Source organism: Streptomyces sp. CB02400 (assembly GCF_001905725.1).
Taxonomy (GTDB): Bacteria; Actinomycetota; Actinomycetes; order Streptomycetales; family Streptomycetaceae; genus Streptomyces; species Streptomyces atrovirens.
Genome location: NZ_LIWB01000001.1, coordinates 1058881 through 1116551, shown reverse-complemented (window position 1 = coordinate 1116551; position 57671 = coordinate 1058881). Strand labels below are relative to the sequence as shown.

The 57671-nt window shown below is 71.5% G+C and carries 43 protein-coding genes and 1 pseudogene (1 of these 44 running past the window's edge); 18 read left to right on the top strand and 26 right to left on the bottom strand.

Annotated elements, in window-relative coordinates:
* Positions 1-431: the 5' portion of a DEAD/DEAH box helicase gene (locus AMK33_RS04785; protein WP_079194732.1), read on the bottom strand. 5509 nt of this gene lie to the left of the window's left edge; only the first 431 of its 5940 coding nucleotides appear in the window; it begins with the start codon at positions 429-431; its stop codon lies off the left edge, out of view.
* 365 nt (positions 432-796) lie between these two features.
* Here AMK33_RS04785 and AMK33_RS04780 point away from each other — a divergent pair.
* A pseudogene (locus tag AMK33_RS04780) lies at positions 797-1131 on the top strand (peptide ABC transporter ATP-binding protein); the annotation flags it as partial.
* Between the two features lie 115 nt (positions 1132-1246).
* Here AMK33_RS04780 and AMK33_RS04775 read toward each other — a convergent pair.
* The 4 genes from AMK33_RS04775 to AMK33_RS04760 form a co-directional block, all read right to left on the bottom strand.
* A complete protein-coding gene (locus AMK33_RS04775; protein WP_073931385.1) occupies positions 1247-2137 on the bottom strand; it encodes a C40 family peptidase in 891 nt (296 codons plus the stop codon).
* 204 nt (positions 2138-2341) lie between these two features.
* Positions 2342-3088 (bottom strand): SDR family oxidoreductase, encoded by a 747-nt coding sequence (locus tag AMK33_RS04770; RefSeq protein ID WP_073931384.1) that lies wholly within the window; start codon positions 3086-3088, stop codon positions 2342-2344.
* Positions 3085-4077 carry an alpha/beta hydrolase family protein gene (locus AMK33_RS04765; RefSeq protein WP_073931383.1) on the bottom strand — a complete coding sequence of 331 codons (993 nt, stop codon included), beginning with the start codon at positions 4075-4077 and terminating at the stop codon, positions 3085-3087. The genes AMK33_RS04770 and AMK33_RS04765 overlap by 4 nt, the downstream gene beginning before the upstream one ends.
* The gene (locus AMK33_RS04760) at positions 4074-4994 is read right to left on the bottom strand and encodes a zinc-binding dehydrogenase (protein ID WP_073931382.1); all 921 of its coding nucleotides are present in this window, start codon (positions 4992-4994) and stop codon (positions 4074-4076) included. Before AMK33_RS04760 ends, AMK33_RS04765 begins: the two co-directional genes overlap by 4 nt.
* A gap of 87 nt (positions 4995-5081) precedes the next feature.
* Here AMK33_RS04760 and AMK33_RS04755 point away from each other — a divergent pair, with 87 nt between their 5' ends.
* Complete coding sequence (locus AMK33_RS04755; RefSeq protein WP_073931381.1) at positions 5082-6026, top strand: LysR family transcriptional regulator; 945 nt, start codon at positions 5082-5084, stop codon at positions 6024-6026.
* Positions 6027-6181: 155 nt separating this feature from the next.
* Here the strand turns inward: AMK33_RS04755 and AMK33_RS04750 are convergent, their stop codons facing one another.
* The 3 genes from AMK33_RS04750 to AMK33_RS04740 form a co-directional block, all read right to left on the bottom strand.
* Positions 6182-10123: an nSTAND1 domain-containing NTPase gene (locus tag AMK33_RS04750; protein WP_073931533.1), complete on the bottom strand. Its 3942-nt coding sequence runs from the start codon at positions 10121-10123 to the stop codon at positions 6182-6184.
* A gap of 163 nt (positions 10124-10286) precedes the next feature.
* Positions 10287-10733: a peptidase inhibitor family I36 protein gene (locus AMK33_RS04745; RefSeq protein ID WP_073931380.1), complete on the bottom strand. Its 447-nt coding sequence runs from the start codon at positions 10731-10733 to the stop codon at positions 10287-10289.
* A 121-nt stretch (positions 10734-10854) separates the two neighbouring features.
* Complete coding sequence (locus tag AMK33_RS04740; RefSeq protein ID WP_073931379.1) at positions 10855-11769, bottom strand: hypothetical protein; 915 nt, start codon at positions 11767-11769, stop codon at positions 10855-10857.
* 369 nt (positions 11770-12138) lie between these two features.
* Here AMK33_RS04740 and AMK33_RS04735 point away from each other — a divergent pair, with 369 nt between their 5' ends.
* The 3 genes from AMK33_RS04735 to AMK33_RS04725 all read left to right on the top strand — a co-directional run bounded on the left by AMK33_RS04735 (position 12139) and on the right by AMK33_RS04725 (position 15782).
* Positions 12139-14916, top strand: coding sequence for a glycosyl hydrolase (locus AMK33_RS04735; protein WP_073931378.1), 2778 nt, complete (start codon positions 12139-12141; stop codon positions 14914-14916).
* Between the two features lie 149 nt (positions 14917-15065).
* Positions 15066-15377 carry a hypothetical protein gene (locus AMK33_RS41130; RefSeq protein ID WP_073931377.1) on the top strand — a complete coding sequence of 104 codons (312 nt, stop codon included), beginning with the start codon at positions 15066-15068 and terminating at the stop codon, positions 15375-15377.
* A gap of 123 nt (positions 15378-15500) precedes the next feature.
* A complete protein-coding gene (locus tag AMK33_RS04725; RefSeq protein WP_143203805.1) occupies positions 15501-15782 on the top strand; it encodes a hypothetical protein in 282 nt (93 codons plus the stop codon).
* 267 nt (positions 15783-16049) lie between these two features.
* Here the strand turns inward: AMK33_RS04725 and AMK33_RS04720 are convergent, their stop codons facing one another.
* Positions 16050-16610, bottom strand: a complete 561-nt coding sequence (locus tag AMK33_RS04720) for an RICIN domain-containing protein (RefSeq protein ID WP_158075110.1) — start codon at positions 16608-16610, stop codon at positions 16050-16052.
* A 525-nt stretch (positions 16611-17135) separates the two neighbouring features.
* On the opposite strand from AMK33_RS04720, the gene AMK33_RS04715 reads away from it, so the two are divergent.
* Positions 17136-18209, top strand: coding sequence for a hypothetical protein (locus tag AMK33_RS04715; protein WP_235617962.1), 1074 nt, complete (start codon positions 17136-17138; stop codon positions 18207-18209).
* Between the two features lie 16 nt (positions 18210-18225).
* Here the strand turns inward: AMK33_RS04715 and AMK33_RS04710 are convergent, their stop codons facing one another.
* From AMK33_RS04710 to AMK33_RS04700, 3 genes are read right to left on the bottom strand one after another with little or no spacing between them, the layout of a single operon-like run.
* Complete coding sequence (locus AMK33_RS04710) at positions 18226-18645, bottom strand: hypothetical protein (RefSeq protein WP_073931373.1); 420 nt, start codon at positions 18643-18645, stop codon at positions 18226-18228.
* Positions 18642-19112 (bottom strand): hypothetical protein, encoded by a 471-nt coding sequence (locus AMK33_RS04705; RefSeq protein ID WP_073931372.1) that lies wholly within the window; start codon positions 19110-19112, stop codon positions 18642-18644. Before AMK33_RS04705 ends, AMK33_RS04710 begins: the two co-directional genes overlap by 4 nt.
* Positions 19113-19150: 38 nt before the next feature.
* Positions 19151-20356 carry an erythromycin esterase family protein gene (locus AMK33_RS04700; protein ID WP_073931371.1) on the bottom strand — a complete coding sequence of 402 codons (1206 nt, stop codon included), beginning with the start codon at positions 20354-20356 and terminating at the stop codon, positions 19151-19153.
* A 58-nt stretch (positions 20357-20414) separates the two neighbouring features.
* On the opposite strand from AMK33_RS04700, the gene AMK33_RS04695 reads away from it, so the two are divergent.
* Positions 20415-21137: a TioE family transcriptional regulator gene (locus tag AMK33_RS04695; RefSeq protein WP_073931370.1), complete on the top strand. Its 723-nt coding sequence runs from the start codon at positions 20415-20417 to the stop codon at positions 21135-21137.
* Between the two features lie 49 nt (positions 21138-21186).
* Positions 21187-22377, top strand: a complete 1191-nt coding sequence (locus AMK33_RS04690; protein WP_143203804.1) for a hypothetical protein — start codon at positions 21187-21189, stop codon at positions 22375-22377.
* Between the two features lie 37 nt (positions 22378-22414).
* On the opposite strand, the gene AMK33_RS04685 is transcribed toward AMK33_RS04690, so the two are convergent.
* The 5 genes from AMK33_RS04685 to AMK33_RS04665 form a co-directional block, all read right to left on the bottom strand.
* A complete protein-coding gene (locus AMK33_RS04685; RefSeq protein WP_073931368.1) occupies positions 22415-23428 on the bottom strand; it encodes an alpha/beta hydrolase in 1014 nt (337 codons plus the stop codon).
* A gap of 561 nt (positions 23429-23989) precedes the next feature.
* A complete protein-coding gene (locus AMK33_RS04680; RefSeq protein WP_073931367.1) occupies positions 23990-24388 on the bottom strand; it encodes a hypothetical protein in 399 nt (132 codons plus the stop codon).
* A gap of 106 nt (positions 24389-24494) precedes the next feature.
* Positions 24495-26153, bottom strand: a complete 1659-nt coding sequence (locus tag AMK33_RS04675; protein WP_073931366.1) for an N-6 DNA methylase — start codon at positions 26151-26153, stop codon at positions 24495-24497.
* 103 nt (positions 26154-26256) lie between these two features.
* A complete protein-coding gene (locus AMK33_RS04670) occupies positions 26257-30711 on the bottom strand; it encodes a caspase, EACC1-associated type (protein ID WP_073931365.1) in 4455 nt (1484 codons plus the stop codon).
* Positions 30708-31190: an effector-associated constant component EACC1 gene (locus AMK33_RS04665; protein WP_143203803.1), complete on the bottom strand. Its 483-nt coding sequence runs from the start codon at positions 31188-31190 to the stop codon at positions 30708-30710. The genes AMK33_RS04670 and AMK33_RS04665 overlap by 4 nt, the downstream gene beginning before the upstream one ends.
* A 203-nt stretch (positions 31191-31393) precedes the next feature.
* Here AMK33_RS04665 and AMK33_RS04660 point away from each other — a divergent pair, with 203 nt between their 5' ends.
* From AMK33_RS04660 to AMK33_RS04640, 5 genes are read left to right on the top strand one after another with little or no spacing between them, the layout of a single operon-like run.
* The gene (locus AMK33_RS04660) at positions 31394-31912 is read left to right on the top strand and encodes a hypothetical protein (RefSeq protein ID WP_073931363.1); all 519 of its coding nucleotides are present in this window, start codon (positions 31394-31396) and stop codon (positions 31910-31912) included.
* Positions 31912-33306: a hypothetical protein gene (locus AMK33_RS04655; protein WP_073931362.1), complete on the top strand. Its 1395-nt coding sequence runs from the start codon at positions 31912-31914 to the stop codon at positions 33304-33306. Before AMK33_RS04660 ends, AMK33_RS04655 begins: the two co-directional genes overlap by 1 nt.
* Positions 33303-34718, top strand: coding sequence for a vWA domain-containing protein (locus AMK33_RS04650; RefSeq protein WP_073931361.1), 1416 nt, complete (start codon positions 33303-33305; stop codon positions 34716-34718). The genes AMK33_RS04655 and AMK33_RS04650 overlap by 4 nt, the downstream gene beginning before the upstream one ends.
* Before the next feature lie 56 nt (positions 34719-34774).
* Positions 34775-35899, top strand: coding sequence for an ATP-binding protein (locus tag AMK33_RS04645; RefSeq protein ID WP_073931360.1), 1125 nt, complete (start codon positions 34775-34777; stop codon positions 35897-35899).
* A complete protein-coding gene (locus tag AMK33_RS04640) occupies positions 35896-38805 on the top strand; it encodes a DUF5682 family protein (RefSeq protein ID WP_073931359.1) in 2910 nt (969 codons plus the stop codon). Before AMK33_RS04645 ends, AMK33_RS04640 begins: the two co-directional genes overlap by 4 nt.
* A 105-nt stretch (positions 38806-38910) precedes the next feature.
* Here AMK33_RS04640 and AMK33_RS04635 read toward each other — a convergent pair whose 3' ends face one another.
* Positions 38911-39981: a Kelch repeat-containing protein gene (locus tag AMK33_RS04635; RefSeq protein ID WP_073931358.1), complete on the bottom strand. Its 1071-nt coding sequence runs from the start codon at positions 39979-39981 to the stop codon at positions 38911-38913.
* Positions 39982-40597: 616 nt separating this feature from the next.
* On the opposite strand from AMK33_RS04635, the gene AMK33_RS04630 reads away from it, so the two are divergent.
* Entirely contained in the window at positions 40598-42715 is a 2118-nt protein-coding gene (locus tag AMK33_RS04630; protein ID WP_073931357.1) for a reverse transcriptase family protein, read from the top strand.
* A 61-nt stretch (positions 42716-42776) separates the two neighbouring features.
* Here AMK33_RS04630 and AMK33_RS42370 read toward each other — a convergent pair whose 3' ends face one another.
* The 3 genes from AMK33_RS42370 to AMK33_RS04615 form a co-directional block, all read right to left on the bottom strand.
* Complete coding sequence (locus tag AMK33_RS42370) at positions 42777-42941, bottom strand: hypothetical protein (RefSeq protein WP_158075109.1); 165 nt, start codon at positions 42939-42941, stop codon at positions 42777-42779.
* Between the two features lie 325 nt (positions 42942-43266).
* Positions 43267-44118 (bottom strand): ABC transporter permease, encoded by an 852-nt coding sequence (locus AMK33_RS04620; RefSeq protein ID WP_073931355.1) that lies wholly within the window; start codon positions 44116-44118, stop codon positions 43267-43269.
* Positions 44115-45086, bottom strand: coding sequence for an ABC transporter ATP-binding protein (locus AMK33_RS04615; RefSeq protein ID WP_073931354.1), 972 nt, complete (start codon positions 45084-45086; stop codon positions 44115-44117). Before AMK33_RS04615 ends, AMK33_RS04620 begins: the two co-directional genes overlap by 4 nt.
* Positions 45087-45255: 169 nt before the next feature.
* On the opposite strand from AMK33_RS04615, the gene AMK33_RS43640 reads away from it, so the two are divergent.
* On the top strand, positions 45256-45831 hold the full coding sequence (locus AMK33_RS43640; protein WP_235617961.1) for a hypothetical protein: 576 nt from the start codon (positions 45256-45258) through the stop codon (positions 45829-45831).
* 10 nt (positions 45832-45841) lie between these two features.
* Here the strand turns inward: AMK33_RS43640 and AMK33_RS04605 are convergent, their stop codons facing one another.
* The 4 genes from AMK33_RS04605 to AMK33_RS04590 are packed head-to-tail and all read right to left on the bottom strand — an operon-like array spanning position 45842 to position 50407.
* Positions 45842-47233 (bottom strand): GH1 family beta-glucosidase, encoded by a 1392-nt coding sequence (locus AMK33_RS04605; protein ID WP_073931353.1) that lies wholly within the window; start codon positions 47231-47233, stop codon positions 45842-45844.
* A complete protein-coding gene (locus AMK33_RS04600; protein ID WP_073931532.1) occupies positions 47230-48069 on the bottom strand; it encodes a carbohydrate ABC transporter permease in 840 nt (279 codons plus the stop codon). Before AMK33_RS04600 ends, AMK33_RS04605 begins: the two co-directional genes overlap by 4 nt.
* Before the next feature lie 17 nt (positions 48070-48086).
* Positions 48087-49076, bottom strand: coding sequence for a carbohydrate ABC transporter permease (locus AMK33_RS04595; RefSeq protein WP_073931352.1), 990 nt, complete (start codon positions 49074-49076; stop codon positions 48087-48089).
* Between the two features lie 14 nt (positions 49077-49090).
* Complete coding sequence (locus AMK33_RS04590; RefSeq protein ID WP_073931351.1) at positions 49091-50407, bottom strand: ABC transporter substrate-binding protein; 1317 nt, start codon at positions 50405-50407, stop codon at positions 49091-49093.
* 261 nt (positions 50408-50668) lie between these two features.
* Here AMK33_RS04590 and AMK33_RS04585 point away from each other — a divergent pair, with 261 nt between their 5' ends.
* Entirely contained in the window at positions 50669-52462 is a 1794-nt protein-coding gene (locus tag AMK33_RS04585) for a coagulation factor 5/8 type domain-containing protein (RefSeq protein WP_073931350.1), read from the top strand.
* A 112-nt stretch (positions 52463-52574) separates the two neighbouring features.
* On the opposite strand, the gene fusA is transcribed toward AMK33_RS04585, so the two are convergent.
* Positions 52575-54626, bottom strand: a complete 2052-nt coding sequence (gene fusA, locus AMK33_RS04580; protein WP_073931349.1) for an elongation factor G — start codon at positions 54624-54626, stop codon at positions 52575-52577.
* Between the two features lie 479 nt (positions 54627-55105).
* Between fusA and AMK33_RS04575 the strand changes: the two genes are divergently transcribed.
* Together AMK33_RS04575 and AMK33_RS04570 are read left to right on the top strand one after the other, a co-directional pair.
* The gene (locus AMK33_RS04575) at positions 55106-56512 is read left to right on the top strand and encodes an MFS transporter (protein WP_073931348.1); all 1407 of its coding nucleotides are present in this window, start codon (positions 55106-55108) and stop codon (positions 56510-56512) included.
* Positions 56513-56961: 449 nt separating this feature from the next.
* Positions 56962-57627, top strand: coding sequence for a response regulator transcription factor (locus AMK33_RS04570; RefSeq protein ID WP_073931347.1), 666 nt, complete (start codon positions 56962-56964; stop codon positions 57625-57627).
* Positions 57628-57671: the final 44 nt, after the last annotated feature.

The following is a 57671-nucleotide window of genomic DNA, read 5'->3' as shown; positions in this document are numbered from 1 at the left end:
CGCTGCCAGTGGCTTCCGGCCTTCACCCACTCCGCGTCCGCGCCGAACCGGACTGCTGCCGCCTGGTAGACGTGGCGCTCCACATACGGTGCGGTCGCCGTGGTGCGTACGACGCTCTCCAAGTCGAGCGCGACCGCGCGAAGCGCACTCCCCTCGGATCGCTCCCCGTTCTCGGACATCCCTTCGGGCAGTGACCGATGAGGAGCGTGCGTCTCCAGTGGAGCGGCATGACGGAGACGGCCCTCGGAGAGGATCAGCAGGCCTCCACCCAACGCCTCCGTGATCAACTTGGCCAGTCGCTGCTTCGGCATCCCCTTGAATCGCCGGGTCGCCCGCAGAGCCAGGTCCTGCTCGGTGAGCCCTGCCGGGAAGTCACGGGCCAGATCTGCGACCTGCCGTGCCGCAGCGGAAACGGCATGTATGTCGGCCATGAATTCCTCCCCCGGCTTCTCATGACACAGCTCCCGACGAGAACTGTTGGCGCGTCACTTCGGCAGAGTCCCCCCTCCGGAAACCCCCGTGTGCAATCGAGACCCCGACTCGGCAACGGGCAAGGCTCAACGCCGCCGAGCACCCGGCACCGCTCGTGACCCTCTCACCATAGACTACTTTGGAAAACATTGGAATAGAAAGGAAAAAATTGGCCTTCCGCCGCCACGCAGGCACGACGCGAGCGGACATCCCGCTCAAGCCTTCACGACTCACGCTAGTTTATTGCGTTGATGTCGTCAACACATCAAATCTATGGCCAGAACATCAGTTCGTGTACGGTATTCGTGAGCGTATGCCGGGTGTGCAGGCGGGCGAGTCCCCGGACCGGCTCAGCGGCGGGCGGCAGCAGGTGGCGATCGCGCGTGCCCTCGCCGTACGGCCCGGTTGCTGCTCGACGAGATCACCGCGGCCCTCGGTCGGAGCCGGTCGGCGAGGTGCTGGACGTCGTGCGCGACCTCAAGGGCGACGGCATGACCATGGTGCCGGCCACGCACGAGATGGGCTTCGCCCGCGAGGTCGCCGGCCAGGCCTGTTTCCTGAACGGAGGGTGTGGTGTTGAAGCGCGGCACCGCCGAGCAGGTCTTCGGCGACCTGCGGCAGGACCGCACACGGCGGATCGTGGAGGCGGGCCGCCTGTGAGAAACCTCGGCGGCCCGTACGAGAAGACCGCCGCCTCCCGCGAGGCAGCGGCCGCACTCATGTAGTCCGTGCTCCGGGCACCATCCGTTTCAGAACGGCCCCCGGCGCCGGCGCGTCACCGTGTCGCCGGCACCGTGGCCCCGCACTCGGGCACCCCGTCGAGCCAGGCCGCCCCCTTGATGTAGATGTTGGTCACCCACGCCTTGTAGTCCGGCAGGTACGACCACACGTCGTTGGTGTAGCCGTCGGAGGTGACCTCTTCGGCGTGCTTCTGGCACTGGACGCGGATGGTGGTGGAGTACGGGAAGGCGTAGACGCGGGCGGCGCCGAGGGAGGGCTCCGCCTTGGTCCACACGCCGGTGCCCCAGGTCTGGTGGATGTGGCCGGTGACCGGGCCGGTGTCGACGCGGACGGCGCCGAAGTAGTCGCCGCCCAGGCGGACGTCGCTGACCATGATCCTGGTTCCGGATTCCTTGGCCTCGACCATCTTGCCCGCGCCCAGGTAGACGGCGATGTGGTGCAGGTCCCGCGAGGTGCCCCAGGCGAGCAGGTCGCCCGGGACCAGCGGGGCCAGGCCCTGGGCGGCGGTGAAGCGGGCGGCGGCGCGGTGCGTGTAGTACTGCTGGCTGGCGACGCCGTCGAGGATGTCGGAGCCCGCCGCCTCGGCGTACGCGTGGCGGACCAGGCCCGAGCAGTCGAAGCCGAGGCGTTCGGGGTCGTGTTCGCTGTCCGGGTCGGTCGGGTCGACCTGGCCGTACGTGGGGCCCGGCTGGGGACCGTGGCCGCCGCCCCACGTGTACCAGGTGCCGGCCGCGACCTCGGCGCAGGCGGCGGCGATCGCGCGTTCGGCCGCCGCGGAGGCTCCGGGTGCGAGGACGCCGCACGCGTCGGCGGCCGTACGCTGCGCGGGCGCCTGGGTGTTCGCGGCGGCGGCGGACACCGGCGTCCAGAGGAGGAAGGCGAGTAACGCGGTCAGTGTGCGGATGAGACCGGTCCGGCGGAGCATGCCAGGACCCCCGTTTCCTGTAGGTGGTGAAGGGAGTGGTCGCACAGCAGCCTGCTGACCGTGCCTCGTGCTTGTCGAGATCCAGGCGTCGCCTCCTGCCGGCGGGCAACGGGAAACACCCGGGAAACCGTTCCCGATCAGTGAGCGGGAGCGGCCGCGCGGCACCGGAGAAGGCGCGTCGGGCGGTGTGTGTCCGACCGATCGTCAGGCGGGTACCGCACCGACCAGGCCGCCGTCGACGACGAGATCCTGACCGTTGACGTAGGACGCGTCGGCCGAGGCGAGGAAGGCCACAGCCGCGGCGACCTCTTCCGGGCGTCCGAAGCGGCCGGCGACGATCCGGTCGGTGACCGCCTTCGCCTCCGCCGTGGTCAACGCGTCGGCCGGGTACATCGGGGTGTCGATATAACCGGGGCTGACGGAGTTGACGCGGATACCGCGCGGGGCGAGTGCGGCGGCGAGGGTTCGGGCCAGATCGTGCACGGCGGCTTTGGTTGCCGAGTAAAGGGTCAGGACGCTGTTGCCCCGGTGGAGGGTCCAGGAGGCGTTGATGACGATCGCCCCTCCGTCCGCCAGCAGCGGCAGTGCCTTTTGGACGGTGAAGAACACGCCCTTGAAGTTGACGTCGACGCCGTGGTCGAAGTCGGTCTCGGCGATGTTCTCGAACGGCAGGAAGGTGCCGGTTCCCGCGTTCGCGAAGAGGCCGTCCAGTCGGCCGTGCCGGTCCCGGACGGCCTCCATCAACGCGTCCACCGCGCCGAGGTCGGCGGCGTCGGCCACGATTCCCGAGGCGCTCGGCCCGAGCGCCTCGACGGCGGAGTCCACCCGTGCGCGGGTGCGGCCGGTGACGATGACCTGGGCGTCTTCGGCGACGAGGCGGTGAGCGGTCGCCAGGCCCATGCCGCTGGTGCCGCCGGTGACGAGGACGGTCTTGTCGGTGAAACGGTTCATACCAGTGCTCCCGTCAGGGTGTGCGTGAGGTGGTCACCGAGGTGGGGCAACCAGTCGGACCGCGCGTTACCGAGGAGGTGGTCGCCGTGTGGGACGGACAGGTAGCTGCCGCGCGGCGCCAGGCGGGCCAGGGGCTCGCCGTTCGTCACGCCGGGGATGACGTCCTGACCGCCGTCCACGACCAGCAGCGGGGCCGCGATGCGGGGCGCCAGGGCGGTGAGATCCACGTGACGTACGAACTCGTGGGCGGCGTCGGCTCCTCCGGCGCGCCGGGCCATGATGTCCCGTACCGGCTGGGGAAGTTCCTCCCAGTCGAGGCGGAAGGGGCCGCTGACGGTGGCCACGGCCGCAACGCGCGGCTCCAGCGCCGCGGTCCGGGCTGCGAAATAGCCGCCCAGGCTCAGTCCGACGAGCCCGATGCGGGCGACGCCGAGAGCGTCGATGACCCGGCCTACGACCCGCTCGTAGTCCGGCACGAAGGTCGTGGTGGCCGCGAGCACGCCCTGTCCGGAGCCGTCCATCGCGAACACCGCGAGCCCCCTGGCCAGCAGCGCGGACACCAGGTCGAGGAATTCCTCCTTGGCCGAGTCCAGGCCGGGGAGCACGACCACGGTCCCCGGCGCGTCGGCGGGGCCACGCAGCCAGCCGGTGAATCCCTCGCCGTGCACCCGCCGCGCACCGGGCTCCAGCACGGTGAGCGCCCGGCCCAAGGCGTGATCCGCCTCAGCGGCGGCCCGAGGTGTTTCCGCGTGCGGTGCCAGGGTGGCCAGGTGGAACCACCGGGCCGCCATCAGCAGGTGTTCACCCGCTGAGCGGGGTGATCCCGCCTGCTCCGCGCGCCGGAGGTAGCCGTGTCCGGTGCGCAGGAAGGACGGGCCCCAGTCGGTGACGGAGGTGAGGCCGGCGGTGACGCGCTGGTACTCGTGCGGGTCGACGCCCGCACCGGTGGCGCGTGTCCACTGGGCGGCGGCGAACTCGGTGGCGTTCATCGTGCTCCTCCGGTCAGCAGGACGGCCTTGCCGCGTATCCGGCGCTCTCGTAGGTCGACCAAAGTGTCGGCGGTCCGCGCCCAATCGGTGATGCGGCCGATCTCCGGGTGCAGTCGGCCCTGTTCCACGAGGCGCACCAGTGCCGAGAGGTCGGAGTCGTACGGCGCGCCGGCGTAGTGGAAGTGCTGGATGGTGACCCGCTCGGGCCCACCGAGAAGCTGGAAGAAGTCAAGGGTCACCGGGGTGCGGCTTGCCTGACCGAACCAGACGAGCGTGCCGCCCGGGCGCACCTTCGACAGGGCGAGGGGCAGATCCGGCCCGCCCGTGGACTCCAGCACGGCATCGAACGGTCCCTGGGCCGCCGCGACCTCGTGGACCACCTTCGCGCCCAGCTCCGCGAGCCGCTCGCCGCGCTCCGGCGTGCTCGTCACCGCGGTCAGTTCGGCTCCCGCGCCGACGGCCAGCTCGGTGACGTAGTGGCCGACGCCACCCGAGGCGCCGGTCAGCAGCACCCGCCGGCCGGCCAGGGAACCGACCGTACGCAGCAGCCGCAGGGCAGTGATCCCGGCCAGCGGCAGGGCCGCCGCCCGTACGCTGTCGACGCTGTCGGGGAGCACCGCGAGCGAGTGCGTGGGCACGGCGGCGTACTCGGCCCAGCCGCCCTGCGCCGGGTGCCCGACCACGCGGGTGCCGATGCCGGGGCCGGAGCCGTCGGCTGCCGCCTGCACGACGAGCCCTGCGACGTCCTTGCCGGGCAGCAGCTCCGGCCGTGGGTGTTCGAGAAGGAACGTCTCACCCCGGTTCGGGGCGAAGGCCTCGACCTTGATCAGTACCTCACCGGGCTCCGGCTCGGCCTGTGGGACCTCGGCGAAGGCGACCGGGCACGCCGCCTCTCCCGTGGGAATCAGTCTCTGCATGGGAGGATGCAACCTCCGCGGCCGCCCTGCGATCCAACAACGAACAAGCACAGCCGACAACCTTTGGTTGTCACCTATGGTGGGGCCATGGATCTCGACGTGGCGCAAGTACGTGCCTTCGTGCGCACCGCCGAGGAACTGCACTTCGGACGGGCGGCCGGACAACTCTCCATCTCCCAGCAGGCGCTGTCCAAGAGGATCGCGCGGCTGGAATTCCTGCTCGGCACCGAACTGTTCCGGCGGGGCGGCAACGGCGTACGCCTCACCGAGGCCGGACGGCGTTTCCTCCTGCCGGCCCGACGGGCCGTGGCCGCCGCCGACGCCGCCGTCGCGGCAGTGGTCCCCACGGATGATCCGTTGCGCGTAGACGTCTGGGGTCACCTCTACGCACCGATGCGGACGCTGGCCCAAGTCGCCGGACGGGCCGGGGAGCTGACGCTGGGGCACGGGCGCGATCTGCCGTCGGTGACGGCGGCGCTGCTGCGCGGCGACATCGACGCGGCCTTCGGCCGGATCCACCCCCCGCTGCCCGCCGGCCTTGCCCACCGCCTCGTCCGCCTCGAGCCGGTGGATGCCGTACTGAGCGAGGAACATCCGCTCGCAGCCGAACCGGCGCTGCGGCCGGACCAGCTGCGCGGCAGCGTGCTGTGGGCGCCCGGCCCGCTGGACCGGCTCGACTTCCTCCACCGGTTCGCCGACCGGTTCGGCATCCAGGGCACGGCGACGAGCGTCAACCTGGGGCTTGCCCACTTCCTTGCCGAGGTGGCGGAAGAGCCGCGACGCTTCTCGCTGGTGCCCGCGGATGTGCCACTGCCGAAGGCCCCCGGGCTGCGCTCCGTCCCCCTGGTCGGTCCCACGCCGCTGTATGCCTGGTCACTGCTGTGGCGTACCGGCGACGGTCACCCGGGACTGAACAGCCTCACCGCCGCCTGCGCGGGAGAAGCCGGGCGCAGGCGATGGCTGGAGTACGACCCGGCTCGCGACTGGCTGCCCGAACCGCCCACAAGCGATCCCGGCCCCGGATCGGAATGACCTCATCGCGGACAGCGCCGGCCCGTTTCACAGGTGGTCGGCCCCGGAGGACGGGTGAGCTCGGGGTCGGTCGGCAGGCGTGTCGGAGAGCAACTGCCGGAACCGCTTGCGCTTCCCTTGTCTCTCGCAGGCCTTCGCCCGGTGCAGCAGTCGGGTCAGGGCATGACGGACCTGGGCACACCGTCGCAGGCCGCCCCGCCGTCGGTGAGGCGGACACCGGGCAGGAGCTTCGCGCGCGCGTCCGCGTCGATGCTCGCGCCCAGTCGGCAGATCCGCGCCAGTCGGGCCCCGGGGTCGAGGTCCCACAGCCGTACGGTGCCGTCCGTGCCGGCGCTGGCCACCGTGCCCCCGTCGGGGGCGAAGGTCACGCTCCACACCGCGTCGGTGTGGCCCGTCAGCGTCGCCCACGGGCGCCGTCCGGGGACGTCCCACAGGCGCACCGTACGGTCGTTGCCGCTGCTGGCGAGCGTGCGGCCGTCGGGCGCGAAGGCGATGCCCCGGACGGAGCCGATGTGACCGGTCAGGACGGCCTGTGAGCGCCGTTCGCGGACGTTCCACAGCCGTACGGTGCCGTCGTTGCCGCTGCTGGCCAGCGACCGCCCGTCAGGGGTGAAGGTCACGCTGCGCACCGCGCCGGTGTGGCCTTTCAGCGTGCCGAGCGGGCGGTGGGAGGAGACGTCCCAGAGCCGTACGGTCAGGTCGTCGGCGGCGCTGGCCAGGACCCGGCCGTCGGGGCTGAAGGCGACGCCGTTGACGAAGTCCCGGTGGCCGGTCAGAATCGCCAGCGGCGCGCGCTCCGTCACGTCCCACAGGCGCACCGTACGGTCGGCGCCGGCCGAGGCGAGACTCCGGCCGTCGGCGGCGAAGGCGAGGGAGAAGACCTGCCCGGTGTGGCCGGTCAGGGTCGCCAGCGGTTCCCGTGCGGCCACGTCCCACAGCCGGACCGTGCCGTCGGAGCCCGCCGACGCCAGGGTCCGCCCGTCGGGCGCGAAGGACACCGAGAAGACCGCCTCGGTGTGTCCCCGGAGCGTCGCCAGGAGCCGGCGCCGGCCCACCTCCCACAGGCGTACCGTGTGGTCGGCGTCGGCGGTGGCCAGCAGCCGTCCGTCGGGGCTGTACCGGGCCTGCCAGACCTGGGTGAACGGACGGGCCGTCAGCACCGGGCCGCCGAGGTTCCACAGGACCACGGACCGGTCGAAACCGGCCGTGGCGAGCAGGGTGCCGTCGGAGGTCGCGTCCGCCCCCATCACGTAGTCGGTGTGGCCGGCGAGCACGGCGGTCTGCCGGCCGCCGCGCACGTCCCACAGCCTGGTCGTCCCGTCGCCGACCGCGCCGACGACCGTGGCGCCGTCGTGCGTGTACGCGACGGCGTTGATGTCGTCGTTGCTCCCGGACAGCGTCGTGTCGAGCCGGCCGCCGCGCACGTCCCACAGCCGTACGGTCCGGTCGACGCCTCCGGAGGCCACCTCCCGGCCGTCCGGGGAGAACGCCACGCCCAGCACTTCGTCGGCGTGCCCCTTGAGCACGGCGAGGAGCCGGGCCCGGTCGGTGTCCCACAGCCGCACGAGCCGGTCGGCTCCGGCGGAGACCAGGGTCCGGCCGTCGCGGGCGTGGTCCAGGGCGTTGACCGCTCCCTCGTGCCCGCGGAGGGAGGCGGTGAGGCGGGGTGTGCGCGCGGTCTCCCACAACTGGACCGGCCCCTGGGCGGTCGCGACGGCGAGCCGGTGTCCGCGGGGGTCGAAGGACAGCGCCCGGGCGCCCTTCGTGCTGTCGGCGAGCACGGCCTTCCTGCGGCGCTCGGCGATGTCCCAGAGGCTCACGGGCCCGCGCGTCGACGTCGCCGCGAGGGTACGGCCGTCGGGGCTGAAGGCGATCGAGCGGACGGCCCCGGACACGGTGAACGTGGCGGTCGTACGGCGGTCCGACACCCGTCGCAGGGTCACGGTCCCGTCGGAACTGGCCGTCGCCAGGGACCGGTCGTCCGGCGCGAAGACCACCGCGTTGACCGGCCCCCGGTGACCGCCCAGCCGGTCGGAGAAGGGCTGGGACTGCGTGCTCAGCAGCGCGCCGCGCGCCTCGGCGGTGGTGTGGGCCCGGTAGGCCTCCCCGGCCAGCAGCATCGACGCCTCCGGCCGGCCTCCGGCGAGCGACGCGGACCGTACGGCGAGGGCCTGGGAGCGCGCGACGCGTTCCTGGTCGAGGGCGCTCTCGCGCTGCTGGTAGGCGAGGCCTCCGGCGGTCAGGGCGAGCCCCAGCAGGACGGCGAGCGTGGCGAGCATCGACTGCCGGATCCTGACCTGGCGTCTGGCCTGTCTCTCATGTCTCTCCTGCTCGGCCAGGCTCGCCCGGAGGAACGCCTCCTCGCCGGGGCCGAGCCGGCGCCGGCCGTCCAGTTCGTCGGCCCAGGAGCGCACGGTGCTCAGCCGGGTGCCGCGGTACAGCGCGGACGGGTCCCGGCCTTCGCGTTCCCATTCGGCGGCGGCGTGCGCGAGTTGCTGGTGGAGGAGCAGTCCGGCGCGGTCGGCGTGGATCCAGTCCCGCAGCCGTGGCCAGGCGTGCAGCAGGGCCTCGTGGGTGATCTCGACCGTGTCGCTGTCCATGGTGACGAGCCGGGCCCGTACGAAGGCGTCGAGCGCGGCGGCCGCTCCGTCCGCGTCGGCGAACTGTTCCCTCAGGGCGGCCCCGCTCGTCCGGCGGCGGGTCGCTCCGCCGCCGTCCGCGACGTACACCAGACGGGACAGGACGCGGCGGATCGTCCTCTGTTCGGCCGGGTACAGCCGGGCGAAGACGTTCTCGGCGGTCCGCGCGATCGCGCCCCGGATCCCACCGGCCCGCTCGTATCCGGCGACGGTCAGCACGGACCCCTCGCGCCGCTGCCAGGTGGCCAGCAGGGCGTGGGAGACGAGGGGGAGCACGCCGGAGGGTGTCACGTCGGCTCCGGGGCCGGCGTCCGTCCCGCTGCCCCGCTGCGGGTCTCCCGGCTGCGTGCCGCCCTGCTCGTCGCGCAGCCCCGCGTCGCGCAGGAGCAGGGGCACCAGGCCCGGCTGGAGGGTCAGTCCGGCGAGCTGCGCCGGGCGGGTGATGGACTCCCGTAACTCCCCCACGGACATGGGCGGCAGCACGAACAGCCCGTCGGTGAGGACCGGGGCCAGTTCGGGAAGGTCCAGGCAGTCGCCGGTGAAGTCGGCCCGGACGCCGAGCACCACGACGGCGGGGCCGTGTCCGCTCTCCTCCGGCCGGGGGCCCGCGAGAGCGCAGAGCACCCGGACGAAGGAGCGCCGTTCGTCCTCGTCCGCGCAGAGGGTGAAGAGTTCCTCGAACTGGTCGACGATCAGCACCGGCCGGCAGGGCGGGGGCCGGCGTTCCCCGGGCGGCGTCGGCGGATCGTGCGCCATCGCGCGTACGGCGTCCAGCACCGCGCCGGGATTCCCGCGCGCCTCCTCGACGGTGACGGCGAGGTCCCCGCCCACCGCTTTCGCGGTGCGTTCCAGGAGTTCGTCCAGGGGCCGTGAGGTGGGGGTGAACACCGCCACCGGCCATCGGTCGGCGCCCGGCATGGGGAGGTCGCCGCGCCGCAGGGCGGGCACCAGTCCGGCGTTGAGCAGGGACGACTTGCCCGCCCCCGAGGGGGCGACGAGCATCAGCGGGCCGTTTCCCACCCGTTCGAAGACCCGTTCCACCAGTGCGGCCGTCGCGCGCTCCCGGCCGAAGAACCAGTCCGCGTCCTGCGGGGTGAACGCCGACAGGCCGCGGTACGGACACGCCCCGTCGGACTGTCGCTCGGGAGCGGCGGCCTCGGCGCCGCTCCCGCTGTCGGCGGGCGGTCCTCCCTCCTGTACGAGCCTGAGCAACTCCCCCTCGGCGCCCAGTACCCGGTCACAGATACGGGCGACGTCGGCGGTCGCCCGTTTCGTGCCGGTCTCGATCTTGCTGAGGTAGCCCTTGCTGTAATGCGTCTGCCGTGCCAGGTCGGTCAGCGACAGGCCGCGTGTCTGTCTGAGTCGTCTCAGTTGTGCGGGGAAGGAGTGCGTGGTCAGCGCGTTCCGATCCCGCCCGTTCCCGTGGTCTGCTTCATGCCCTTGCTGCGGATCTCCCACGGAGTCCCCCATGCGGTGCGGCCGTGAGACGGTGGAAGCCCAGGTTACTGCCGGGGCGGTAAGGGCAGCCAAACCTTTCACCCGATGTGGCGAAAACACGAACGCCCGGAACCGCGGGGCGGTTCCGGGCGTTCGTTGCCGGGCGGGTGAGCGGGCGGGCGGGTCAGGTCAGGTTGACCGCGCAGCCGCCGTTCACCCACCGGTGCGACCTGATGTTGTCGTTCACCGTCGGACCGGTGCTGAAGAAGTTGTCGGAGAGGTTGTCGGCGTACAGCTCGCCCGGCTGGAGGCAGGCGTGGCCTCCCTCGTAGTTCTCCAGGAAGTAGAACGCGACGATCGACAGGTTGCCGGTGAATCCGCGGTTCATGACCGACGAGGCCCTGTCGTTGGCGGAGCCCCAGTTGCTGCTGTTGCCCGGCGTGGCCACCAGCTGGGTGCCCTGGCAGTCGAAGCCGTCCCAGGCGTACACGTTGCCGTTGCGCGGCCCCCACTTGCTGTCGCAGCCGGGGCCGGCGACGGCGTTCTCGGACGCCTGCGCGGCGGTGGCGGGTGCGGCGAGGCCCAGGGCGGCGAGCCCGAGGACCGCTGCGGTGACGATGGACTTGCGCATGCTGTTTCCCCTCGTTGGTTTCGCTGTCGGTGCGTCGGTGGTGCGTCGGAGCCGGTGTGCCGGGCCGGTCGCCCGGCGCGCGCCGGCGCCGTGGGGCGGTGTCCGTCCGGTCGCGACCTGGTCAGTCGCGCTCCGGGACGATGCGCACCGCCCGGTCGTAGGCCTGCTGAGCGAGGTGCCGGTGGGTGTCGATGTCCTTGCCGAACCGGTCGCGCAGGCGGTCCTGGTAGTACGTCTCCCGTGCCGTGGCCACGGCACGCAGGGAGGTCTCGCGGGCGCAGGTCGCGTCCGCGACGGCGGTCTTCCGCTCGGCGGCGAACGCCTCGTCCGCGCGGGCCTCGCCCAGCCGGCTGGTGCGGACGCGGACGGCTTCGCGGGCCGCCCGGGGGCCCTCGTAAGGCTGTCCCGCATGCTCCATGCATCGCGCCCACGCCCTGACCGCGGAGGTCAGCCGGCGGTCCTCCATGAGTTCCTCGCCGTACAGGGCGTTGAGTCCCGAGACGGTCTTGCTCGTGCGGAACCAGAGGGCCGGGTCGCCGTAGAGCGTGCGCTCGGCCTCCTCCGTGCAACCGCCGAGGCGTTTGCGGATCTCTCCGCCGACGGGCAGCGGCGCCCGGAGCGTCTTCGCGTCGTCGCCGCCGTCCAGCGCGGTGTCGAAGGCGGCGCGCCGGGTGGCGGAAAGACTCTGCCGGTAGGTGCCGTTGGGGTTGCGTTCGTGGACCCGCAGGCTCTTCGCCTCGATGCGTCCCCCGTAACCGTGCGTGCGGGCCCACGCCACGTCGTCCTGCACGAAGCGCACCGGGCGGCTCTCCTGGAGCGTCAGGACACGGTCCTCCCGGTAGGTGAAGCCCTGACGGTTCATGCACTGCCTGGTCAGGCGTTGTTGTGCGTCGGCGACGCGCAGTTCCTGTTGCCAGGTCAGTGCCTGGGGACGCGGATCCTGTGGTGCCCGGCCGTCGTCGCCGTCGCCGCTGTCGGCGCATCCGGTCGTGACGACCGCCACGACCGCGCACAAGGACACGAGTACCCGTCTCATGAACTCCGCCCCCTCCGCTGCCGCTTGCTGACGGATCCAGAGTCGCCCCGCCGCCGGCGGCGGTCGACGGGTTTCCTGTTGCCCGCCGGGGAGGCCGACCGGGAAACAAGGCGTGGGCAGGGGAAACGCGGGGAGGGAGGCAACACGGGGAGGGGGCGACGCGGTGGGGAGAGTCCCCGTACATGCGCCCCCGCCATCGGAGCCGGCCGCAGGACGCTCACACCGTCAAGACGCGAAGACATGACGGATTACAGGCCCGCCAACCACCCGCTGCGTTCAATGCATTGACACGTGCATTACATGGGCTTTACGTTCCGGCCATCTGAGAGCGCTCTCAGACTCCCCTCCTGTCATGACTCGAGGTATCGCATGCCATCCCCCCGCACCAGACCGGCAGCCGTTCTGCTGCTGGCCTCAGCCCTCGTCGCCGTCGGTCTGGGACCGGCCGCCGTACCGGCGGCCGCCGCCACCATTCCCGTGGGTTCCGGCAGTTACTCCGACACCCGGCCCCCCGGCACGTCGGGCCCCACCACCAACACGGGAACGCCGGTCACGCCCAAGGTGACCGCCGCCGCCAGGAACCGGCCCGTGCCCACCAACGACTGGTGGTCCTCCCTCGCCTTCCAGCGCTACGGCGACAACCCGTACTCGACCCCCATGTACGGGCACCCCCTCACCTACCAGGCCACGGCCGGCGGGCTGGACGTCGGCTACCCGACGACCCCCGCGATCGTCGGTGACGGCCGCCAGTACGAGTACGCCCACAAGCGCGACCTCACCATCGGACTGACCGGCCTCAACTCCCCGGACACCAAGGCCGACGACTGGTCCGACTGGACGGTCACCCCCTACTGGTCCGACGGCGCCCGCACCCTGCGCACCACCATCGGCCACGGCTCCCCGTTCGTCTACGCCAAGGGCTCCGGCGGCAACGCCCAGATCACCACCGCCGGCGCGCCCGCCGTCTTCGCCGACCAGGGCAACGTCCTCGGCATCACCGTCGCCGGGCACCACTACGCCCTCTTCGCACCGACCGGCAGCGACTGGAACGTCTCCGGCTCCACCGTCACCGCGGGTCTCGGTTCCAAGGACTACTTCTCCGTCGCCGTGCTGCCGTCCACCGGCGCGCTGGCGACGTTCAAGAAGTACGCCTACAGCTTCGTCACCGGTTCCAAGGTCACCTGGAACTACACCGGGGGCACCGTCGGCGCCACCTACACGCTCACCACCGAGGCGAAGGAAGGCACCGAGCGCGGCACGCTCCAGGCCCTCTACCGCCACCAGTGGCTGCACACCACGGACCCCCTCACCTCCTACACCTACGTCTCCCCGCGCGGCACCATGAAGGTCCGCGAGTCGGCCTCCTTCACCACGAGCCAGAAGGCGGCGGCCGTGCTGCCCGCGCTGCCCAGGTCGAACGGCGTGGACACCGCCCGACTGCGCGGTTACCTGAACGAGGTCGTGAACGCCGCCGACCCCTTCTCCGGAGCCTCCGACACCTACTGGACCGGCAAGGCCCTCGGCCGCCTCGCCCAACTGGTCCCGGTGGCCGACCAGATCGGTGAGACCGCCGTCCGCGACCGGATGCTCGGCCTGATGAAGGGCAAGCTCCAGGACTGGTTCACGGCGGGAGGCGCGAACGAGTTCAGCTACGACAAGGACTGGAAGACCCTCACCGGCTACCCCGCCTCCTACGGCAGCGACACCGAGCTGAACGACCACCACTTCCACTACGGCTACTACGTCTACGCGGCGGCGATCGTCGCCCAGTACGACCCGGCATGGGCCGCCGACTCCGCCTGGGGCGGCATGGTCGAGACCCTCGTACGGGACACCGCCAACCCCAGCCGCACCGACACCGCCTTCCCGTTCCTGCGCGGCTTCGACGTCTACGCGGGCCACAGCTGGGCATCCGGCCACCAGGGTTTCGCCGCCGGCAACAACCAGGAGTCCTCCTCCGAGTCCACCAACCTCAGCGCGGCCCTCGTCCTGTGGGGCTCCGCCACCGGCGACACCTCGCTGCGTGACCTCGGCACCTTCCTGCTGACCACCGAGTCGGAGTCGATCGCCCAGTACTGGTTCGACGCCGACGAGCAGGTCTTCCCGTCCTCCTTCGGCCATGACACGGCCGGCATGGTGTGGGGCAGCGGCGCCGCCTACGCCACCTGGTGGACCGCCAACCCCGAGGAGATCCACGGCATCAACGTCCTGCCCGTGACCGGCGGATCGCTCCACCTCGGCGGTGAGAGGGCCGCGATCCGGCGCAACATCGCCGAGATGGAACGGGAGAACGGCGGCCCGGCCGTCGAATGGCGCGACATCCTCTGGGAGTTCCAGTCCTTCGCCGACCCGGCTGCGGCCAAGGCGAAATGGGACGCGGGCCACTCCGGCTACACCCCGGAGCAGGGGGAGTCGAAGGCGCACACCTACCACTGGATCAACACCCTCGACACCCTCGGCGCTCCCGACGCCACCGTGACCGGTGACATCCCCGCCTCCGCCGTCTTCACCAAGGGAACGACCCGGACCTACGCCGCTCACAACCACGGACCGACGGCCCGCACCGTCACCTTCTCCGACGGCAAGTCCTTCTCCGTACCGGCACGTTCCACCGCGACCAGCACAGGAACCGGCTCAGGAGACCCCGACCCGGACCCTGAACCGCCGACCGGCAACACCTTCCAGCTGCGCAGCGGTGGCGCCCTGACCACGGCGACCGGCGGCACGGCGGGAAGCGACACCATCGCCTCCGCCGGCGGCGCCAACCACGACGGCACCCCGTACCAGCCCCTCGTCTACGAGGCACGCGGCGTCAACGGCACGCTCACCCCGGGCGCACAGACCGCCTTCCGGCTCCAGGTGGACGCGGGCGGCACGGTCGGGCTGGGCCAGCAGGCCCGGATCAGCTACGACTTCACCGGCGACGGCAGCTTCGACCGGACCGAGACGTACCACTACTTCGCGACCGACCCGGTCACCGGATGGGAGGAGTACACGCAGGCACGCGGTCTCAAGGCGTCCACGGGCACATCGGGCGATCTCGCCGGCGGCACCGTACGCCTGGAGGTGTGGAGCGCCATCGGCAACGGCACCTCGAAGCTCCAGACGGGCACGGACAAGTCCGTGCTGGTGATCCCGTACAGCTGAACCGCTGAAGGCCGACGGCGGGCACACCCGGCACAAGCCGACGCGGTCGAGGGTGAACTCACCGGCATCCGCAGCCAGGCCCTGCCCGCCCGGGGCACCCGGACCTCATCACCGTCGAGCTGCGCGCCAACGCAGTACGGCACGGACGGGTGCCCCGCCGGGACTTCTTCCTGCGCGACGCGGTGCGGGCCGCCCCGCAGCGGCACGGCCAGGCCGACCTCGGCCTGCGCGCTCAGCGACCGGCTGCCGAGGCGCCACACCCGTCGGTCGGTCGGGTCCGGCACCTCGGCTTCGGCATCCTCCACGTCGTCGGGCGCGTCCGGCTCGTCGGTCTCCTCGCCGTTCCCGGCACCCGACTCCCCCGCCGGGTCCCGTACCAGAGCCCTCGCACGGAGCTGAGCGGCCTCGTGCGCGCCGAGTCCGGCAAGCCGGCCCACGGCCGCACGCCGCACGACACGTGAGGGGGTTCCCGTCCATCCGGGCAGGTCAGGACGCGGGGACGTGCACGGGGGACGAAGGAGCGAGGGGCAGTAAGTCAGTCGGCCGACAAGGTGCAGTGGGCGCTGGCGGTCATGGGGCCGTTGATGGACCTGAAGAGTGTCGCGCAGGACCAGGGCGAGTGGATGACGGTCAACAAGCACCGGAAGATGATCGAGGATCACTTCGACGAAGAAGCACGCAGACAGCGGACCGGTCTCGCTGACGCCGGTGAGCAGCACCTCAACAAGTGGATCACCGAGGTGGAACAGTCGCTCAGCGGTCTCACGAAGCAGGGTGCGGGGATCAGTGCCGCGCGTGAAACAGCGTTGGAAGGAATCAAGAGCCTCCGCGACGAGGCCGAGAGGCTTGTCCGGCCGGCCGACTGACACGGTGGGCCGATGTCCCGGCGGTGAACGTGACCACGCGGCCGTCGGGACGAACGCGGAGGGCGGCAGCCTGCTTCGGATCAGCGATCGATCGGCCGCTCTCCTGCCCTTCGGAGTGTGCCAAGGGTCTCCCTCCGGGGTCTGCGGCAATGCCGTCGCGCGGCACAATAAGCCCCTGCCGTTCCAGCCGGGCTGCCACCTGCGCCTCGCACGGAGTGTGTGGTCCGGACGAGGAGGCCTGTCACCGCACCCCGCCCACCCAAAAGATCAGGAACCGTCCTCCGGTACCACGAACGGCATGACCAGCAGCCACTGCTGGTTGCCCCCGCTGTGCGGCTCCCAGAGCACGGGCATCGTCCTCGCCTCGGCCTCGTGAGGGCAGTCCAACGCATGGCCCGTCCCCGCGTTGATGAGGCGATGCGCCCGGAGTCCAGGGGCGGCGGAGACCTGCCACCGCTGCCAGGCCGCACCGTTGTCGCCGCGTCCCCGCATGCGGGGGTGATCGCCGGCCCCTGCCGCCTGACCGTCCAGCAGCAGGTTGTTGCTCGCCGAGATGATGTGCACCTCCCGTCCATGGCCGGTCGCCTCCAGGTACCACAACTGATGCAGCTCGCCATGTGGAGCCCACAAGTGCGGCACGCTGCCGTCCCCGGTGTGAAACGCGGTGTCGAGTGCCAGCCCGCTGCTCGCGGAGATGAGCAGGAACGGACCAGTCGGTTCGCGGCGACGGCTCTTGAAGAACGCTCCAACGTCATTGGTGCCAATCTTCAGAAACGGAAGACTGATCTCTGCGCTGACCTGGCGGTTTCTAGGGAGCATGGCCGTCATCCTATTGAGTCGGCGCATGGTCGGCAGTGAGACGCCGAAAGACGACTTGCCCGGTTCCTGCAGGCGTTCTTGAAGCGCGGCACGGGACGGGGCTCGGCGCCGCCGTGGTGTGTGGAGCGACGCAGGGCGGCGAACAGGACTGCGGCGTCCTACGCAGATCGTCGTGGGGCGCGGCGGACGTCTGCTCGTCTTCGTGTGCCCTCACCGACTGGGCCCCTCCGCACCGGACCGTCCCGCGACGAGCCACGACACGGTTCTGCTGAAGTCTTCCGTCAACCACCGGTCCGGGCACGGAAATCGCGATGCATGCGTGCAGCGTGCCGGAATCCGAGCCTCGTGTGCTCCTCCCAGGTCAGCCGTCGGGAACACGTTTGCGAGAGGTGACGTCCGCGGGTCATACTCCGTCTCTCCCCCCACCTGTCTCAGTCGTGTGTGTCTCCCGGTGGAGGACTCTGCCCTGATGGGTGTACTCGTGTGTGCGCAAGGCGCCGTGGTGGTCGCGGCCCGGCGGGATGGTGCGTGATCGTGGAGATCGCTCGTATCGTCGTCGTCGCGATAGTCGTCGGGGGCGGGGTCGCCTACTACCGCCGGCTCATGGACGGCCCTTCCTCCTCCAGCGGTTCGTCCCGGAGGGCCGAGGCGCTGGGCTTTCTTCCGCAGTCCCGGCAGAACACCCGGCAGGCGGCCGCCGACGCCGAGTTGGAGCTGGCCAAGTCCGCCGCCGCCCGCGGCCGTTGGGAGCCGGCGGCGCAGTTGCTGGCCCGGACCGGGGAGCAGCGTGACTGGGCGCGCCGCTCGCTGTACTCCGACGCGCTCGGTTCGCACCGGGCCGCGCGGCCGGGTGGTTGGCTGGACGCGTGGGAGGCCGCGGTCGGGCCGGACGACCCGGACGTGGCGCTGGTGCGGGCGCGGGCGACGGTGTCCCTGGCCTGGCATCTGCGGGGCGGCGGCTGGGCGAAGGACACCAGCCGGGAGCAGTTCGCCGGTTTCCACGAGACGTTGGCGCGGGCGCCGCAGTTGACCGCGCGTGCGGCGGAACTGAATCCGGACGACCCCTCGCCGTACGTCGCCGCGATCTGGACCGCGCTCGGTCTGGGCTACTCGCGGGAGAGGATGCACCGGATCTGGAAGGAGATCACCGCCCGGGATCCGCACCACTTCGACGCGCACTGCGCGGCGTTGCAGTACTGGTGCGCGAAGTGGCGCGGCTCGGAGGAGCTGGCGGTGTCGTTCGCCCGCGAGGCCGCAGCCGAGGCGCCGCGCGGCAGTCTGCTCAGCGCACTGCCGTTGATCGCGTGGTACGAGCACCGTGACAGCGACGCGAAGGGGAGCGACTTCCGGGCGCCCCACCTGGTCACCATGGTCGACGTGGCTCTGGCGGACGTGGCCGCGGCCCCGTCGGACCACCCGGGCAGGGCGTCGGTACGGCACCTGCTGGCGTACTTCCTGACCCGGCAGGGCCGTCACGACGCGGCGTTGCTGCAGTTCCAGCTGGTCGACGGGTACGTGGACGCCCTGCCGTGGCGGTACTGGAACGACCCGGCCGCCGTGTACTGCCTGTGGCGGAACCGAGCGGTCAAGGGGGCGCGGCGGGGCTGACCGCCACCGCCGCGGGTCAACGCGTCCGGCGCAGAAGCGACTTCGGCTCCCGCAGGGCGTGCCACAGTCCCGCCGCGAGCGGTACGACCGTCAGGGCGAAGAAGACCCAGAACAGGAACTCGGCGCCGGGCGCGAGGTCGTAGACGGTGCCGTCCTCCCATCGGCAGTAGGCGCGCGGCGGGAACGGGGTGGAGATTCCCGAGACCTCCCCGCTCCCGAGGATGCCCTTCTGCATCGGTTCCCTGGGACAGGGAGCGGTCTCCGGGAAGAGGAAGGCGTCGTCCGCCGTCATGATCACGAACCAGGTGAGGGCGCCGAGCGGCACCGCCCAGAACACCGCGGTCCGCGCCCACAGCGGCAGCAGTGGATGCGCCAGCAGCCCGCGCAGCGCGACCCAGCCGACCACGAGCCCGACGAAGACCGGGAGCAGCGTCATGACACCACCGCGGTCTTCCGGGCACGGAACCCGGTCGCGAAGCCGGCGCCGATGACGAGCAGGGCGGCGGCCAGGGCGAGGGACGCGGTCGCCCCGTTCATCCACACGTAGCCGGGGTCACTGGAGTAGACGGAGCCGTCGTGGCGGACGCAGTCGAAGCGGAGCGGCAGGTACGAGGACCGGTGGTGGGAGAGGCCCTGCTTGGTCTCCTCGTCGAAGCCGTCACGGCAGGCCGGGGCCGGGATCGAGTCCGCGCCGTCGCCGAACGCCTGCTCCGACGCCAGAACGGAGAAGAATCCGAGGGAGTAGACGGCCGCGGCCGCCCACGCGGCCGCTGCCGCCGCACGGCGCAGCAGCCGCGTCGACCAGGGCTGGGGCCGACCGGGGAGCGCCATCGCGACGACCCCCGTCGCGGCGACGACCGCGGCGACGGCACAGACCACGAACAGACCCAGACCCAGCAGCACGCCTGTCACTCCCCCTCGGCTCCCCTGTCGCACAGACCCTAGCCCCGCGGGACATCCCTGACGTACACGACCCCGTCGGTCCGGGGCAGGTGGGCCGGGTCGAACGGGGCGTAGCCGAAGTACGGGGACACCCGGGGAGCGGGGCGCGTGTCGGCGAGGGCGGTGGCCAGTCGGGGGGCGTCGATGACGCAGCGGTCCTCCGGGAGGGCGTACAGGAGTCCTTCGAGGGTGTCCGGGGGCGGGGTGTCCACTCCGTGGTGGTGGATCGTGCCGAGGGCCGTGGCCAGGAAGGCGTACCGCTCGCCGAGTCGGGCGCTGACGAGCGCGCCGGCGCTCCACCACTCCAGCAGCGGGTGGTCCCACATGCGCATCGTGCTCTTGTCCCGCTGGAGGTGGCTGTTGTGGGCGTGGACGAGTGCCGGGCCCCGGTCGGCGAGGGCGAGGAGGTTGCCGGCCATCATCCCGTCCCGTGTGGCCAGCAGCCGCGTCATGCGGGCCGGTGAGGTGTCGGCCGTCCAGGAGTGGTAGCGCAGCAGGCCGGTGGCGGTGCGGCCGTACAGGCGCGCACGGTCCCGGTCGTCCCGCGAGGTCGCGGTGATCAGGTGCGGCGTCTGTGTGTCGAGCAGCGCCACCAGGTCGTCGGCGAGCAGCCGCAGCTCCTTGGCCTCGGCCGAGCGGCCCACGGACCGGGACGGGTCCGTCATCACGGCCTGGTCCGTCCACGGCTCGTCGGCGCCGAGCAGGCGGTCGAGGGTTTCCGCGGTGCAGGGCAGCAGGTCCGCGTCGACGTGGGCCGCGAGGTGGTCGTGGAGTGCGGTGAGGGACTGCCGGGGGCTCGCGGCTCCGGTGATCTCCAGCGGGCCGTCGAAGCCGGCGAAGCGGAGCCGCTCGGACGCGGGCCGGTCCTCGTTGTACGCCCGCATCCAGCGGACGAGTTCGCGGTTGCCCGGGAACGCTCCCCACTCGTGGCTGAATCCGCGCTCCATGACCTCGTCGAGGGTGCCCGTGCCCGACGTGACGTAGGCGTCCACGACCAGGCCCCTCACGCAGTCGCTCTCGATCGCGATCGTCCGGTAGCCCTCCTGCTCGACGAGCTGCCGGAAGAGCTCGTTGCGCAGGCCGAGCAGAGTGTCCTCGCCGTGGGTGGGCTCGCCCAGGGCGAGGAGTCGCGGGCGGGCCGGAAGCAGCTTCATGACGGCCGCGGCCTCGACGGCATGGGCGATGTCCGTGATGTCGGTTGCCATACCTTCAACGGTATCGTTGAACTTTCGGTGGAAACTTGGGCGCGATATCGTCCGCCGCATGGGACAGAACCTTCAAAGCGGTGAGAAGCTCAGGCCGATCGACCTGGCACGACGGCACGGTCTGTCCACGCAGGCCGTCAGGAACTACGAGGAGGCCGGCATCCTCCCTGCCGCCGGCCGCACGGCCCACGGCTACCGGACCTACACCCCGCTGCACGCGCGGGCCCTGCGCGCGTTCCTCGCCCTGGTGCCCGGCCACGGTCACCGGACGGCGACGGCGATCATGCGGGCCGTGAACGAGGGCGCGGCCGACGAGGCGTTCCGTCTGATCGACGAGAGCCACGCCCAACTGCTCCGCGACCGGGAGACACTCCGGGCCGTGGAGAGGGCCCTCCGTGACCTCTCGCCCCACGCGGACACCACGGTGTCCCGCCCCCGCCGTACGTTCATCGGGCCGCTGGCCGAGGAGCTCGGCATCCGGCCCGCGACGCTGCGCAAGTGGGAGGGGGCCGGGCTCGTGCGCCCGCGCCGCGATCCGCTGACCGGTTACCGCGTCTACGACGAGGCCGACGTACGCGACGCCCGGCTGGTCCACCAACTCAGGCGCGGTGGCCACCTGCTGGAGCAGATCGCCCCGCTGATCGCGCAGGTGCGGACGGCCGGCGGACTGGAGCCGCTGGAGGGCACCCTGCGCGACTGGCACGGCCGGCTGTCCGCCCGCGGACGGGCGATGCTGAGCGGGGCCGCCGAACTGGAGGCATACCTCCGCGAACGCGGATGAACTCGTCGAACCGGAGCAGGAATCCTGTGTGTTGACATCGCCAACAGGCATGCTTCATTCTCTAGTCGACATCAAGATCTCCTCCCGGCAGCAACGCTGCCACCGCGGCCTGCGCTCCAGGAGGGACCGTGACTCCGCGGCCGTCATGGCTTCCGTCCACCCCCGCGTCCCGGAGTCCGGCATCATGTCCCGCCCTCGCCCTCGTCACCTCGCCCCCGTCGCCCTGTTGATCGTCTCGGCCCTCACGCTCGTCGGATGCGGATCCGACGACGAATCGTCCGAGCCACCCGTCGCTTCGGCCACCGAGGCGGAGCAGGAGACACCCGGACCGGACGACGAACCGACGGAACCGGAGGACGACACATCACTCGCCGACTTCCTCCGCTCGGCGAAGGTCGACGACGCGCTCGTGAACCGTCTGGGCGAGGTGGGTGACGCCAACGGCTACGGCCTGGGTGAGGGTGTCGAGACGAGCCTGGAGGAACGGCAGCAGCTCGCGACCGTCCAGGTCGGCACGTGCCGCGATGTGGCCGTCGGGCACCGCACGTGGGAGGGGATCCAGGCCTCGGACGTGAGCTCGGGCGGGACCGAGGAACAGGCCGCGGCGATGGCGGACTTCCTGCGTGAGGAGTTCTGCCCGCACGTCGCGCCCTACAAGGAGGCGCCGCTGCCGAAGCAGTCCCTCGGCGGCCCCGAGGAGGACGCGAAGGGAGGGCGGGGCCTGGCCTCGCCGGTGTCCTGGTGGGACACGCGGTACCGGCGCGTGTCGTGGTCCGAGGAGTGCGCGGCCCAGACGGGACAGCCCATCGGGGACCCGGTCGCCTACCGCCTGTCGGACGACGCCGTCGTCTGCGCCACCGTGCCGCCGGCCGAGCAGTTGAAGAAGCACCTCATCAGCGTGGACGTCGTGTTCGCGGAACCGGTCGGCGAGGAGCGGGCGCAGGACGCCGCGCTCTCCCTGCTCCCCATCGACGCGGTGGCCGAGGACGAGACGGAAGGCACGAACCCCGACTGGTCGTACCTGGAGGGCGGCTGCCTCAACCTCAACATCCAGAGCCAGGACCTCGAGGACGTCGTCGCCGGCCTCAAGGAGAACGCCGAACCGTGGGCGCACGCCGTCCACTACTCCGACGGAGCCACCGCCGACGGCGCCGTCGGCCCCTACACCGGCGAGGTCAAGCAGGTCTCCCTGTCCACGGGCAGGAACGAACCCACGGATTCCGGCGATCTGACCTGCTGAACCCCTTTCCGGAAGCAGCCCCGCGGCATGCCGGCACTCAGTCGTCGACGTGCAGGGCGCCCAGCAGCATCGGCAGTGAGGCGTGCAACTCGCGTTCCCAGTACGCCCAGGTGTGGGTTCCCGGGCCGTAGAAGTGGGTGGTCACGTGCTTCGCGCCCACGCGTTTCAGCTCGGCGGCGAGGGCGTGGTTCTGCCGGTTGAAGTCGGCCTCGAGGGCGCTGGTGCCGCCGGGTGCGTCCAGGGGGCCGGTGGTGCCGTCGCCGCAGGACAGGTACACGGGGACCGACTTGAGCCGCTCGGCCAGGTGGAACGGGTCGTGGGCCTGCCAGATGCGGCGTTGCGCGACCGGGTCGCCCCAGACGCGCAGCGGGTCGTCGCCCTGGCCGGCGAAGAACCCCAGGATGCGGTCGACCGACTCGTCGTTCAGGAGCGGGTGGGCGGAGCCGGAGTACGCGGCGGTCGCCTTGAACATGCCGGGGTGCCGGGCGGCGTAGAGCAGGGCGCCCTGGCCTCCCATCGACAGACCGGCGACGACGCGGTCCCGGCCGGCGCCCCAGTCGCGCTCGAGGAGGTGCCGCAGCTCGGCCGTGTGGAAGGTCTCCCACGCGGGGTCGCCGCCCTCGCCGTGGTTCCACCAGTCGCTGTACCAGCCGTTCCAGCCGGCCTCCGGCATGACGACCAGTACGTCGCGCAGGCTGTCCGTCTCCGCGACGTCGGTCATGGCGGTCCACGAGGTGTAGTCGCCGCAGCAGCCGTGCAGGAGCCACAGGGTCGGCCAGTGCCGGCGCCGGTCGTCGGGGTTCCAGCCGTCGGGGGTGAGCAGGCGGACCTCGACCGTACGGCCGCCCAGGGCCGCCGACTTCACCGACAGGTCGACCTGCCGGTCGGCGACCTGGGTGACCGCGACGACCTCGGCGCCGCGCGGCTTCGGGGAACGGTGCGCGTCGGCGGCCACCGCCGGCGCGGCCGGCGCGAGGGTGGCGAGGACCGTGGCGAGGACGAGCAGGGCTCTGGACCGGAGGGGCAGGACGGCGGTCGTGGTCGCTGACAAGGCGGCTCCCTGGGGTGCGGTTCGTCGCTGTACGGGCGGTTCGACCGGGCTGGACGCGCAAGGGCGTCGGAACTGCCCTTCCCACGGACGGTCACGACGATGCGTCCGGATCCACCTCATCGGACACCGGACGCCGCCGAGTCCGTTGCCGGTGTACGGCGGTGAGGCGTTCCGGGACTTCCCGGAGCTCGCGTTCACGCCGGGGTCGTACGACTCCTCCGGCGAGCGGTCCACGCGGCCGCGGTCGACGTGGGAACCGGTCGGCGCCTCGATGCCGCCGAGGACGACGTCGGCGGATGTCGGCCGGCTTGCTCGTCGAGTACACGGTGCTTCCGGCCGCCGGGCGGAACCCGGCCCGAACGAGGGCCCGACGCCTTCGCCGCGTCGATCGTCGCCGACCTCAAGGGGGCGGTGTCCCCGTACCCCGAGGGCCCCGGGCTCGATCGTCCCGTGCGTGACCTGCGCGAGACGTCCGGCACCGACGCGGAGAAGCCGGCCCTTCTCCGCGTCACAGGTGGCCCTACCGTCACCCGGCTCCCCTGACGGGTGCCGCCGCGCCGCCTACAGCCCCGCTCGCGCCAGCAGTACCGGCAGGGCCTCCGGTTTCACCTTCTGGACCGACCGCACCTGCCCCAGGCCCAGCTCCTCGCGGCTCACCGGGTCGCGGTACAGCGCCTTCGTCGCCTCGGTCACCAGGGTCACGGGGACCACGTAGGGGATGTCGGGGTCCTCGTCGTCCGGGCGGGGTCTGTCGTCGACCTCGGCCATCGCGGCGACCGCCGACTCGGGCTGGGCGAAGAAGAACCAGAGGCGGTCGCCCGGCTCCATGCGGTTGCGGCGGCTGAGCCAGAGCTCCAGCTCCGGTTCCTCCTCGGCGAGTCGGAGCATCGTCTCCTTGTCGGACGGTTCCCCGTCCAGCGTGTCCCTGCGCGGATTGAGGATGTAGATCCAGTCCGCCATGGAATCCCCTTCGGTAGGACGCTCGACCCGCGTGAAGACACATCGGTGCAGCGACTCATGGTGCCAGACACCCGGGGGATGCGCGTACACGTTTTCGACAGAGGCGTCAGGCGTCGGGTTTCAGGGCACCGTTGCCGAGGCCGTCCCGTGCCAGTGCCGCGATCTGCCGGCTGAGTTCCGCCACCCTCCGCGACCGCTCCTCGAACTCCCTCAGCGCGTGGAACGCGGCCCCGTAGCCGCGCTGTGCGGTGATGTCCATCTGCGGGATGCGGGCGCCCTTGCTGTCGAGCCGGAAGGTGCCGCTGGCGGTGGTGGAGCGGCGGCTGTTGGCGGCGCTGTGCAGGAAGCCCTGGAGGAAGTCCGTGTCGAGCTGGTCGCTGACCGAGACCGGTTCCGGGTCCGCGTACTCGACCAGCCCGGCCCTGATCAGGTCGGCGACGCTGACGCTCGGGCCGTCCAGGGCACCGGTGCCTTCGCCGGCGACCAGGGCGGGGAGCAGTTCGGCCAGGCGCCGCACCTGTTCGGTCAGCTCCTGGCGCAAGGTGTCGTACTCGGTCACGTAGTCGCGGTGGGACTCCTCGACGTGACGGCTCGGGGTGAGGTCGACCAGGTCGTCGAGCAGATCGATCTGGGGGACCTCGGTGATCTGCTGGGGCCGCGGCTCCAGGGGGTCGTCCGGGTCGTTGGAGGTGAGGTCCACCATGCGTACGGCGGTGGTCGCGTCGTCCGGGGTCCGCGGGCGGCGCAGATGCCACAGGTGCACGGGGAGGGAGTGCGCGGCGGCCGTACCAGGGGCCAGCGCGGTGACCTGGGTGAGGATGCCTCGGCGGACCAGCTCGGCCCGGATGCGGCGGCCGGCCTTGCGGTAGGCCACCGAGGCGGGCATGACCATGATGAGACGACCACCGGGCGCGGTGTGCGCGTAGGCGTGCTGGAGCCAGGCGAGTTCGCCCTCCGCGCGGGAGGGCGTGCCGAGCTCCCAGCGGGGGTCGAGGAGGAGTTCCTCCCGCCCCCAGTCGGTGTCGCTGACCGGCGGATCGCAGACGACGAGGTCGGCCTTGAGGTCGGGCCACGCGTCCGCGCGCAGGGAGTCGCCCTGCTCGATCCCGGTACGGGAAAGTCCGGCGAGGGCGGCGCGCGACCGCGCGAACCGCGCACTGCGGGAGTCCGCTTCCTGACCGCATCGCCTGACGCCCTGTTCGGCGCCGACGGTGAGCAGGAGAGTACCGATTCCGCAGGCCGGATCGAACAGCACCGCGTCGGCCGCCACGTCACCCACGAAGTGCCGGACGGCCCTGACCACTCGGGGTGAGGTCACCTGGTCCGAGCCCGCTCGCCGTACGGACTCCGTGAAACGCTCGGCGAGGCCGTTCACCACGTCCGCGGCGGAACCGCCGTCGGCCATGTGGCGGGCGAGCCGGACCGCCTGGTCGGGCAGCGCGGCCGGCGCCTTCCCCTCGGGGGCGGCGAGGACGTGCGCGATGTCCGCGAGCCCGCCGAGGATGTCGTCGCCGTAGGCCCCCCGCAGCACCTGCCAGAGCTGGACCTCGTCGGTGACGTCCTGGCCCTTGCTCTGCTTGTCCAGCCAGGCCTGGACCTCGGCCAGGTCGAAGAGCGGACTGTTGGCGCCACCTCCGACCGGCGCCGGGAAGTCGTCGTACCGCCGTCGCCAGTTCGACACGGCGGCGCGGGTGACCCCCGCGATACGGGCGATCTCGGAACCGGTGACCAACGGGTTCGTCGGCGTGGCCGGGGTCTGTGGCATACCGCCTACGGTACACAGCGCTCCAGCCACGTTTCAATGGACACCGTTGACGACGTCAACGGCGCACCCATGCGGCCGGCCCCGGGCCGCTCGCCTGCCGGTGTCACTCACGCGCCGGGCACGTCTCCACGAAATCGGCCTCCGGTACCTGTTCCTCCCACTCCTCGCGGGTCAGGCCGCCGCCCGCGGCCCTGCAGGCCATGCCGAGGGTGTCGGCCGCCGTCTCGGGGTAGGCGCCGAGGTCGACGACGTGGGCGAGACCCGCACTCGTCGTGATCATGGTGCGTCCGTGCGGTCCGCCCAGGACCACCTCGTCGACGCCTTCCCTGAGGCCGCTGAACGTGTAGGCCAGGTGGGGCCGTTCGGGGTCGGCGGTGCTCCAGAGGCGTACCGTGCCGTCCTCCCCCGCACCCGCCAGCAGCCGGCCCTCGGGGTGAAAGGACAGTTGGGCGAATTTCGCCCGGTCCGTGTCCATGGGCTCGGTCGCGCCGGGCGCGTGTCCGGCACCGTCCTTTCCGGCGTCCCACAGGTCCACCCGGACCTCGGGCTGCCCGGTGAAGGAGGGGATCACGGCGACGGCCGCCACCACGTCGCCGTGCGGGGAGAACGCCGCCCTCGCGCCACCTCCGTAGAAGTGGGTGTCGTCCGACAGGGAGGTGGTCCTGTCGGTGGACAGGTCCCAGAGGCTCAGGCCGGTTCCCACCAGCAGGAGTCGGCGGCCGTCCGGGGCGAAGACGACGTCCCTCAGGGACGTGGGTGCGGTGGAGGCGGTCAGGGCGGGCAGGGTGGGATCGGAGACGTCCCAGACACTCACGTTCTCCAGGTCGTTGACGGCCAGGAGGGGACGGTCGGGGGCGAAGTCGAGCGTGGGGTTCACCGCGCCCTCGTGGGCACCGCTCAACGTGCCGGCGACCCGGGGGCGGGCCGGGTCGGAGACGTCCCAGAGGGTGACCTTGCGATCGTGGTTCATGGCCGCGAGCAGAGTGCCGTCGAAGCTGAAGTCGATGTCGGCGAGGACGTCGCCGGTGCCGATGACGGTGCCGCCGTCCACGGTTGCGTAGCGGTCCTCCACGGGGTTGTCCAGCTCGGCGAGCCTTCGCGGATCGGGAGGGTCGGACAGGTCCCACAGGCCGATGCGCGCGCCCCGGGCCACGGCCAGGGTCGTGCCGTCCGGTGCCAGCGCCAGTTCGTCACCGTCCGGCAGCACGTCGAGGACACGCGGTGGGTGGACGTCGGACAGGTCCCGGTGGATGACCTCGCCGTAGCTCGCCGAGACCAGCGACCGGCCGTTCGCGCCGAACCTCGTCGTGTGGACGAACCCCGAGTGCCCGTACAGGCGGGCCTCGTCGGTCATGTCCCGTGGATCGGCGACGTCCCACAGGGCGACGCTCCTGTCCCAGCCCGCGCTGGCCAGGCGCCGGCCGTCCGGGGAGAAGTCGAGGGAGCCGACCAGGTTGCTGTGGGCCGTGCGTTCGTCTAGGACCTTCGGATCGCCGGGCGAGCGGACGTCGACCAGTTCGATCACGCGGTCGCCGCTCACCGCCAGCAGATCGCCGTCCGGGCGGAACGCCAATGCCCCGCCGGCGTCCTCCACCTTGCCGCGGGGCCGGGGTGCCCGGGGATCCGAGACGTCCCACAGCCGCAGGTCACCGTGGGTGTCGGCGGTGGCCAGCAGGCGGCCGTCCGGGCTGAACGCCACCCGGTCGCTCTGCATCGACTCCCGAAGCGGCAACGTCGGCTTCGTGGCGGCGAGTTGTCGCGGTTCGCGCGGGTCGCTCACGTCCCACAGGACGAGCGCGCCGGCGCCGACGTACCGGGACCAGCCGATGCTCGCCACCGTGCTTCCGTCCGGACTCAGGGCGAGCGCGGTCGGCCCGGCGGTCCGGTCCGGCACTGCCTCCGCGCGGAGCGTCACCGCGGGCCGGGGCCCGCTGCCCCCCGAGAGGCCGGCGAGGTCCCACAGGCGCACCTCACCGTCCCCGCACACGGCGACGAGCATCCGGCCGCCGGGACCGCCGAACGCCACGGGCTCCTCCGTGTCGTCCTCCGGGAACGGGCAGGCCAGCCGCGCCAGCGGGGTGCGGGGAACCGGATCACGGCTGGTGTCCCAGATCGTCAGGCCGTTCTCTTCCGTCGTCGCCAGCATCCGCCCGCCGGGGGCGAGTACGGGATCGACCGTCGTCGTCATGGGCACCTCGGACGCACCCCGGAACGCGCTGCCGGCCAGGGTGTCGAAGAGCGCGCGGCGGGCGTCGGCACCGGGGCGCAGGGCGTACGCGGCGAGACCCAGCCGCAGGGCGGTACGGGGGTCGGACGTTCCGAGACCGTTCGCCTCGGCCAGCAGTCCGCGGGCCGCGGCCACGCGTTGCTGCCTCTCCGCTGAGCGTTGCTGCCGGACCGCGACGACGGCGGCGACGAGGGCGAGGCACAGCGCGACGGCCACGGCGGCCAGGGCTCGCTTCAGCAGCGTGGTCCGGCGCCGCTCCCGGCGCAGTTCGCTCGTGGCCGCCTCCTGTCCGGCCGCGAGGAACTCACGCTCCGGTTCGGACAGTTCGTCCTGGTCGTCGAGCTCGGCCGCCGCCTGGAGCCGGCTCCCCCGGTAGAGGAAGGCGGCGTCACGGCCCGCGGCTTCCCATTCCCCGGCGGCGGTGCCCAGTTGCTGGCGCAGCAGCAGGACGGCGGCGTCCTCCTGGATCCACTCGCGCAGCAGGGGCCAGGCCCGGAGCAGCGCCTCGTGCGCGATCTGCGCCGTGTCCTGGTCCACCGTCAGCAGCCGTTCCCCGGCGAGCTGGTCGCGGACCGCGTCCGACCCGGGCGGCAGCGCACCGAGCGGGACGCGGTGGCGCAGGACGGCGGCTCCGCCGTCCGGGGGGAGGTGGACCAGACACAGCAGCAGCCGGCGCATCATCGTCCGCCCGTCGTCGTCCAGGGACTCGTAGACGCGCCGGGTCGCGGTGGCGACCGACTGCCAGATGCCTCCCGTCGCCCGGTACCCGGCGAGGGTGAGCACGGCTCCGCTGCGCCCGCGCCATGTCTCCCGCAGCGCGTGGGCCAGGAACGGCAGCGCCGTCGCCGTGTCGCTCGCGGAGCGGCCCGCACGGAGGTCGTGCAGCAGCAGGTCCGTCAGGCCCGGTTCGACGGTCATCCCGACGGCTGCCGCCGGGCGCTCCACGATGGCGCGCAACTCCCGTTCGTGCAGCGGTGGCACGGTGAACTGGGCCCGTGCCAGCGCGCGTTCGAGTCCCGGATGCTCCAGGCAGCTTCCGTAGTGGTCCGCCCGCAGACCGAGGACGATCCGGGGCCTCGGGCCGGGTCCGTCCCCGGTGAGCAGGGAGACGAACGCGGCGCGCTCGTCGGGAGCGTCGCACCGGGTGAAGACCTCCTCGAACTGGTCCACCACCAGCAGCCGGCAGACGGGCCGTCCGTGCGACGGGGCGGGGAAGCGACCGCGTTCCAGCTCCGTCCGTACCTCGTCCCCGTCCCGTCCGGTGGCTCCCGCCCATGCCTCGGCCAGGGTGCGGAAGGGGTGCGGTCCGGGGGCGGACAGCAGCAGTGCGGGTCCGGGTGAAGTCGTACGGGCCTCCAGTCCGGCGAGCAGACCGGCGCGCAGCAGCGACGACTTGCCCGCGCCGGAGGCGCCCACCAGAACGGCCTGGCCGCCGTCCGGTATCTCCTCGACCAGTTCGATCAGCCGGTCGGTGAGTTCCTCGCGCCCGAAGAAGTGGGCGCTGTCCTCCGCCCGGTACGGCTCCAGCCCCGGGTAGGGGCACGGCAGGTCCGCGGGCCGCTCGGCCCTCCCGGCTCCGGTGGGGTGCGGCGGGTAGGCGCGGTTGCGGGCGAGGACCAGTGAGCCCAGTGTGCCCTCGCTCCGCCGGGCCGGATCGACCCGCGCGTCGTCGGCGAAGGCCTCGTCGAGCGCGGCGTGCAGCCGGTCGGCGCTCAGCAGGGGCGGTCCGGCCGGGTCTCCCTCGTTGAGCAGGCCGAGCAGCCGGCCGGTGAACAGGGTGTGCGGTTCGCCCTCGGGGGCGAAGGAGAGCGCGTAGTGCGAGGCCGACGAGAGCAGGAAGCTGCCGCGAGGCGCGGCGGAGGCGAAGGCCCGGCGCGCTCCGCCCTCGGACGGCGGTGTGCCGCCACGGCCGGAGAAGCAGCAGTCGAGGACGACCAGGCTGCCGTTGCCTCCGGCGCCCAGCAGGTCACGGACGGTCCGGTAGGAGACGGACCGCGCGATGTGCCGGGCGGACCGGCTGTCCCGGGTGGCGAGGTACAGGTCGTCGCGCGGGCCCAGCAGTCCGTGCCCGACGTAGTAGAAGAGAACAGGTCCGCCGCCGGCGGCCGACGCCTCCTCGACCGCGTCGACCACCTCGGCGGCCCCGGCGTGGGCCGGGACGCGCACGACGTGCCCGGGGTCCATGCCGCACACGTCGATCAGGGTGCGCCGCAGATCGTCGAGCGTCGTGTCGACCGAGGGCAGGTCGGGCAGTTCCGACCCGCGGACGTGGCTCCCGGTGCCGCACAGCACCGCACGCGCGCCGGGAGCGGCGAGACCGCCGGCCGTCATGTCGTGCGGGAGTCCGACGGGTCGCCGTCCCGGGTGTCTCCGTCACCGTCGTCCTGGTCGCCGTCGTCCTGCCGGGTTCCGTCCGCCGGCGGGCGTGCCAGGCGCTCGGCCAGGTCGGCCGCCTCCTGCGGGCTCAGCGCGCGGGCCTGGCGGGAGGACAGGGTGATCCGGGTGCCGTCGGGCCGGGTCACGCTGATCGTGTGGCTGCTGCGGCGGGTCTGCAGCCACGCCACCAGCGCTCCCGCGAAGACCGCGGCGACACCGCCGGGCTCCAGGACCGCCACCAGCGCGTCGACGGCCGGCCCCATCGTCCGCGCCGGGGCGCCGCCGTCCCGTTCTGCGCGGTCGTCCTGTTCGGCACGGTCGACGCGTCCCCTGAGCCGGGGCACGTCCGTCAGCCACGTCCTGAGTTCCGCGGCGGCGCCCGCCGTGTCGCCCGTACCGTTCTCGTCGTCGTGCACCGTCACGACAAGCCGCATGGTCCCCCCGGGGATCGAACGTCTTCTTCGGGCTTCGGGCTTCGGGCTTCGGGCGAGGACGTCCCTCGGGCATCCTCGCCTCTCCCTGCGGACAGCATGCCCCACCGGGGCCCCGCACGGCACATGTTCCAGGGCGTTGTCAGTGGCTGCCGATAGCTTGATCCCGTCGCGCCGTTCTGGCGTTGACGTCCCCTTTCGCATGCATGGGAGATGGTGCGTTGTCGGTCCGGGAGAAGTCGAGCACGGCGCGGGTGGTGCCGCCCGCGCGGCCGCGGAAGCTCGCGAAGGTGCCGTTCGTGGAGCTGGCCGACGGACGGTTGCAGGGTGTGGTGTCCAGCGGGTCGGACATCGGGCGGGTGTACGTGTCGTCCGTCGAGGCGGGGACGTACGCGTTCGCGTGCAGCACCAACAACAACCGGCCCTGCGGCGGGGCGCGCGGGGGTTTCTGCAACCACATACGCGCCCTCGTCGACGAGGCGGTGCTGCAGTACGGCGTCGAGCGCGTGGCGCGGTATCTGAAGGTCGAGGTCTCCGGCGAGGACCCGGATGCCCACACCGTCCTCAGTGCCATGAGCTACACGCGGCCCGCGCAGGGCGACCGTTCGGCCGCGGCTCAGGTGTTCAGCCGGTTCCTGCGGCATCTGGCCTACCTCGAACTTGCCCCGGACACCGCTCCGCTGCCCGAGATGCAGTGGTTCCCGACGACGAAGGCGGTGGCGTGATGCGTGCCGATCTGCTGAACGACACCGTCGACGGGCTCGACGAGGCCCTCGCGGCCGTGGACGGGTTCGACGAGGTTCTCGTGGGCGGCCTGCTCCGTCCGGGGCCCGCTCAGGCCGTCGGGCCGGCCGGGCTCGCCGAGGCCGTCGCCGGGTCACCGCTGGCGGCGCGGGTCGCCGAGGCGGCCGAGAAGACGGCCGCCGGGGCCGCCGGCGAGGACCACTTCGTCGCGCTCGCCGCCGCGCGCACCGCGCTGCTCGGCTCCGTGCACGACGCGCTCCTCCTGCGGGCCGAGGAGGCCGTCGGGCGGGCGCGGGACGGGGAGAGCGGCACGGCCGCGGCCGGCGGGGCGGAACACGCGGTCAACCTGTGTGCCGCCGCCCGTAGTTGGCTGTGCGATCTCGCGCGGGCCGGCTGGCGCGGTATCGACCACGAGGTGATCGCCGGTGCCGCGCCCGTCGTGTCCGCCATGCTGCCCGACCCGGCACTGCGCCGCCTGGCCACGCTGCTCGACGGCTTCGCCGCCGAACTCGCCGCGTCCTGCCCCGGCGCGACGCTGGAGCACGTTCCCGTACGACGGTGGGCCGACCTGTGGTCGCGCGCCATGCTGCTGACCCTGCCCGGTGCGGCGTCCGCCCCCGCGGTGGGCGGGGCGACCGGTCGTCTGCTGCCGCTCGGTGTCGACGTGCAGGAGCACGCCACCGCCGTACAGGCGCAGGTGCACGCGGTGTTCGAGCCGGCGGACGGTGGCACGCCGCGGCTGGTGCGGGCCTCGGTGTCCGCGCCGAAGCCCGACACCGTCGTCGGGGCGGGGCTGTGGCAGTTGCTCCGGCCGCACCTGTCCCTGTTGGCCGCCGTGAGCGAGGGGCGGGCCATGGAGCTCGACGCGATGCCCGTCACCGGTGAGGGCGATCTGATCTGGGACGACGCACGGGCCCGTACGGGCGAGCCCGCCGAGGTCTTCGCCACCGCGCGGGTGGCGCTGCCCGCCGCCGCGGCCTTCGCGACCGCTCCGCTCGACCGGCATCCGGCCCGGATCGCCGTGCCCGTCCTGCTGGAGGGGTACTCCGTGGAGGAGGACGGGAACGGGGTGGCGTTCCAGGTCGCCGGGCAGCGGCTCGCCGTCGACACCGACCGGGTTCCGGCCGCCGGTCCGCTCACCCCCGAGGTCGTCGCCTCGTCCGGTGCGTGTGTCGGGCTGCTGCGGTGGGACGCCGGGGAGTTCCTGCTCCAGCCGCTCGCCGTGGAGAAGACGGTGCGGAAGAAGAGCGTCGCCGTGCACGCCGGGGCCTGGGCCGGGGGTACGGCCGACAAGGCCGGCGTGCGCGCCGAGAAGGCCGCCACCGATGCCGTGAAGGTACTGCGCGAGCGCGCCGGAAAGCTGCTGCGGAAATGAGCGAGCCGACCATTGGAGGCACCCCGGCGCCCGATCCGGACGAGAACCGGCGGCAGGTGCTGTACTGGCGTCTGCTGGCCCGTCTCTTCGACCCCGAGGAGCAGGCGTCCCTGGAGTCGGCGAGTCTGGCCGTGGTCGAGGACATCGGCCTGCCGCCCGCGCTGCTGGACCCGCAGGCGTCCGTCGACTCCGTGGTGCAGCGGCACCCGGAGCTGGCCGCCGAGTTCGACGGGCTGATGACGCCCGAGCCGGACGAGGACGGTGCGCGTGACCGGGCCGCCGAGGTGCGGCGCGCGGCGCTCGCGTCGAAGGTGCTGCTGAACGTCTTCGCCTCCGGCTCCGGCACCGTCACCGCCGAGCAGCTGGCGCGCTGGCAGTCGGACGCGGGCTGGCTGGAGCGGGCGCTGGGCTGCCGGCCCGGCGAGCTGCGCGGCGGTGGCAACCGCGCGGGAGGCGGGCAGGGCGTCAGTCCGACCGGCACCGGCTTCGGCGGCCCCACGCCCGACCTCAGCCGTCTGATCCCCGAGATCGGTCCCGAGCTGGGCTCCATCGAGGCCGGCCTCGTCAAGCGCATGCATCTGCGTGAGGTGCTGGCCGATCCCGCGCTGGCCTCCCGGCTGACGCCGAGCATGTCGCTGATCGAGCAGTTGCTGCGCGACAAGAACAACCTCTCCGGTGTCGCCCTCGCCAACGCCAAGGCGCTGATCCGGCGTTACGTCGACGAGGTCACCGAAGTGCTGCGCACCCAGGTGGAGAAGGCCACGGTCGGTGAACTCGACCGGTCCGTCCCGCCCAAGCGCGTCTACCGCAACCTCGATCTCGACCGCACCATCTGGAAGAACCTCACCAACTGGGACCCGGAGGAGGAGCGGCTCTACGTCGACCGGCTCTACTACCGGCACACCAGCCGCAAGACTACGCCCCAGCGGCTGATCGTCGTCGTGGACCAGTCCGGTTCGATGGTCGACTCGATGGTCAACTGCACCATCCTGGCGTCCATCTTCGCCGGGCTGCCGAAGGTGGACGTCCACCTCATCGCGTACGACACGCAGGCGCTGGACCTCACTCCCTGGGCGCACGACCCGTTCGAGACGCTGCTGCGGACCAAGCTCGGCGGCGGCACCGACGGCACCGTCGCCATGGCGCTCGCCCAGCCGAAGATCGCCGAGCCGCGCAACACCGTCGTGGTGTGGATCTCCGACTTCTACGAATGGCGCACCGACGAGCTGTTCGAGAGCATGGCCGCCGTTCACCGCTCGGGGGCGAAGTTCATCCCGGTGGGTTCGGTGACCAGCTCCGGGCGCGGCAGCGTCAACCCGTGGTTCCGGGAGAAGTTCAAGGACCTCGGTACGCCGGTGATCTCCGGTCACATCAAGAAGCTCGTGCACGAACTCAAGACGTTCCTCACCTGATCGACGCAGCGGCGTCACACGTCCCTCTCGACCACCGTACGAAAGGCTTTTCTCTCATGTCCGACCTGCTGCGCGCACCCGCCGAGATCAAGTACGCCGAGGAGCTCGACTGGCTGGAGTCGATCGACGACAACCCCAAGCCGTTCTCGTGGCGTCTGTCCCCGAAGATGGTCCGTCTGTTCATCCTCGGCTCCGAGCGTGCCGACGGCCTGGACCGGGAGGTGTCGCAGAAGTGGTTCGGCGACCGCAGCTTCGTGGAGCGGTCGATCGTCACGCTCGCCTCCGACCGCGGTCTGCTGCTCATCGGCGACCCCGGCACGGGCAAGAGCTGGCTGGCCGAGCTGCTGTCCGCCGCGATCAGCCGCAACTCCACGCTGGTGGTGCAGGGCACGGCCGGCACCACCGAGGACCACATCAAGTACTCGTGGAACGTGTCGATGGTCATCGCCAAGGGCCAGTCGCGGGAGTCGATGATCCCCTCACCGATCATGACCGCGATGGAGGCGGGTGCCATCGGCCGTTTCGAGGAGCTGACCCGTTCCACGAGTGACGTCCAGGACGCGCTGATCTCGATCCTCTCCGAGAAGTACATCTCGGTTCCCGAGCTGGAGAGCGGCGGCGGTGACGACAACATCGTCTTCGCCAAGCCCGGCTTCTCCGTCATCGCCACGGCCAACAGCCGCGACCGGGGCGTCAACGACCTGTCCTCCGCGCTCAAGCGGCGCTTCAACTTCGTACGCATCCCGGTCGTGACGAACAAGAAGAGCGAGGCGGAGATCGTCCGCTTCCGCACCGAGGAGCTGCTGCGCCGGCACTCGATCGACCTGGACGTGCCGCCGACCCTGCTGGACGTGCTGCTGCAGAGCTTCGCCGACCTGCGCGCCTCCGCCGCCGCGGCCGGCAGCGACGACGAGAAGCTGGAGTCCGCGCTGTCGACGGCCGAGCAGATCGGTGTGCTGGAGGACGCCGTCCTGCACAGCAACTTCTTCGGTGAGCGCACCCTGACCGCCCGCGCCCTCGCCTCCTCGCTGGTCGGCTCGCTCACCCGGCGCGAGCCCGAGGACCTGGCCATCCTCAACAAGTACCTGCACGGTGTCGTCGAGCCGCGCAGCAAGGAAGAGGGCGGCTCCTGGCCCGAGTTCCTCGAGGGCGGCCGCGACGCGATCGCCACCCTGTCATGAGCGGGTCCCGGGAGAGCACGTCGTTCGCGTCACTGCGCGGGCAACTGCAGGACGCCGCCGCCGCGTTCGCGGGCGGCCCGGACGCCCTGGAGGGCATCCTCCTCGGCATGGTCGACGACGTCGACCGGGCGGTGCGCGAGCCGCTGGAGATCTTCCCCGTCTGTCACCACTCCCCCGCCTCGGCGCTCGCCATGGCCCGCCGGCTGCGCGAGAAGCAGCCCAAGGTGGTGTACCTGGAGCTGTGCGAGGACATGGCGCCGCTCCTGACCGAGCTGCGCAACTGCAGGCTGCCGGTGGCGGTGCAGGCGTTCGCCGGCGACGTCGACGGCTTCCCGGCCGACTGGGCCCCGCTGTCGGTGGTGGCGCCGGTCACGGAGGCGTCCGCCGAGTACCAGGCGATCGCGTACGCCCTGGACACGCCGGGCGTCGAGCTGGTGCTCGTCGACCGGTCGGCGGACCACGTCTTCCAGTGGGACAGGAGGGGGGAGCAGGCGCAGGAGGGGGCCGAACCTCCTCAGGAGGCCGAGGCCGCGCTGCACGGTGAGGCCGTCGGCGTCGAGATCGGCGACCTGCGGCCGCGCTTCGCCGAGCTGGAGGAGCATCTGCTGCGCCACGGCAAGGTGCGGCACTGGTCGGAGTGGTGGCACCAGTACGTCGAGGTCCCGCTCGGGGACAGCGACCACGACACCTACCGCCAGGTGATGTTCCTCATCGGCAGCCTGTTCCGTCGGCTCGCCCCCGGAGAGGGGTCCCGGCTCCGGGTGGACGAGGACCGCGAGCGGTACATGTGGACCCGGATGCGCGAGCACCTGGCGGCGAGCGGCACGGACCCGGAGGACTGCCTGTACGTGTGCGGGGCGTTCCACGCGGCCAGCCGCGTCGAGGAGTTCGGCGTGCGGGGCGGCTCGGGCACGTTCACGATCTCCCCGCGTACCGCCACCACCTGGCAGTACGGGCTGATCCCGTCCAGCCACGCGGCGATCGAGGCGCAGTTCGGCCTCGCCGCGGGCTCGGTGTCGATCGCGGCGACGGAGTGGGCGAAGGGCCTGAAGCGGACCCGTGTGAAGCCGTACGTGCTGGAGGGCCAGGCCGGGAAGAGGAAGTCCGCGGCCAAGAAGGCGGCCGTCGTCCCGGCGCCGGAACCCGCCGCCACCGCGGACAAGTTGTCGGGCTTCCTGCGCAGGCCGCCCGTGCTCGACGGGCTCGACGAGGCCGAGCTGCTCGGCTGGTCGGTGGACATCGTGCGCGCGGCCCGGCGCAACGGCTATCTCGCCTCCACCGCCGACGCCATCGCCGTCTTCGAGACGTCGATCCTGCTGGCCGGCATGCGGGACCGGGCCAAGCCGACGCCGTACGACTTCCAGGACGCGGCGGTCACCTGCATCGAGAAGGACAGCGTCCCAGGGCGGCGGGACGTGCGGCGCCTCGTCGAGATCATGATGGGCGGCGACCGGATCGGCCAGGTCGGGTACGACTCGCTGCCGCCGCTCGCCCGTGACGTGTACGACCGGCTCGCACCGCTGGAGCTGAAACTCGAGCAGCGCGGGGTGCGCCGGGCGCTGCTGGACATGGCCTCCCGGCCGGAACTGCGGGCGTGTTCCGACGTGCTGTGGATGCTGCGGCGCCTGCTGCCGCAGGGCGCGGCACGGCCGATCATGGGTGAGCGGCGGCTCGGGGAGCGGTCGATCCAGGAGTCGTGGGACCTGGCGCTCGGGACGCACCAGCGGGCTCTGATCGAGCTGGGCTACGAGGGTGTCAGCCTGGAACAGGTCCTGGAGCAGCGGCTGCGGCGCGACGCGTACGGGCCGCAGGCGACCACGGCGACCGTGCTGGCGGCCGTCGAGGACACGCTCCTGTACCTGGGCGGCCGCCGGCTCGCCGACGAGCTCGGCACGCACGCGCTGAAGGTGCTCGCCGCCGAGCGGAGTGTCGACGGGGCGCCGGAGGTGCTGCGCCGGGTGCGTGCGCTGCTGGCGTACTACCGCACCAGTGAGCCGGTGCTGCCGGCGTGGATCGAGTCGTTCGTCAAGACCGGTTACGCCCACTACTGCACGCTGCTGCCGACGGCGTTCCGGGACGAGGACGCGACGGTGGGGCAGGTCGCGGCGATGCTCGGCTTCCTGTTCTCCATGGAGAGCCTCGCGCTGTCGCTGGGCTGCGACCGGAACCAACTGGAGCTCGCGGTCGCCCAGTCGCACCCCGACGACCCGTCGAAGACGGCACTGCTGTGGGCGGCGCAGGTGCAGCTCGGCACCCTGTCCCGGGCCGAGCTGCGGGCGCGGTGCGACGAGCTGCTGGACAACCCGCTGGTGGTGCCCTCCTACCCGCGCTACCTCAGCGGTTTCGTGCACGCGCTGGAGCCCGTGCCGGGGCTGGCGGACGTGGTCGTGGAGGCGGTGTCGAACGCGTTCGGGCGACTGCCGGACACGGTGCTGCTGCCGTGGCTGCCGCTGTTGATCACCACCCTGCGTTCCGGCGCGGCGGACCTCGCCCCGCTGATGGTCCGTGAGGCCGGCCGCGTCTTCCCGGGCCGGCTGGCGGAACTGGACGCGTGGACACCGCCGTGGCGGATGCCGGAGACGGATCCGTTCGCCGCCTCCCGGGCGAAGCCCGTGGCCGAGGTCCGCCGTGGCGCGGCACTGCTCACGGCACACCCGGCGGCGTGCGACGCGGTGGCGGGGCTGCTCGGCTGCGACGACGGCTGGGCGCGGCCCGACGCCCCTGCTCCGTCGGGCGTGGGCCTGCTGGCCGCGCACCCGGCGGCGTGCGACGCGGTGGCGGGGCTGCTGGGCTGTGACGGAGTGTGGGCCGACGTCACAGCCGGTCCCGGCCCGTCGGGTGCCACGCTGGCGAACCGTCACCCCGCGACGGCCACGGCCCTGGCGTCTTTGCTCACCGGTGGGTGACCGCGGAGGAGCAGGCCGACCGCCCGTGGTGCGCGACGATGTCGTCGTCGCGCACCACGGGCGGCGTCCTCCGCGTACCTCGGGTGGCAGGGCGTCAGCGGGGACTCACTGCCGGTGGGTGGGACGATAGGCGTCGTTGACGTCCACGGGGCCGGCGCCGCCCTGGATGCCGCCGCCGGGGATGTGGATCGTTCCGCGTACGGCGACGGCTGCCGTGCCGTGGCGCGGCACCGGCATGGGGGCCAGCCGTTGCCAGCGGTCGCGCTCGGTGTCGTACGCCTCGGTCTCGTCGAAGACGGTGTTCGGGTTGCCGCCGTCGTGCCGGCCCTCACCACCGAAGGTGTAGATCCTCGTCCCCACGGCAGCGGCGGCGATGCCGCCGCGGGCTGTGGGCATCGGCGCCCGCTCGGACCAGCGGTGGCCGCGCAGGTCGAACGCGTAAACGGTGTCCCGCACGTTCACCTGCCCACGGTCCCGGCCACCGAGCACATAGAACGTCCCGCCGACCACGGCTCCGCCCACATGGTCACGGGCCTGCGGCAGGCTCGGCAGGCTCTCCCACCGGCCGGTCACGACGTCGTACGCGGACACGGTGTCCACCGTGTCCTGGAGGCCGCCCGCGCCCGGCACGAGGACGCGCATACCGCCGGCGAGGAAGATCTTCGTCCCGTGCACGCCGATCGCGGCGCTCCCCCGCTCGATGCCCGCGGGCACGGGTGGCAGCCGTCGCCATCGGTCGGCCCGCGGAGAGTAGACGAAGCAATCGCGCAGGGCCTGCCATGCGGAGCCGCCGGACAGCCCGCCGAGGACGTGGATCCGGCCGTGGACCACCGCCACATTGGGATGGTTCATCTCGACGGGCAGCGGTGCCGCGTCCGACCAGGTGCCGTGGCGTGTGTCGTAGACGTCGACCCGTCCGGTGGTGGTGACGCCGCCGGACTCCCGGGGGACGATGCCGCCGATGACGTAGACCTTGTCGCCGACGGCGGCGACGCTGTGTTCCTGCCGGGGTCCGCTCGCGATCGGCGCGAGCCGCCGCCACCCCCTGCGACAGGGCCCGTGTTCCACGGGGGGCGTTCCACCGGGTGCCGTGGGGTGGTCCGGATGCGCGTGCGCCTCGACGGCCGGGGACACCGCCAAGGCGGCGCCGAGGAGCAGGACTGTCCGCCGCTGCATGAGGAACTCCTTGTCACAGGGCCTGGTATCCGTCAGAAGCAGGTGGCTTCGGCCCACTCAGTGTTTCTGCGTGTGGCGAGGGCAACCAGGGGCTGTCGTCCCAGGTGTGGGGAGTACCCGGCTCGCCCGGAGTCCTTTCAGGGGGCGGGCCGTCCGGGCCGGCGGCCACCACCTGCGGGAAGCGGCAGTTCGGGCCGAGCCGGTCGACAGGATTGATCCGACGGGCTGTGCGTCCGCGTCGTAGCCCCTGTGGCCATTGCCGTTCGCTGTCTCGCACCGGAAGCACAGGGCGCGGCCGTCGTCGTGCTGCCGGAGGGAACGAGGAGCGCCGTAGTCCGGTGTGTCATCAAGGACCCGCCTGGGAGTTCGACTCGTAGGAAGGTTACGATCCGGCACAACGCAGTCGGCGGGTCTCAGGAACCCATCCCTTGCGATGGGCCCTCCGGTCCGGGGCACCTCGGTGCTGATCACACCGGGTGCCGGGGATCGGGCCCTGTGCTTGCACAGGGTGGCGGAGGGACACAGCGGACCGCCCGCTCCGTGGTCGTGGCGAAGCCACAACCACTCAAGGTGAGGCTCGTCGGCTGCATCTCACCAGCAGAGACGGGGCGGTTCGGTGACGGCGACAGACGACTTCGCGGACCTCACCCCAGATCAGTTCCTCAAGGCGGTGGTCAGCGGCTCGATCCACCCGTACACCGAGCACCGGATCCCCAAGCGCAGCGGCGGGCTGCGGACCTTGCACGCCCCAATCCCACGGTTGGCCGGGATACAGCAGGAAATCCTGGCCCGTCTGGAGACCCTTCCAGCCGGGTTCCAGCCGCACCCGGCAGCGTTCGCCTACCGGCGTGGTCGCTCGGTCGTGGACTGCGCCGCCGTCCATCTGCGAGCCCACACCGTAATCCGCCTGGACATAGCCGATTTCTTCGGGAGTATCCGGGAACGGCACATCCACGCCACCCTGAAGGACGCCCGGATGCGCCCGACGGGGCACGAGTACCGGGTCGGTCTCGTGAAGGGCGGCAATGGCCGTCGGAGGATCGGCCTGCGTCGCATCGGTCGCACCCTGGACACGTACACCACGACCCGGCTGGTCACCGTGTCGCCGCCCGGGCCGAACCAGACCTGGCCGAACCGTGGTACCGGGTGGCGCAGCGTGTACCTGGAGGCCACCGGACAGGAGTTCTCCGTTCGCCGGCCCAGCCTGGTCCACCAGCACACCCGTGAGGGATTTCTGCCCCAGGGCGCTCCTACGAGCGGGTACCTGTCGAACATCGTCATGCGCGAGGTCGACGCCGTCGTCACCCACCAGGCCGAGTCGTTGGGGCTGCGCTACACCCGCTACAGCGACGACATGTACTTCTCCAGCCGTGGGCTCGTCCACCACGACGACGTCGACCGTCTCGTGGCCGGAGTGAAGAAGGCCCTGGAGCCGCTGGGCATGAGGCTCAACGCGAAGAAGACCTATGTGGCCCGCCCCGGTGCACGCCGCAGCGTGCTGGGCATCCTCGTCGACGGTCCCGCTCCTCGCCTGACGCGCGAGTACAAGCGCCGCGTCACCAAGCATGTGCGAGGGGCCGCGTCGTTCGGCATCGAGCAGCATCGCCGTCACCAGGACTTCAAGGACCTGGCCGAGCTGGACGCCCATGTGACCGGGTTGCTGTCGTTCGCGCACATGGTCGAGCCCGGCTGGGCCGGGAGACAACTCGCGGACTGGAAGCGGCTGCGCGAGATCCCCCTCGAGCACGAAGAACCGGTGAGCGTGCTGCACGGGCTCGATCTGTTCCGGGACGAGGAGACCGAGGTCTCCCAGGCAGACCTGGCCAAGGCCTCGATCGACGACCTCGTCCGCGGCGCCCAGCGCTATCGCTCGTCCTCGGACTACCTGCAGATGCTCGAGTTCGTCGGCCGGTTCAAGCGGTACGCGCCGTTCAACGCGATGGTGGTCCACATCCAGAAGCCGGGGGCCCGCTACGTCCTGTCCTCATCGGAATGGATGTCGAAGTACCGGCGAGTGCTCAAGCCCGGCGCCGAGCCACTGCTGATCTTCCAGCCCCGTGGGCCGTACATGCTCGTGTACGACGTCGGGGACACCGAGGCCCTGCCCGGAGCCCTGCCTCTGCCCAAGGTGATCACCGCCCCGGCGTCGGTGTCCTCTGCGGTCGGAGAGAAGGAAGTCCTCGCGGTCTGGCATCACACCGTGACGAACCTCGCGCCCCTGGGCATCCGGCTCACCCTGGTCGATCACGGGGCCTCCTCCTACGGACGCACGTACCGCAGCCGGTCCGGCGGTTCCGTCGAGCGTCCCGGCAGCAGGCCCGGGGACCCACCGGAGGCCTACGCGACGTTGTTCGAGATCGAGGTCAACCGGAACCCGCCTCTGCTGGACCGGTACGCCACACTCGCCCACGAGCTGGGACACCTGTTCTGCGGACATCTCGGCGCGGGTCCCGGGGAAACCTGGCCCGACCGGAGCTCACGGCCTCTTTCGGATGAAGACGCCAGGAAAGACCATGCGCGTAACGAGGTCGAAGCCGAGTCCATCGCCTACATGGTCCTCAAGCGTCTGGACCCGGATGTCCGGATGGGTGACTACATCACCGGACACCTCGGCCCCGACCAGCAGGTTCCCGAGACCGTCGCCCTCAACCTCACGTTCAAGGCCGCCGGTCTGATCATCGAGATGGGCAGGAAGCGCCTCCCCGCCGCCAAACTCCAGAAGTCCAAGAAGTGACCGGGGCGTCCACGGAGGAAGCGATGGGTCCCGGTGCCGACGACAACTGCCCGGCAGCCCCTCAGCCGTAGCAAGCCGGCAGTGGCTCCAGCCCTTCCGGCACCCCGTACCTGATGACTGCCGTGTACGCCTCCGCGATGTCACAGCCCTTGTCGAACCACGGGAAGGCGAACAGGCTCCAGACCAGAAGGACAACGGCAAGCGCCGAGCGCGTTCCCTTTGACATGTCTGTGTTGTTCCGCCCCACGCAGCGGAACATGCCGTACCGCCTTCGGTTCCGGGGCCGGGCGACTGCGGGCCTCCGTGCCGACGGCTCCGGACGCACCGCGCCGTCGGCACCCGCGTGCGCGGTCCGGGTCGGAGCCGGGGAACGGCCGTTCCGGGAAACCGGCCCCACACCGAGAAGGCCGTCCATCTCATCGAGGAAGCCGGTCTCCACGGGCACGAGTACGCCCTCTACGCCGCCCTGGCCGCCGTCGCCCTGCGGCAGCGGGGGCCGGTCACCGTCCTCGCCTCCGACCGGGAGCCGGACAGACGTTCCCGGCACGACGTCAACCGACCCGCTGCATCGCCTTCCGGTGCCGTTCCGCCATCGTGGCCCCGGACTCCCGGCGTGCCATCCTGCGCAGGACGGACGGTGCGAGGAGCAGCCCGGCGACCGCCCAGACGCCCAGCACACCCGCTGTCTCCAGGTAACGCCAGGATTCGCCGATCTCGGCGGCGACCGCCCCGGCCGGCAGCAGTGCGGCCCGCAGACCGAGGCCGAGCCAGTACACGGGGAAGACCTGCCCCACGATCTGCAGCCACTCGGGCAGCTTCGACAACGGGAAGTAGATCCCGGAGATCACGATCAGCCCCATCACCGGAAGCATCAGCAGGCCGACGGTGCGCGGGCTGTCGACGAGCGAGCCGATGACGGCGCCCATCGGCAGGGTCGCCAGGAGGCCCAGCGGCACCACCCACACCAGCGTCAGCAATGCTCCGCCACCCTGCCGGGCGACCCTGTCGACCAGGAACACACCTACGGCGAAAGGCAGTGCCATGGAGACGAGAGCCGTGCCCGACACCATGACGACCTTGCCGACCAGGTGACCGACCATGCCGTGGGGCACGGCCTTGGCCCGCAGCAACGTGCCGTCCTCGCGCTCGGTCGCGAGCAGTTGCGCCGTGGTCATCATCCCGGTGAACGCGAGCGTCATGCCGACCATGCTCGGCAGCATGAACGCGCCGGCCGAGATGCCCGCGCCCTTCAACTGCTCGTCCCTGACCAGGAACAGCGGCACAATGAGCAGAATCGTCCAGAGTACGTACCCGAACACGTCCTGGCCCGAGGTGAAGGTCTGCCGGAGTTCCGTCCGGCCGCGCCGCGCTCCCAGCCTCACCGCGTACCACACCGGACTCATCGCGGTTCCTCCCCGAAAGCACGTGCCGCCCGCTCGCCGGGGCCGCTTCCCGTCTCCAGTTCCCGCACCATCGTCAGGTAGGTGTCCTCCAGGCTCGCCCGGCGCACCTCGAGACCGCCGATCGTCTCGCCGTGTTCCTCGAACAGCCGGCGGACGAACCGGGTGGGTTCGGTCGTCGCCTGCTCGAAGGGCCGCCCGTCCCGGGTCCAGCGCACGGTGGCCTCCCCCGACACCTGCCGGGACAGCTCCTCGGCCGAGCCGTCGGCCACGATCCGGCCACCGGCCAGGATGAGGATCCGGTCGGCGAGCTTCTCCGCCTCGGCGAGGTCGTGCGTGGTCAGCAGAACGGTGGTCCTTTCGTCCGCGAGCCCGCGTACCAGGCCGTGGAACTCGTTCCTGGCCTCCGGGTCCAGACCGGCGGTCGGCTCGTCCAGGAACAGGGTTTCGGGCTTGCCCACGATGCCGACGGCCACGTCGAGACGCCTGCGCTGGCCACCCGACAGGGTGCCGACCCTCTTGTCCGCCTGCCCCGTCAGCCCCACCGCGGCGATGAGCTCGTCGGTGTCCCACGGCCGCCGGACGAGGGCGGTGGAGTAGGGCGCGTAGTACGAGCCGAGGTGGGCCAGCAGTTCCCGCACCCGCCACTTGCCGTGGTCGCGCCAGGACTGCAGCACGATGCCCAGGCGCGCACGCCACCGTTCGTCCCCGCGCGCCGGATCGGCGCCGAGGACGCTCACGTCACCGGCCGATCGCATCCGGAAACCTTCCAGGACCTCGATCGTGGTCGTCTTGCCCGCACCGTTCGGACCGAGCAGCACGAGGACTTCGCCCCGCCGGGCCGTGAAGTCCACGCCCTTCAGCACTTCTTGGTCGCGGTAGCGCATCCGCAGGTCCCGTACGTCGATGACCGTGTCATCCTCCGGCGGCGGACTGCTCCCCGCCCCGGACAAAGCATGAGCGGTCGTCATCGGTGTCCCTCCAGCCGTCTCGTGAGCCGTCCCCCGGGCCCGGGGACCGAAGGGCGTACCGACGTCCGTGGTCATGGAACGCGTCACGACTGTGGTCGCCGTTGCCCGTCGACAGCAGCCGTTCAGCCCTTCCCCGCACGAACACACTACCGAACGGCCCGGACTTCCCGTGCTGCTCCACCGGCCCGGCGAACCCTCCCGGTCACAGCACTGGTTCGAGCGGCGCTCCACACGCCGGAAGAACGGCGAGGCCGCGGGAGTCTCAGCGCTTCCGGCCGCCCGGGGCCGCGGCGACCATCGGAGCGGCGCCGACGAGAAGCGGCAGCGGCTGCCCCGCAAGTCCCGGGACATGGCGGACTGCGCACCCGGTGTGCGCGTCGACCGGACCGACGGCACCGCTCCGCCCGCCGCCACACTGCTCCAGCCCGGTGACCTGGTGCTGTTCCACGCCGATTCCGGCGACGACCAGCAGACGGCCACGGCCGACCACGTCGGCATCCACCTCGGCGAGGACGCGGCCGGCCAGCGCCGTTCCCTCTCCGGCCGCAGGACCGTCGACGGGCCCGCCATGGCCGACCTCGGCGGCGCCTCGCCGCTGGACGGCACGGGCACCTACGCCAGGACCCTGCACACCGTGCACCGGATCCGATGCCGCTTCACGCCGACCGGCTCGCGGCGGCATGACGGGCACGGGCCGTCGGATCCCCTTCCGGGTCTTCGACGGCCCGTCCGCGCTCACCGGTGACGTGGGTGCGTCAGGCCGCCCGCCGTGCGAGGTCGGCGTGGCCACGGATGATGTCCGCGTACCGGTGACCGGTGCCCTTGATGGTGCGGACCTGGGTGTCGTAGTCGACGTGGACGAGGCCGAAGCGCTTGTCGTAGCCGTACGCCCACTCGAAGTTGTCCAGCAGCGACCAGGCGAAGTAGCCGGCCAGCGGGGCGCCCTTGCGGGCCGCGTCGGCGCAGGCGGCCAGGTGCCGGGTCAGGTAGTCCTGGCGCTCCGGGTCGTCGATGGTGCCGTCGGGGCGGACGACGTCGGGGAAGGCGGAGCCGTTCTCGGTGACGTAGAGCTTGCGGGCGCCGTACTCGTCGGTCAGGCGCAGCAGCAGTGCCTCGATGCCGCTCGCGTCGATCTCCCAGTCCATGCCGGTGCGCGGTACGCCGTCCCGGCGCACGAACGCGGCGTGGGGGGCGGGGCCGTCCGGGTCGGCGGCCACCACCTGCGGGAAGTAGTAGTTCAGGCCGAGCCAGTCGAGCGGGGCCGCGATGGTCTCCAGGTCGCCCCGCTTCTCCGGGAGTTCGACACCGTAGACCTCGCGCATGTCCTCCGGGAAGCCGCGGCCGTGCACGGGGTCCAGCCACCAACGGTTGGTGTGGCCGTCCATGCGGACGGCGGCTGCCCGGTCCTCGGGGCTGTCGCTCGCGGCGTGGATCGTGGAGAGGTTGTTGACGATGCCGACCTGGGCGTCCGGGGACGCGGCGCGGATCGCGCGGGCGGCCAGGCCGTGGCCGAGCAGGAGGTGGTAGGAGGCGCGGACCGCTGCCGTCAGGTCCGTCCAGCCCGGGGCCATCTTGCCCTCGAGGTGGCCGATCCAGGCCGAGCACAGGGGCTCGTTGAGGGTCGCCCAGTGGCTCACGCGGTCACCGAGGCGTTCGGCGACGACGGAGGCGTACGCGGCGAAGTGCTCGGCGGTGTCGCGCTCGGGCCAGCCGCCGCGGTCCTGGAGGATCTGCGGCAGGTCCCAGTGGTAGAGGGTGACCGACGGGGTGATGCCGGCCTCGAGCAGGCCGTCGACCAGCCGGTCGTAGAAGGCCAGGCCCTTCTCGTTCACCGGGCCGTCGCCGCCCGGCACGACGCGCGGCCAGGCGATGGACAGCCGGTAGGCGTTGGTGCCGAGGCGGCGCATCAGGCCGATGTCCTCGCGCCAGCGGTGGTAGTGGTCGCAGGCGACGTCGCCGTGGTCACCGCCCGCGATCGTGCCGGGGGTGTGCGAGAAGGTGTCCCAGATCGACGGGGAACGGCCGTCCTCCGCCACGGCCCCCTCGATCTGGTACGCCGAGGTGGCCGTGCCCCACAGGAAGTCGTCGGGGAGGGCGGCGTAGTCGATGGTCACGGAAGTCCTTTCAGGATCGGGAGAGCCGGTCACTTGACGGCTCCCGCCGTCAGGCCGGCGACGAGGTAGCGCTGCAGCAGCAGGAAGCCGGCGACCACGGGCACGCTCACCACGAGCGAGGCGGCCATGATCTGGTTCCAGTACACGTCGTTGAGGGTGGAGTAGCCCTGGAGGCCGACGGCGAGGGTGCGGGTGGTGTCGTTCGTCATCACGGACGCGAAGAGGACTTCGCCCCAGGCGGTCATGAAGGCGTAGACGGCGACCGCGACGATGCCGGGGACGGCCGCCGGGACGACGACGCGGAAGAGCGCGCCGAGCGGGCCGCAGCCGTCCACCATCGCCGCCTCGTCCAGGTCGCGCGGGACCGAGTCGAAGTAGCCGATCAGCATCCAGATGGAGAACGGGAGCGAGAAGGTCAGATACGTCAGGATCAGACCGCCGCGCGAGCCGAACAGGGCGATGCCGGTGGCGTTGCCGATGTTGACGTAGATGAGGAAGAGGGGGAGGAGGAAGAGGATGCCGGGGAACATCTGCGTCGACAGCACGGTCACCGTGAAGACGCGCTTGCCGCGGAAGTCGTAACGGCTGACGGCGTACGCGGAGAACACCGCGATCACCACCGAGCAGACGGTCGCCGCACCCGCCACGATCAGCGAGTTCACGAAGTAGCGGCCGAGCGGGACCGTGGACCAGATGTCGATGTACGGGCGGATCGTCAGCTCGGTGGGCAGCCAGCGGAACGTGCCGGTGACGTCGGCGAGCGGCTTCAGCGAGCTGGAGATCATCACGTAGACCGGGACCAGCACGAAGCCGGTGAGCAGGGTCAGGAAGACCCGCCGGGACCACAGGAAGGAGCGGGGCGGGGCCATCGGGGACCGGGGCAGGCTCATGAGGCGGTCCTCCGTCCGCGCGAGGTGAGTGCGAGGTAGACGCCCGTGACGGCGAGCAGGAAGAGCAGGAGCAGGACCGACATCGCGGAGCCGGTGCCGAAGTCCCAGGTGACGAAGGACGCCTGGTAGATGTGGACCGAGATGAGGTCCGCGGCCTCGGGAGCGGTCTTGCCGAACATGACGTACGGGGTGTTGAAGTCGTTGAACGTCCACAGGAACAGCACCAGGACCAGGACCTGGTTGACCGGGCGCAGCGACGGCAGGGTGATGCGGCGGACCTGCTGGAGCATTCCGGCGCCGTCGAGGGAGGCGGCCTCGTACAGCTCGCGCGGGATGTTCTGCAGGCCGGCCATCACGATGAGGAAGGCGAACGGCCAGCCCTTCCACACCGAGACGGTCAGCAGCGCGATGAAGCTGTTGTCGCCGATCAGCCAGAACGACGGCTTGTCGGTGATGCCGAGCTGGTCGTGCAGGACGTGGTTCACCAGGCCGTTGTCGTGCTGGAACATGAACACCCAGGTGATGACGGCCGCGTAGACCGGCAGGGCGTACGGGACCAGGAACAGGGCGCGCAGCAGGCCCCGTCCGCGGAAGGTGTCCTGCATGAAAACGGCCGCCGCCGTGCCGATCAGCCAGCACAGGCCGACGGACAGCAGGGTGAAGGCGATGGTGACGAGGAACGAGTCGAGCAGGGCCTTGCCGACGGGGGCGTCGAAGTCCACCGACACCGAGTAGTTGTCGAAGCCGGCCCAGGGGGCGGTGCCCCAGTCGCGGATGTAGAACTGGGTGAGTTCCTTGAAGCTCATCACGATGCCGATGACCATCGGCACCAGGTGGACGAGGAGTTCGAGGAGCAGGGCGGGCAGGAGGAGCAGATAGGGCAGTCCGATGCGGCGGATCCGCCCGGGGCGGCGGCGGGGGCCGCGCGCCGCACCGGGGGAGCTCTTCCGCACGGTGGCCTCCGCTGCGGGGGCAGTGGCAGTCATGGCGGTGTCGGAACTCACTTCTTGGGCATCTGCTGCTGCGCCTTGGTGAGCGCGGCCTTCACCGAGTCGGTGGTCACCTCGCGTCCGCCTGCGGCGTCGGCGAACAGTTCCTTGATGGCCGTACCGACGGCGGTCTCGAACTGGGACTCGTTGGAGACCTGCGGCAGGGCGACGGCGCTCTTGGCGAGGGTGTCCTTCAGTACGGCGTTGGCCGGGGAGTTGAAGGCGGCGTCCTCCTGGGCGGCCTTCACCGGCGGGATGGAGCCGTACGCCGTGTTGAGGACCTTCTGCTCGGCGTCGCTGGTCATGAACTTCACGAACTCGGTGGCGCCGTCGAGGTTGTCGGTGTTCTTGAAGACGGCGAGGTTGATGCCGGCGACCATCGAGTTGACCTGCCGGCCGGGGCCGGGGGTGCCGGACTGCACCGGCACGGGGGCGATGCCGTAGGCGTCCTCGCTCATGCCCTGGGACTTGAGGTTGGCGGAGGCGGACTGCCACAGCAGCATGCCCGTCCTGCCCTTGGCGAAGTCGCTGACCGACTGGTTCTGGGCGTACTCGGCGTTGCCCGGGGCGATGATCTTGTCCTTGGCCATGAGGTCGACGTACTGCTTGACCGCGGTGACCGCGCCGTCGCCTGTGAAGTCGGCCTTGCCGTCGGCGGTGAAGAAGTCGGCGCCGTGCTGCTTGGCGAAGACGAAGGCGTGGTGGATGTTCTCGGAGGGGTTCGAACCCTCCGCGCCGATCCCCCACTTGCCGTCCTTGGACAGCTTCTTGCCGGCGGCGATCAGCTCGTCCCAGGTGGCCGGCGGGCCGTCGATGCCGGCGTCGGCGAACATCTGCTTGTTGTAGTAGAGCGCGTACGCCATCGAGTACAGCGGGACCGCGGCCGGGTCCTGGCCCTCGACGCCGGTGGAGCCGAGCGCGGAGTCGACGAAGCGGTCCTTGCCGCCGATCTTGTCGAAGTTCTTCGCGTCCCAGGGCAGCAGGGCGCCGGTGGCCTGGAGGGAGGCGGACCAGGTGTTGCCGATGTTCAGCACGTCCGGGCCCTGGCCGGAGGTGGTGGCGGTGAGGATCCGGTTGAGCAGGTCGGACCAGGGAACCACCTCCAGCTTCACCTTGATGCCGGTCTCCTTCTCGAACTTGTCGAGTTCGGGCTGGAGGACCTTCTTGTCGATCTCGATGCTGGCGCCCTGGTTGGAGGCCCAGTAAGTCAGTTCCTTCGGCGAGTCGTTGGACCCGCCGCCCGTGCTCGATCCGCCTCCGCAGGCCGAGGCGGCGAGTGCGAGAGACAGGATGACGGCGCCTGTGGCCGCGGCTCGGATACTGCGCATGGCTCCTGATGTCCCTTTCCGGGGTGCAGGGGGCGATGCCCTTGCACGAAGGCGGCGGCCTCCACACGAAGGCAGCGCCTCACGGCTTAATTTAGGACGTGAGTTAAACCCTCTCAAGGCAGAACGTCAAGGGTTTCGACGGACTCACCCAACTCTCGCCGCACCCCTTGACTCATCTGTTCCGGGGATGAACCATTCAGCGGCGAGAGAGCGCTCCCAGCACCCCACGCCGTTCACTTCCTGAACCAGGAGAGCCGCCCCATGACGCCCGACTCCCCGTCGTCCTCCCGGCCACCGGCCATCGGCCGCCGCACCGTGCTCGGCGCCGCAGCCGCCGCTCCGGTCCTGGCCGGACTGCCCTCGGTGGCCTCCGCCGCGCCCGCGGCGAGACGCCGGAAACCGCGCCGGCTGAAGGGCGGCGGCGACCTCGGCCCCAACGTGATCGTCTTCGACCCGTCCACGCCGGGCATCCAGGCCAGGCTCGACGAGGTGTTCGCCCGGCAGGAGTCGGCGCAGTTCGGCACCGGCCGCTACCAACTGCTTTTCAAACCGGGCACGTACAACGGGCTCAATGCCCAAATCGGTTTCTACACCTCGATCTCCGGGCTCGGCCTCTCCCCCGACGACACCACCATCAACGGTGACGTGACGGTCGACGCCGGCTGGTTCGGCGGCAACGCCACGCAGAACTTCTGGCGTTCGGCGGAGAACCTGGCGCTCGTCCCGGCCAACGGCACCAACCGGTGGGCGGTCGCGCAGGCCGCGCCGTTCCGCCGGATGCACGTACGCGGCGGGATCGACCTCGCGCCGTCCGGCTACGGTTGGGCGAGCGGCGGCTACATCGCGGACAGCCGTATCGACGGCACGGTCGGCCCGTACTCGCAGCAGCAGTGGTACACCCGCGACAGCTCGGTCGGCGGCTGGACCAACGCCGTCTGGAACATGGTGTTCTCGGGCGTCGAGGGCGCCCCCGCGCAGAGCTTCCCGGACCCGCCGTACACCACGCTCGACAGGACACCCCGCTCCCGCGAGAAGCCCTTCCTGTACCTCGACGGCGACCAGTACCGCGTCTTCCTGCCCGCGCTGCGGACCGACGCACGCGGTGTCACCTGGGGCAACGGCACCCCGCGCGGCACCTCCCTGCCGCTGAACCGCTTCTACGTCGCCAAGCCGGGCGACTCGGCGGCCACTCTCAACCAGGCGCTCGACCAGGGCCTCGACCTGCTGCTCACACCGGGCATCTACCACGTCGACCGGCCGGTCCGGGTGAACCGCCCCGGCACGGTCGTCCTGGGCCTCGGCTACGCCACCCTGATCCCCGACCACGGCGTCACCGCCCTGAAGGTCGCCGACGTCGACGGCGTACGCCTGGCGGCCTTCCTGATCGACGCCGGGCCCGTCGACTCGCCCGTCCTGCTGGAGGTCGGCCCGAAGGGCGCCTCCCGGAACCACTCCACCGACCCGATCACCGTGCAGGACGTCTTCATCCGGATCGGCGGGGCCGGCCCCGGCAGGGCGACCACCAGCATGGTGATCAACGCCCGGCACACCATCGTCGACCACACCTGGGTCTGGCGCGCCGACCACGGTGAGGGCGTCGGCTGGGAGACCAACCGCTGCGACTACGGCGTCGTCGTCAACGGCCACGACGTCCTCGCCACCGGCCTGTTCGTCGAGCACTTCAACAAGTACGACGTCCAGTGGAACGGTGAACGCGGCCGCACGATCTTCTTCCAGAACGAGAAGGCGTACGACGCACCCGACCAGGCCGCCATCCAGAACGGCCCGCTCAAGGGCTACGCGGCCTACAAGGTCGGCGACCACGTCACCACCCACGAGGGCTGGGGCATGGGCAGCTACTGCTACTACAACGTGAACCCCGGCATCGTCCAGCACCACGGCTTCGCCGCCCCGGACTGTCCCGGCGTGCGCTTCCACGATCTGCTGGTGGTGTCGCTGAGCGGCAACGGCCAGTACGAGTGCGTCATCAACGACACCGGCGCACCGACCTCGGGCACCGACACGGTGCCGTCCACGGTGGTGTCGTACCCCTGATCCCGGCGCCGGGGGCACGCCCATGACCGAACGCCGGCGGTCCGGGTGTGCTCGTACGGCGGCGGTGGCGGCCCCTCCCGGCTGAGTTGCGGGAGGGGCCGCCGTTCACGCGTTACCGCGTGGATGCGGGGACCGGCGCGGGAGCGTAACCCGTGGGCCGGGTGGTGAAGGTGCCGCGGCCCTGGGTGCGGCTGCGCAACCGGGTCGCGTAGCCGAACAGTTCGGCCAGCGGCACGGTGGCGGTGACGACCGTCGCGCCGGCCCGGGTGACCGATCCGGTCACCCGGCCGCGACGCGCGGCCAGATCGCCGAGCACCCCGCCCACCGCCTCCTCGGGCACGGTGACCGTGACCTCGACGACCGGCTCAAGGAGCACCATCGCGCAGGCCCGCAGCGCGTCCCGCACTCCGAACCGGCCCGCGGTGCGGAACGCGGTGTCCGACGAGTCCTTCACATGGGTCGACCCGTCGGTGAGCGTGACACGGAGCCCGGTCACCGGGTGGCCGCCCAGCGGCCCCTCGGCCAGGGCGTCCCGGCAGCCCGCCTCGACGGCACGGACGTACTCCTGCGGCACCCGCCCGCCGACGACCGCCGAGCGGAACTCGAAGCCGGACTCCGGGGAGTCCAGCGGTTCGACGTCGAGGACCACGTGGGCGAACTGGCCCGCCCCGCCGTCCTGTTTGACGTGCCGGTACACGAACCCGGACACACCCCGGCCGACGGTCTCCCGGTAACTGACCCGGGGGCGGCCGACGTTGACGCCCAGTCCCTGATCACGCCGGATCTTCTCCACCGCGACCTCCAGGTGCAGTTCGCCCATGCCGGAGAGCACCGTCTGACCGGTCTCCGGGTCGGTGCGCACGACCAGCGAGGGATCCTCCTCGGCGAGCCGTGCGAGTGCCGACGCCAGACGTCCGGTGTCCGTGCCCTTCAGCGCCTCGACGGCCACGGAGACGACCGGCTCGGCGACCCCCGGAGGCTCCAGGACGAGCGGGGCGTCCGGCGCGCACAGCGTGGAGCCGGCGCGGGCGGACTTGAGCCCGACCACGGCGACGATGTCCCCGGCGACCGCCCGGTCCAACTGGGCGTGCCGGTCGGCCTGTACGCGCAGGATGCGCCCGATGCGCTCGGAGCGCCGCGCGGTGGCGTCCCACACCGTGTCTCCCTTCTCGATCGTTCCCGAGTACACCCGCAGGTAGGTCAGCCGCCCGGTGGCGGTGGCGTTCACCTTGAACGCGAGGGCGGCCAGCGGTGCCGCCGGGTCGGCGGCCCGCCGCTGTCCGGTGCCGTCCCCCTCGTGCGTACCGCGTATCGGCGGCACGTCGAGGGGCGACGGCAGGTAGGCGAGTACGGCGTCCAGCAGTGGTTCGACGCCGCGGTTGCGGTAGGCGGAGCCGCACAGGACGACGACGGCGTCACCGCCGCGGGTCAGGTCCCGCAGGGCTCCGGTGAGCGTGCCGGTGCCGAGCGCGCCGGTGTCGCAGAACTCCTCCAGCGCGCCCGGATGCAGCTCGGCGACGGCCTCCTCCAGCAGCCGGCGCCGTCTGCGCGCCTCCTCGCGCAGTTCGTCAGGCACCGGTGCCGCATCGCGGGCCTGGCCCTCGTCGGTCCAGGTCAGGGCACGCATGTGCAGCAGGTCGACGACCCCGGTGAAGGTGTCCTCCGCGCCGATGGGCAACTGCACCGCCAGGGGTGCGGGGTGCAGCCGCTCCCGGATGGAGGCGACGGCGGTGTCCAGGTCGGCGCCGGCCCGGTCCATCTTGTTGACGAACGCGATCCGCGGCACACCGTGCCGGTCCGCCTGCCGCCACACCGACTCGCTCTGCGGCTCCACACCGGCGACCGCGTCGAACACGGCGACCGCGCCGTCGAGGACGCGCAGCGAGCGCTCCACCTCGTCGGCGAAGTCGACGTGGCCCGGGGTGTCGATGAGGTTGATCCGGTGACCGTCCCAGGCGCAGCTGACGGCGGCGGCGAAGATGGTGATGCCCCGGTCGCGTTCCTGCGGGTCGAAGTCGGTGACGGTGGTGCCGTCGTGCACCTCACCGCGCTTGTGCGTGGTGCCGGTGGCGAACAGGATCCGCTCGGTGACGGTGGTCTTGCCGGCGTCGACATGGGCGAGGATGCCCAGGTTGCGGACGGTGGCGAGGGGGTTGGTGCGCATGGCCCGTGGCCTTTCGGATGTTCCGGAGAAGGGCAGCGCGATTTCCCCGGCGCACGGCGTCGGACGCCCCTGTCGGACGGGGCGTCGAAGATCAGACGTGCGTCACGGGCATCCGGTGCCGGCCGCGCAGCGGGCACCGGACGGCCGAAGACACCAGGATCACCACGGACCGACGGGACCGGGAACGGGGAGCGACAGCGGTGGCGTGGTCACGCACGGCCCGTCTCCCCTCACCGGTCATGGATGCGCGGCCCGAGGACGGGCGGCGTCTGCCCGGTGAGTGTAGGGAGGGCGGGGAGGACCGGGCCACACAATATTCGCGTCTCACATGTTGGTACGACGTTTCTGGCCAGTGAGATGTCTGAGATCGTTGCATGGCCCACACTGTTTGCGCGGCCTCCCGCGAGGTGGACGCGTGGCACGGTGTGGGCCGCCGGCGTACGCCGCCGGTGACCGTTCCTCCCCGGAAAGACCGCGAAATGCCCGCACCAACCACCGGCCCGGCCCCCGTCAACTCTCGGTCCCGGGTCCTCATCGCGAGCCTCATCGGCACGACGATCGAGTTCTACGACTTCTACATCTACGCGACCGCCGCCGTCCTGGTCTTCCCCTCGCTCTTCTTCCCGAGCAGCGACCCGACCACGGCGCTGCTGTCGTCCTTCGCGGTGTTCGGCGCCGCGATGGTCGCCCGCCCGATCGGCGCCGTGGTCTTCGGACACCTCGGTGACCGGCTCGGCCGCAAGGGCACGCTGGTGGCCTCGCTCCTCACCATGGGCATCGCCACCTTCCTCATCGGCGTGCTGCCCACCTATGCGCAGGCCGGCTGGGTCGCCACCGCGCTGCTGGTGCTGATGCGGCTCGCGCAGGGCTTCGCGCTCGGCGGCGAGTGGAGCGGCGCGGCCCTGGTCGCCACCGAGAACGCCCCGAAGCACAAGCGCGCCCTCTACGGCACGTTCCCGCAGCTGGGCGCCCCGCTCGGCTTCATCATCGGCAACGGGCTCTTCCTGATCATCGGCGCGCTGCTGCCGTCCACGGCGGGTGCCGACCCGTCCCAGCCCTCGGACGCCTTCCTGAGCTGGGGCTGGCGCGTGCCGTTCCTGTTCTCCGCGGTGATGGTCGCGATCGGCCTGTGGGTGCGGATGCGCCTGGTCGAGGCGCCGGTCTTCTCCAGGACCCGCGAGGCCGGGCTGGTGCGGAAGCTGCCGCTGGCCACCGTCTTCCGCAGCCACTGGAAGCAGTTGGTCCTCGGCACCTTCTTCATGCTGGCAACGTACGTGCTCTTCTACCTGATGACCACGTTCTCGCTGAGCTACGGCCGTACGCCGGAGGATGCCGCCGTGCCCGGCCTGGGGTACGACTACACCACCTTCGTCCTGATGATGATCTTCGGGGTGCTGTTCTTCGCCGTGTTCACCCTGGTCTCCGGTCCGCTCGCGGACAAGTACGGCCGGCGCTCCACCCTGATCCTGGTCACCGCCGGAATCCTGGTCTTCGGCCTGGTGTGGGTACCGCTGATCGGCCTCGGCACGCTGGGCGTGGTGCTGTGGCTGGTGCTCGGCTTCACGCTGATGGGCATGACGTTCGGCCCGATGGGCGCGCTGCTGCCGGAGCTCTTCCCGACGAGCGTGCGGTACACGGGCTCCGGGATCTCCTACAACGTCAGCTCGATCCTCGGCGCGGCCGTCGCCCCGTTCATAGCGGTCGCCCTGTGGGAGGCCGGCGACGGCTCGCCGTGGCTGGTCGGCGTCTACCTCTCCTCGATGGCGCTGCTGACGCTGGTCGCGTTGCTGCTCGGCAAGGAGACGAAGGACGTCGGGCTCGACGAGGGCGAGGCCGACGGCGACTCCGGCCGGGACCGGACGCCCGCCACCGCCACGGCCCCCTGAGCCGCCCGGTACCCGCACCGCGGCCCCCTTCCTCCCCGTCCGGGAACGGAAGGGGGCCGCGGTGCGTCCTCGCGAGCGGACCGGTGGCTCTTCGGCGGACAGTCCCGCACGGGCCGTCGCACGCGGCGGGGAAATTGTTTTCCCCTGCCACCGGCAGCCGCCGTCCGCCCTCCGCGGCGGCCGAATCACGCCCGTCGCGCAAAGGAAAGAAGTCAGATGTTCAATTACCGGCGTGCAGAAAACGACAAAAATGGAGAGTCTCGCCCGCGATAAGCACGCGTTACGCGCGCATCAACTTCCTGACCTTGTCCGAAAATAGTACGAGCAGTCGTGTACCATCGGCCGACAGTGGGCCACTTTTCCGACAACGGAGGACAGGCCGACAACGGGGGCATCTCGATGCACCCGCGCACTCTCTACACGATCGTGAATACGACGGAGGGTCGCCGATGCCATCGATTCGGATCTTACTCATGGACACCGAACGGCTGGTCGCCGAAGGTTTCCGGAATCTACTGCAGAGTTTCCATGAATTCTCGGTGGTGGCTGTCACACACGACGAGGCCACCACGCTGCGCCAACTGCGACGACATCATCCGCACCTCGTCGTGATGGGCCTGGGAGCGGGCGGGAACGGAGGAATGGACACCGCACGGGCGATCCGCCAGGACTCGCGGCACGTCCGCATCATCGTCCTGGCGTCCAGCCAGCAGCCGATCCACATGCGCGAGGCCTTCGTGGCCGGCGCCAACGCCTACCTCTCGCGCGACATCGACGCCCAGGAACTGCGCGACACCCTGCTCACCGTGCACCGCGAAGGCGCCGCCCTGTCCGCCGCGGCCGCCGGACAGGTCCTCGAACTCGTCTCCGGCGGACTGAGCCGCAACGCCTCACCCCTCGACCTGCTCACCCGGCGCGAACGGGAGATCCTCTTCCTGGTCGCGGACGACCAGGAGACCCACCACATCGCCGCCCGACTGGGCATCACCCCCAAGACCGTACGCAACTACCTCAGCCGCATCTACGCCAAACTGGGCACCCGCAACCGCCTCCAGACCGCCCTGTACGCCCTGCGCTGCCCGGAGTTCCGCCCTCAGCCGGTCGCCGAGACCTGACCCCCCTTCGCCCGCGTCCACCCCGGAGACAATACGATACGCTA

What these genes read in the sequence shown, in the direction of transcription:
- AMK33_RS04775 (WP_073931385.1), bottom strand. Translation starts at nt 2,137, where the DNA reads ATGCTCCGCCGGACCGGTCTCATCCGCACACTGACCGCGTTACTCGCC.
- AMK33_RS04770 (WP_073931384.1), bottom strand. Translation starts at nt 3,088, where the DNA reads ATGAACCGTTTCACCGACAAGACCGTCCTCGTCACCGGCGGCACCAGC.
- AMK33_RS04765 (WP_073931383.1), bottom strand. Translation starts at nt 4,077, where the DNA reads ATGAACGCCACCGAGTTCGCCGCCGCCCAGTGGACACGCGCCACCGGT.
- AMK33_RS04760 (WP_073931382.1), bottom strand. Translation starts at nt 4,994, where the DNA reads ATGCAGAGACTGATTCCCACGGGAGAGGCGGCGTGCCCGGTCGCCTTC.
- AMK33_RS04755 (WP_073931381.1), top strand. Translation starts at nt 5,082, where the DNA reads ATGGATCTCGACGTGGCGCAAGTACGTGCCTTCGTGCGCACCGCCGAG.
- AMK33_RS04745 (WP_073931380.1), bottom strand. Translation starts at nt 10,733, where the DNA reads ATGCGCAAGTCCATCGTCACCGCAGCGGTCCTCGGGCTCGCCGCCCTG.
- AMK33_RS04740 (WP_073931379.1), bottom strand. Translation starts at nt 11,769, where the DNA reads ATGAGACGGGTACTCGTGTCCTTGTGCGCGGTCGTGGCGGTCGTCACG.
- AMK33_RS04735 (WP_073931378.1), top strand. Translation starts at nt 12,139, where the DNA reads ATGCCATCCCCCCGCACCAGACCGGCAGCCGTTCTGCTGCTGGCCTCA.
- AMK33_RS04725 (WP_143203805.1), top strand. Translation starts at nt 15,501, where the DNA reads ATGGACCTGAAGAGTGTCGCGCAGGACCAGGGCGAGTGGATGACGGTC.
- AMK33_RS04720 (WP_158075110.1), bottom strand. Translation starts at nt 16,610, where the DNA reads ATGACGGCCATGCTCCCTAGAAACCGCCAGGTCAGCGCAGAGATCAGT.
- AMK33_RS04710 (WP_073931373.1), bottom strand. Translation starts at nt 18,645, where the DNA reads ATGACGCTGCTCCCGGTCTTCGTCGGGCTCGTGGTCGGCTGGGTCGCG.
- AMK33_RS04700 (WP_073931371.1), bottom strand. Translation starts at nt 20,356, where the DNA reads ATGGCAACCGACATCACGGACATCGCCCATGCCGTCGAGGCCGCGGCC.
- AMK33_RS04695 (WP_073931370.1), top strand. Translation starts at nt 20,415, where the DNA reads ATGGGACAGAACCTTCAAAGCGGTGAGAAGCTCAGGCCGATCGACCTG.
- AMK33_RS04690 (WP_143203804.1), top strand. Translation starts at nt 21,187, where the DNA reads ATGCTTCATTCTCTAGTCGACATCAAGATCTCCTCCCGGCAGCAACGC.
- AMK33_RS04680 (WP_073931367.1), bottom strand. Translation starts at nt 24,388, where the DNA reads ATGGCGGACTGGATCTACATCCTCAATCCGCGCAGGGACACGCTGGAC.
- AMK33_RS04675 (WP_073931366.1), bottom strand. Translation starts at nt 26,153, where the DNA reads ATGCCACAGACCCCGGCCACGCCGACGAACCCGTTGGTCACCGGTTCC.
- AMK33_RS04670 (WP_073931365.1), bottom strand. Translation starts at nt 30,711, where the DNA reads ATGACGGCCGGCGGTCTCGCCGCTCCCGGCGCGCGTGCGGTGCTGTGC.
- AMK33_RS04665 (WP_143203803.1), bottom strand. Translation starts at nt 31,190, where the DNA reads ATGCGGCTTGTCGTGACGGTGCACGACGACGAGAACGGTACGGGCGAC.
- AMK33_RS04660 (WP_073931363.1), top strand. Translation starts at nt 31,394, where the DNA reads ATGGGAGATGGTGCGTTGTCGGTCCGGGAGAAGTCGAGCACGGCGCGG.
- AMK33_RS04655 (WP_073931362.1), top strand. Translation starts at nt 31,912, where the DNA reads ATGCGTGCCGATCTGCTGAACGACACCGTCGACGGGCTCGACGAGGCC.
- AMK33_RS04650 (WP_073931361.1), top strand. Translation starts at nt 33,303, where the DNA reads ATGAGCGAGCCGACCATTGGAGGCACCCCGGCGCCCGATCCGGACGAG.
- AMK33_RS04645 (WP_073931360.1), top strand. Translation starts at nt 34,775, where the DNA reads ATGTCCGACCTGCTGCGCGCACCCGCCGAGATCAAGTACGCCGAGGAG.
- AMK33_RS04640 (WP_073931359.1), top strand. Translation starts at nt 35,896, where the DNA reads ATGAGCGGGTCCCGGGAGAGCACGTCGTTCGCGTCACTGCGCGGGCAA.
- AMK33_RS04635 (WP_073931358.1), bottom strand. Translation starts at nt 39,981, where the DNA reads ATGCAGCGGCGGACAGTCCTGCTCCTCGGCGCCGCCTTGGCGGTGTCC.
- AMK33_RS42370 (WP_158075109.1), bottom strand. Translation starts at nt 42,941, where the DNA reads ATGTCAAAGGGAACGCGCTCGGCGCTTGCCGTTGTCCTTCTGGTCTGG.
- AMK33_RS04620 (WP_073931355.1), bottom strand. Translation starts at nt 44,118, where the DNA reads ATGAGTCCGGTGTGGTACGCGGTGAGGCTGGGAGCGCGGCGCGGCCGG.
- AMK33_RS04615 (WP_073931354.1), bottom strand. Translation starts at nt 45,086, where the DNA reads ATGACGACCGCTCATGCTTTGTCCGGGGCGGGGAGCAGTCCGCCGCCG.
- AMK33_RS04600 (WP_073931532.1), bottom strand. Translation starts at nt 48,069, where the DNA reads ATGGCCCCGCCCCGCTCCTTCCTGTGGTCCCGGCGGGTCTTCCTGACC.
- AMK33_RS04595 (WP_073931352.1), bottom strand. Translation starts at nt 49,076, where the DNA reads ATGACTGCCACTGCCCCCGCAGCGGAGGCCACCGTGCGGAAGAGCTCC.
- AMK33_RS04590 (WP_073931351.1), bottom strand. Translation starts at nt 50,407, where the DNA reads ATGCGCAGTATCCGAGCCGCGGCCACAGGCGCCGTCATCCTGTCTCTC.
- AMK33_RS04585 (WP_073931350.1), top strand. Translation starts at nt 50,669, where the DNA reads ATGACGCCCGACTCCCCGTCGTCCTCCCGGCCACCGGCCATCGGCCGC.
- fusA (WP_073931349.1), bottom strand. Translation starts at nt 54,626, where the DNA reads ATGCGCACCAACCCCCTCGCCACCGTCCGCAACCTGGGCATCCTCGCC.
- AMK33_RS04575 (WP_073931348.1), top strand. Translation starts at nt 55,106, where the DNA reads ATGCCCGCACCAACCACCGGCCCGGCCCCCGTCAACTCTCGGTCCCGG.
- AMK33_RS04570 (WP_073931347.1), top strand. Translation starts at nt 56,962, where the DNA reads ATGCCATCGATTCGGATCTTACTCATGGACACCGAACGGCTGGTCGCC.